The following is a 57,308-nucleotide window of genomic DNA, read 5'->3' as shown; positions in this document are numbered from 1 at the left end:
TCCGTCAATCGCTCACGCAGAAGCGCGTCTAATGTGCAGTGCATATCACGGTCTAGCGTAATGCCATAGGAGCTAAATACTTCGTCAACGTTGGTGTTGCCTTTCAGGTGCAATATTTGGTTGGGGAGTTGGTAGTTGTCGACCGTGGCTCCCTCTGAAAAAATACAGTCAACAAACGGCAGAACCTGTGAACGCAGCACGACAAACAAGTGATCGCCTGGCTGTAATTGAGTGGACCCACGCGGTGGGATAACGTCTTTGCCACGGGTGATCATGGCCACCACTGTGCCGTCAGGCAGTGCGAGTTGCGATAAACGACGGTTGGCTGCACGAGTAAAGTCGCCTAGCCGATACTCCACAATGTCGGCGTCAACATCCTCCAATGAAGTAATCTCCAGACTGGCGGCAGGCACAACAGGCGGTGGTTCGGTAAGTTTTAGTTTACGCGCCAAGTAAGGCAGCGTAGTGCCTTGAATAGTGGCAGAAATTAATACCACGAAGAACACCACGTTGAAGATAAGTTCAGCGCCTTCCAGGCCGAAAATCAGTGGGAAAATAGCCAAAATAATGGGCACTGAGCCACGCAGGCCTACCCAGGCAACCAGCCCGGTTTCGCGGTTCGTAAAACCGAACATTTTTAGAATGGGAGTGACGGCGAGTGGGCGAGCCACCAAGGTTAATATAGCCGCAATCATCAGGCCTTCCAGCCATACATCCAGTAGGGAAACAGGATTAATCAGCAGCCCAAGCACCACGAACATGACGATCTGGCTCATCCACGCTAATCCGTCATGAAACAAAAACGTGCTGCGCTGAAAGGCAATCGGGCGATTGCCGATCATGACGCCTGCAATAAAAATCGCCAGGAAACCACTGCCTCCAAGGTTCGCAGCAACGCCAAAGGCGAAGAGCCCACATGCCGCAACCAGAACGGGATAAAGGCCCGATGTGACCAGATGAATACGGTTAATAAGTTGAACGGCTGCCCAGCCGACCAGCAAGCCGACGGCGCCACCTACCCCGATTTGCAGGATAAAGAGTTTTAACAGGCCCACTCCAAGGGGCATATCGTTAACCAGTACTTCAAGTAATCCAATGGTTAAGAAAATCGCCATCGGGTCGTTGGATGCGCTTTCAATTTCAAGCGTAGACTTGAGTCGTTGATTAATATGGATGCCAGCATTACGCAGTAATGAGAAAACCGCAGCGGCGTCGGTGGAGCCGACGATGGCGCCGAGTAATAAACCATCCAACAGGGGGAGCTTTAGAATATAAGCAGCAGCGACCCCGGTAATCATTGAGGTAATCAAAACGCCGAGCGTGGCCAATAGCGAGGCTGGCTTCCACACCAGGCGGATTGAGGCGAGGGGCGTTTGTAAGCCGCCATCGAACAGAATCATTGCCAGTGCCAACGTGCCTAGCGCGTGTGCCAAACCAGGATTATTAAAGTCGATACCGCCAATACCTGCTTCCCCCGCAAGCATACCGGTTCCTAAAAACAGTACGAGTACCGGCATACCCAAGCGAGCTGACAGCTTGCTTGAAATAATGCCGACCAGTAGCAGGATGGCTGCTAGTAAAATAAGTTGGTCCACCAGAAACATACGCACGATCCCTGAAATAACTTGATATGGCCAGACCTTTTAATAATAAATGCCTGGTGTCATGTACGTGGCAAAGAGGCGTTATGCACCTCTGTTAACCGTCGTTATTTGTTAAGCGTAGGGTGGTGCTCTGCAGGGAGGAAGGCCGCCTGGTAAGCCAGGGTTCGATGAGCCAAGGGTATTCAATACGCAGTGATAAACGGCAGGCGCAATACCAGGCCATCTTTCATGGGCGGGCAGAGCCACCCCGGTATCATTTTGAATTACTACCGGGTTTTGGCGTCGCTTGTCATGGTCCAGGCTAAGGCGATTAAGTGGGTTAGCCAGCACGATCAGCGGCTTGGCGTGGTCTTCCAGGGCTGAGTGATGAACTGGCTCAGCAGCCCGTGGCATCGCCTCGTGAGGAGCGGCGCACCACAGCAATAGCGCCAAGCTCCAGAGGCCCACTTGGCCGAGCCGGAGAGACGTCATAGCGGTGGGCATGTATTGCTGAGGCAAAGAGACATCTCCTGGGTGCGCCGTATTATCATCCCTTATTGGGAGGGGAGGTCAAGCGGTTAAACATGCGTTTGCACTGTCTTTGGCGTCTTGTCATCGCTAATCGGGATTGTCACTAACCGTTAGTTGACGTTTACGTTAACTTGCTGATATACCCTATTCTTGGCCCTGGGGCAGCTATACAGACTGCCTCTGTTACAAACACAATCATAATCAGGAGCAAGCGTAATGGCCGTTCGCGAAATTCCCATGATCATTGATGGTCAAGCCGTCCTGTCTCAAAGCCAGGAGTGGCGTGATGTGGTTAATCCGGCGACCCAAAAGGTGGTTGCCCGGGTGCCTTTTTGCACGGCAGAAGAAGTAGAGCATGCGATTGCAAGCGCCCATCATGCGTTTAGAGAGTGGCGCAAGGTACCGCTTGGAAAGCGCATGCGTATTATGCTGGCGTTGCAGGCACTGATTCGTGACAACACCGATGAACTAGCCGCCTTAATCACCGAAGAGCATGGCAAAACGTTGCCAGACGCCAAAGGTGAAGTAGGGCGAGGTCTGGAGGTGGTCGAACACGCCTGCTCGATTACCTCGCTCCAGCTAGGAGAGGTGGCCGAGAACGCGGCAAGCGACGTCGATGTTTATACGCTACATCAGCCGCTAGGCGTAGGGGCCGGTATTACGGCCTTTAACTTCCCGATCATGCTGCCCTGTTTCATGTTTCCGCTGGCCATCGCGACAGGCAACACCTTTGTGTTGAAGCCTTCTGAGCAGGATCCCAGCTCGACCATGCGCTTGGTGGAGCTCGCCCATGAAGCCGGTGTGCCAGCTGGGGTGTTGAACGTGGTGCACGGCGGTCCTGAGGTTGCCAACCAGATTGTCGATCACCCAACGATTAAAGCGCTATCGTTTATTGGCTCAACCCACGTCGGCTCATTGCTTTACAAGCGGGCGGCAGATGCGGGTAAGCGTATGCAGGCGATGATGGGGGCGAAGAACCACTGTGTGGTTATGCCCGACGCAAATCGCAGCCAAGCCATCAACAATCTGCTGGGCTCAGCATTTGGCGCCGCAGGCCAGCGCTGTATGGCTAATTCGGTCGTGGTGCTGGTCGGTGAGGCGCGACAATGGATTGATGATATTGTGGATGCTGCAGGCCAGATGAAAGTGGGGCCTGGCACCCAACAGGATGCCGATTTAGGGCCGCTGGTATCGCCTGCCGCCAAGGAGCGTGTGTTAGGTCTTATCGAGACCGGTGAAAAGGAGGGCGCAACGCTATTGCTTGACGGGCGTAACTGCCAGGTACGCGATTATCCGAAGGGCAATTTTGTGGGGCCGACGTTATTTACCGATGTGACTGCGGAGATGACCATTTACCGTGAAGAGATATTTGGGCCGGTACTTTGCGTTGTCAACGTGGAAACACTCGACGAAGCAATTGCGTTTATTAATGCTAATCCTAACGGCAACGGCACGTCTATCTTCACGAATTCTGGCTGGGTGGCGCGACGCTTTGAAACTGATATAGACGTGGGGCAGGTGGGTATCAACGTGCCAATCCCGGTGCCGGTTGCCTATTTCAGCTTCACTGGCTCACGTGCTTCAAAGCTCGGTGATTTAGGGCCAAATGGCAAACAGGCGATCGCCTTCTGGACACAAACCAAAACGGTAACGGCACGCTGGTTTGAGCCTGAAAACGTTTCAAGCGGTATCAATAGTACTATTGCATTAAGCTAACGCTTACTTACTAAGCAGTCACTGGCTCTTGTGGGGGCCAGTGACGTTGTTGTACTCAAGGCTTAAAAATCATTCAGCAGGCTCAAGCTTTCTTCCAGTAGCTTTTCAATCGGCTTAAGTTGGCTTTCATGCAATACGAGTAGAGACGGCGCCTCTTTTGGCTGTCCGACAAGGGGCACTAAAAGGGCGAACTCACTCTCCTCTAGATGAAATTCATGAATTTCACGCGGGCCTAAGGCCGTTTGGCATTGGGAGCAGCGGTAGACATCGTCCTCGCCATACACCAACCGGTGATACATTTTAAAAAGCGTATAAAGTGCCAAGCCGCCTTCAAGCGCAGACCAGCGTGCGGGCGTTTTGGGTATATCGTCGGTGACCGCTTGCCCTTCGGCTTTGGCATCGGCGATCACATTTGCTAAAGGCATCGCCAAAATGGCAGGGTCTTCAGAGGGTAGCGGAGCGTTTTGCTTCGTGGCCTGGTCGAAGTCTTTTACCGCGCGCTTTACATCATCTAGCGTATTTAAAACGTAGTCAGCATGCTGTAAGTCGCCAGGCTCGCAGCTACCGTTCTCCCAGCCATGGATCACGCGTAGCGTCATGTCTCCTCGTGACATGGGGCGGGCCAGTAGCATATAAAGCATTACGCGAACGTGAAGCTGGCGCTCATCGGTATTGTTTTCAAACGCACGGTAGGGGTCAGCAAACAGAGTATTGAGCCGCCCTTGCGTATGCTCCTTGGCTTCGGTGTATGACATATTGGTTTCCTGTAAGCGCGTCGCTTATTCTCCTGTGCGACGCTTGTAACACTAATGTTTTATAACACTAATGGCGGTAAGCTACTTTTATTTTGTAATGCTTTGACTCAGTGTACAGCAGCTTTTGTTAGTCTAGACAACGTTGTAGCGAATGAATAGCAGAAGTAAACCGTTTTCCTGTTAGCTATTTAGCGGCTAGGATACGGCGCGAGTAGCTGCTCATTTTGGCGGTTAGCTCGCTTTACATCAGGATACGCTCTCAATTCACTGTCGCCAGGGGAGCCACGTTGCGTGGCTGAGAATGCTATGACGCAGACCCTGGAACCTGAACCGGTTAGTACCGGCGGAGGAAGTGCGACATGCCATACCTAACGTCAGCCGTGCTGGGCGCGGCGCTCTGTTGCTTTGCATTTTTAGGCCTTAAAGCCCGTGGGCGTAAAGGCTCATTGGATGACTTTGTAACCGCTCGTAATTCACAAACCAGCACCACGCTAGGGCTCTCTTTTGTTGCATCTGGTATGGGGGCCTGGATTTTGTTTGCGCCGCCAGAAATTGGCGCTTTTATTGGCCCATTGGCCTTGGCAGGCTATGCCCTTGGCTCCTCACTGCCTTTTATCGTCCTTGGCTTTTATGGTCCGTCTATACGCCGGGCTCTCCCTGAGGGGCGGAGCATCGCTGAGTTTGCCGAGGCGTGCTATGGGCGCGGCGTACGCCACTGGGTAACGCTGGTTTCCGTGGTGTATATGGCCTGCTTTTTAGCCGCTGAATTAACCGCTATTGGAGCGATCACCTCGCTGCTTTCTGATGTTCCGTCGAGCTGGGTGATTATTGGAGTAACGCTCACTACGTTGCTTTACACGGTAAGCGGTGGGCTGCGCGCAAGCCTGGCCACTGACCGTTGGCAGGCATGGTTGCTGCTTGCACTGTTAGTGGTGGTTTCCAGTGTCACCCTTTGGCACTTGCCTGCCATGCCGAGCAGTGCGACATGGCCCTCTATCGCCACTTCTGATGCGCTTAGTGTGGCACTAACGCTTGTCATCGCGGTTACCGCAGCGAACTTGTTTCACCAGGGCTACTGGCAGCGGGTATGGGCGGCACGTGATGACCAAAGTTTGGCCCGCGGGGCTTGGGCAGGAGGGGGCGCCACGGTCATGATCGTTATGGTGATTGGCGGTTTGGGTATGCTTGCTGCCATGAACGGTGTTCCGCTGGGCGAACCGCCCATGCCTTTTTTTGCACTGCTCAATAACGCGCCACCCTGGCTAGCTATAACGGCACTAGTGCTTGCCGTTACATTGGTGGCGTCCAGCGTAGATACGCTACAAAGCGGTATTGCCTCACTGATCGTGTCGCGCAGTGAACAGCCAAGCGTTTCTATCGCGCTCACACGTTGGATGACCGTTTTGCTTATGGTGCCTGTCGTGGTTGTCGCACTTCAGGGTGTGTCTGTTTTACGTCTTTTTTTAATCGCTGATTTAGTCTGCGCTGCAACCGTGGTGCCCGTGCTGCTGGGCTTGTGGCGGCGCATGACGCCTCTTGCGGCTATCGGTGGCGGCATGGCGGGTCTATTGGGTGCGATCTTGCCTGGGTGGATGAGCCACGCCAGCATAAGCGAAGGGATAATGGCGGCAAGCTTTCCGAACAGTGTACCCACACTAGCGCCGTTTCTAGGTGCGTTGTTAGCTTCCACGGTGGTAAGCGTGTTATTAGCGTATTCAAGAACTCCCTGGAACCAAGGACAGTTATGATTCGCAGTATTTTGACGACCCCTGATGGCGAAACCCATGAAGGGAACGAAGAGCTTTTTGTCACATGGCAGAATACCCCCGGCAGTCATATATGGATCGATATGCAGGGGGAATCAGCAGAATCTGCTGAGCGGCTACTGGGTAAATTTGAGTGTCACCCCATGGCTATTCAGGATGCCCATAAGGAGCGTGTACCACCCAAAATAGAAGAGTTTGATAACCACGCACTGATTATTTACCGCGGTATTTCATCTTTTGATGCCCAGCTAAACTTTGTTCCTCAGCAGGTCTGCTTTTTTATTGGTGAGTGCTTTCTAGTGACGCTACATCCAGGCGTTGCCATGAGCATTGAGCGGCTCTTTAAGGAGCACGGTAAGACGTTATTAGCGAAATCACCGGAGCAGGTGGCGCTCAAGGTGATGTATATCTCTGCTGGGTATTACATTGATAGCCTGCTTGAATTTGAAGCGGAATTAAGCGATTTAGAAGATGAGTTACATGAAAATGGTAACGATGTATTAATGCGCAAAATTACCATGTACCGCTCCCGGCTGGTTAAGATGCGGCGCGTGTTTAATTATCATAAAGGGATTACCCAAGAGTTAACTGTCTACGACTATGAGCACGTCCCGCGTGAGGAAAGTGAAACGCTGCATGCCATTAACGATGTTGCCGAACGTTTTGAGCGGCTTTATACGCTTACTCAGATGTATTACGACATTTGCGGTGATTTAGTAGACGGTTACATATCAATCTCGTCGCACCAACTGAACATTACAATGCGCGTTCTAACGGTCATTACGGCGATTTTTGTTCCGTTAACGTTTGTTGCGGGTATCTACGGGATGAACTTTGACTATATGCCGGAGCTGCACTATCGCTATGGCTACTTCTTCATTTTAGGCATGATGGCAGGAATCGGTGGCGTGCTGATTTGGGTGTTCAGGCGAAAGGGCTGGTTCTAATTCAGCAGGCGTTTAAGGGGTAGCAAGAGTTTGCTATGGTCGGCTAGTCTTATTCCTTTGTATCAAGGAGCCTGACAATGCCTGAATCTACCGCCGTTTCTTCTACGATGGCTGCCATGCTCTTGGTCGGGCATGGTGGCGTCGAACAACTGCATTACCGTAAAGACGTCAAAACGCCGTTACCCGGCCCAAGTGATGTTCTGGTCCAGGTGACGGCGACCGCGAAAAACAATACCGACCGTAAAGCGCGTGAAGGCCTGTATCCCACCAAAGAGAAAGGCGACGTGACGTCCTTTGCCATGGGTGGCACGCCCACCTTAACGTTTCCGCGTATTCAGGGGGCAGATGTAGCCGGGCGTATCGTAGCGGTAGGCGAAGGCGTGGATGCTAAGCGGGTTGGCCAGCGTGGCCTGCTTGATTTCAATATTTATGCGGATGAGCGCCGGGATATCAATCTCACTCCCGACTACTACGGCCATGGGGCCGATGGCGGCTACGCTGAGTATATTGCGGTACCCGCAGACCAGTTCCACTCCATTGATAATCCCGAACTCAGCGACGCTGAGCTAGCCGCGATGGGCATGTGCTCCTATCAAACGGCGTACCATATGATGACCTCGGCACACATCAAGGCTGGCGAGCGCGTGTTGGTAAGCGGTGCCAGTGGTGGCGTAGGCACCGCGCTCATTCAGCTGTGCCGTATTATCGGTGCCGTTCCTTATGCGGTCAGTCAGCCTGATAAAGCCGCTGCGCTGCAAGCGTTAGGCGCCGAAGCCGTTATTGACCGTGGCGACCTGCCGACCTTTGTTAACCGCGTCTTAGAAGCTACTGGCGGAAAGCCAATTGATGCGGTGATGGACTTGGTCGGCGGCGAGATGACTGATCTGTTTATCGATACCATGATTGTTGATATGCAGCACCGCCAATCCTATCCGCGCCTTTCCATCGCAGGGGCCAGCGGCGGTAATCTCAGTGAGATCATGTGGACGCGTATTTACCTTTACCAGGTGCAGATATTTGGCGTTTCTCACGGTACTCGTGAAGAAGCCGAGCAGCTAATCACCTGGATTCGTAGTGGTGAACTCAAGCCCGTTCTCCATGCGGCGTTCAAGCTTTCTGAACTGCATGACGCCGAGCGCTATTTTGTTAATCGGGGCAGCAATTATCTCGGCAAAATTGTCATTGTACCGGATGCCCAGTGGAATACTCACGGCGCACCTTTTGCACTAACAAACGCTCAGGAGCAACGCCTTTGAAAAATATCCATACGCTTCAATTAATGGATACTCATGCGGGTGGCGATGTCAGCCGAATCGTAACGGGCGGGATTGATGCTCTGCCGGGCGCCACGGTGCGGGAGCAAATGGAGTACCTGCGCGACGATGCCGATGGCTTGCGTCGCTTGCTGCTGGAAGAGCCCTACGGTATTCCGGAGATGTCGGTGGACTTACTGGTACCAGCGACGCACCCCGAGGCCGCCGCAGGTTATATCATTATGGAAGTGATGGGCTACCCGATCTATTCAGGCTCCAATACCTTGTGTACGGCAACCGCGGTGCTTGAGTGTGGGATTGTGCCTAAGCAGGAAGGCATTCAGCAGTTTTCGTTGGAGGCCCCGGCAGGCCTGGTACGTATCGAGGCGCGTGTGCATAACGGCGTGGTCGAGTCGGTTACCTGTGAAGGTTTACCCAGCTATATTGATACTTACCGCGATACCATCCAGGTGCCTGGTATCGGCACCGTGACGTACTCTGTCGCCTATAGCGGCGGCTTTTACGCGTTAGTGGATGCTGCCGAGCTTGGTTTTAAGCTTATTCGTGAAGAAGAGCAGGCGCTTTCGGCCTGTGCGCATAAAATTGTTGAGGCCTTGCAAGCTCAACGCGGCTTTTCCCACTACACGCTGGGTGATGTAGGTCCGCTGCCTTTCCTGCATTTTATGGGCCCCGAAGAGCAAGTGGGTGAAGGCTATGTACGCTCTCGTTCAACAACCTATGTGCACCCCGGGGTGATTTGTCGCAGTACTACCGGCACCGGCACTTCCGCCAGGCTCGCGTTAATGAACTACGAAGGTCGACTCAACATAGGGGATAAACTGGAAACGGTCTCGCTACGTGAAACCGGGTTTATTGGCACGTTTACAGGGACTCATCAGGAAGGCGCCTACCAGGTGGTTGAAAATACGATTACCGGGCGCAGCTATGTGCTGGCTCAGTCGGATATCGTGATCAACTGTGATGACCCTCTGGTTTCCTGCGGTGAGCTGCACCATATTTTGAGCGACCGCCACTCTGTTAACCACTAATCTGTTAATCAATACCCTGTTAATCACTGCTCTGTTGAGTCGGGTGGCTAATCTCGGTTAACGCGATATCGATATAGCCTTGCGCTTCCAGGCGCTCCCAGACCGGGGCTTTTTCGGCCTCGGTCATTTGGCCCCAATAGGCAATTTCATCCAGCGTACGACCACAGCCTTGGCACGTATTTGTCGTGTCTGTCTAGCTGGCAGTGCTGGATGCAAGGAGAGAACGGTCGAGAAACGGTGGTCATGCGCAATTCAATTGACTCAATAGCGCTTACGAAGACGAAACTTTACCACGTAGCGATTTGATTTTACCTTTGCGGGTCTTATGGTCAACGCGGCGTCGCTGGGAGCCTTTGGTGGGTTTTGTCGGGCGGCGTACCTTTTGCTGCCGAGTCGCGCTGATGATCAATTCTTTCAGGCGAGCAAGGGCATCTTCTTTATTAAGCTCCAGCGTGCGATAACTTTGCGCCTTGATAATCACCACACCCTCTTTACTGATGCGTTGATCATTGAGTGCTATCAAACGCTCTTTATAAAACGGCGGCAGGGTAGAGCGTGAAATATCAAAGCGCAGGTGTACCGCTGACGCCACTTTGTTGACGTTCTGACCGCCTGCACCCTGAGCGCGAATTTGGCTAATATCAATTTCCCAGTCGGCCAAGGCAACATGGTTGGAAATAGTGAGCATCAAGTCCTCTGTGTCACAGGTGAGTAATAAGGCTAGCACACTTGACACAGAGGTGGTCGCAGCGACAGGATTTAAGAGGCGAGATTAGTGACCGGCTCACCGTTGCTAAACGCGACGACATTCGCAAACGCGTCACCAAAGTAGAGCTCGTAGCTATCTTTTTCGACATAACCCAAGTGAGGCGTCGCTACGCAGTTGGGCAGGGTGAGCAGAGGATCGTCGCAGGTCGGTTCGCTATCGAAAACATCAACCGCCGCGCGTCCTGGCCTGCCTGCTTCGAGGGCGCTGACTAATGCACCTGATGCAATTAACGGTGCGCGGCTAGTGTTTACCAGAAGCGCTGTGGGTTTCATGCAGGCCAAATGGTCAGCGGTCACAATGCCCCGCGTTTCATCGTTTAGGCGCAGATGTAGGCTAAGGACATCGGCACGTTTAAAGAGATCCTGCTGGCTCTCGGCAACCGTTAATCCGGCGTCCATGGCTCGAGCTCTGGTGCCTTCTCGCCCCCATACCAGCACGTTCATTTCAAATGCCTGCGCGTACCGGGCCACCAGGCTACCAATTTTTCCCAAGCCAAAAATCCCCATTGTGCGGCCTTTTAGCCCGGTGCCCAGGGTTCGCTGCCAGCGGCCAGCTTTAAGGTTTTCTACTTCTTCAGGCAGGTGGCGCATGCCACAAAGTACCAGCCCCCAGGTTAATTCGGCCGCCGCGTGGGGCGAGCCTTTACCTGTCATAACGGTAACGCCTTGTTGCTGACACGCTTTTAGGTCGACATGGGCCGCGCCGCCCCCGGTTTGGCTAATCACTTTTAAATTGGGTAAGCGTTCAAGCAGCGCTGCAGTGATAGGGGTACGTTCACGAATTAACACAAGCGCATCCGCGTGATAAAACCGTGCCACCAACGCCTCAACATCGGTCAGCGTATCGTGATAAATAGTTACGTTGTGCCCGTTGAGCATTGCATAGGCATCCAAATGGCGTACACAGTCCTGGTAATCATCAGGTATCACGATATTCATTGAATCGTTCCTTTTCTCTAAGTATGTAGCAACACTAAAAGGCCTTACGCTAAAGCGAGGCTGAAACAACGTGATACTCCGCTCTTGCTTGGTAATCAAGGGGCAGCGAACGAGCGATTATAGTTAAGCCGCTTGTTGCCGATATTAAGTCCTGTAGGCTTCTGGATCACGTAATTCAAAAAGGGAAATACACCTTAACTGACGGTTTTTTTTAGAAAATAAATGTCCGGTTTTGGTTGTAACGGTTATCCTTGACCGCCTGGCTAGTGGTACTTTTTCACCAAAAGTAGACGCTCCTGCATGACTTCTGACACAAGCGAACACGCATAATGAAAAAGACGTTAAGTATACGTACCATGCTCATCAGCCTCTTTATTGTGGCCATGTTGGGCGCGGTTGCGCTTGCCGTGACCGGCTGGTTTACCAACCAGCGGCTAATCAACGTTCAACACACTATTACCGACGATGTACTGCCTCTTCAGGATGCCAGTCGTCGTTTGGTGCTCACCGTGGCGGCCTTCGGCCAGCGTCATAACGAACTGCTCGCTGCAGAAAGCGCGTCTGACTTGGACAGCATTGTCACGGAAGAGACACTTAATCAGCGTTTTCTGGAAGCTCGTCGGGGATTAGGAGAAGAGGGGCTCCAAGGACAGCTGGAAAACCTGAACAATGAGTACGATGCGTTACGTGTGGGTGACGCAGCGCTTGAAGCGGCCCGCCAGACGGAGCTTGGCCTAAAAGCAGACACGGCCACTACGTTGACGCAAATGGAGACGTTAATCAGTAATGCCATGAGCAGTGCTGAAGAAGTGGCTAACGTCTCAGTGATTAACCAGCAGCGCTATCAGAGTGAGCAGCGTGAGTTAATGGAAGCGTGGCGTGAGGATGGCATGACCACGTTACCCACAACGGTGCTGGATAGTCTGGTGGTTGAAGGCACGGATATCAGCCGTTACAGCGCGAATGTCAGCACTGCGTTGGCATTGCTGGCGGGTTATGGCCATCAAATGGTGCAGGCCACAGATGCCGAGGCGCTGTCTACGCTGCGTCAGAACGCTATCGAACCCCAGTTCACTCAGATGCGTGACTGGTTAACGGCGATTAATGACGCACCTGATTCAGAAAGAAGCCAGATAGCGATGGTCAATGCCTTGAGAGAGGACATTAACCAGCTGGAAAGCGTGATGATCGCTGACGCCGTGTCAGTTTACCGGCTCCGTGAACAGCAGCTGGAATTAAGTCGCCAGGTTCAGGAGGCGCTAGCGAACGTGGCAAGCGCTATGGCACAAATAGAGCAGACGCTGAGCGACGTAGAGCGATATGCGGCGGCGCAGGCGGACAATGCGGTTGGCCAGGCAGAAACACTGGCCGCCGCCGGGCTCACTCTGCTGATCACCGTCACGTTAGGTGTTGTCGCTCTGCTGGCGATTTTTGGCTGGCGTACGCTGGTACGTGTACTTGGCCCGCTGGTGGCCATGCGTCGGCAAATGGAGAACATTAGCGGCGCAGGTGGCGAAAATACCAATTTGTCACAACGTCTTGATCTACAGCGAAACGATGAAGTCGGCCAAACTGCCCAAGCGTTCAACCGTATGATGGACACGTTTGAAGGTATGGTCGCCCAAGTACGTGAAAGCGCTGAGGCGATTGCCGAAAGCAGCCGACAAATTGCTTCGGGTAACGAGAACCTGTCGCAACGCACGGATCAGCAGTCCGCCTCGCTAGCCGAAACGGCTTCCAGTCTTGAGCAAATCACCTCTACCGTGAAGCAGACAGCCGACTATGCAGATCAGGCAAAAGGTGCCAGTGGCGGTGTCGATCAGCGGGCACGCTCAGCGGGGGATGTCGCCAAACGTACAACGGCGGCGATGGGGGATATACGTGAAGCGAGTGAGAAAATCACCTCGATCATTAAAGCCATTGATGATATTGCCTTTCAAACCAACTTGCTGGCGCTAAACGCCTCTGTGGAGGCTGCGCGCGCAGGGGAGCAAGGCCGTGGTTTTGCCGTAGTCGCCCAGGAAGTGCGTAAACTTGCCGGTCGCAGTGCCGATGAGGCAGCGCAAATTCGTCACTTGGTGGCTGACAGCGTGGCCAAAGTCAGTGAAGGCGAGCAACTGGTTAATGCGTCCAGCACGCACCTTCAAGAAATCATCGATAGCCTGTCAGAAGTGACTCGTTATGTAACAGAAATTGCCGATGCCACACAGGAGCAGTCGACGGGTATAGAGCAGATTAATCAGGCGATTTCACAGCTGGATCAGGTAACCCATCAAAATGTCCGTTTGGTTCAGGATGCTTCAAGCGCAAGCCACGAACTTGATGCGCGAGCTGGCGATATGCATCTGCTGGTAAGCCGCTTTCAGGTGAGCGGTAACGCGGGGCAGCAAGTACGTTCCTTGCCTTATAAAGAGGTGCCTGCACGACTGACTTAGCGCCATCGTGTTGCTTGCTAACAGCGAATGCATCCATGGTGCATTCGCTGTTTTACGTTTCAGGGGTTGATTTATCCAGGCGCTGGCTGCACTGATTAAGCAATAGTCCGTGAATGAACTAAACCAGAGAGGCAACATGACCACATTAGTAATAGGTGCCAATGGGCAGATTGGTAAACAGTTTTGTGAACTCGCCCAACAGGCTGGGGAGCCGATTAAGGCAATGATCCGGGATGAAAGCCAAGCAGAGTGGTTCAGCGAGCGTCAGATCCCCATCATTGTGGCTGATCTTGAGGATGAGTTTGAACACGCCTTCGAGGATTGCGATCAGGTGATTTTTACTGCTGGCTCAGGCCCGCATACTGGACCGGATAAAACGCTCATAATTGACCTTTATGGTGCTATCAGAGCCGCTGATATCGCCAGTGAAAAAGGGCTTGATCGCTATATTATGGTGAGTGCTATTCGCGCAGAACATCCGCTTGAAGCACCCGAAAAGATGCGCCCTTACATGGCCGCCAAGTTTGCAGCGGATAGCCATCTACGTTTTGCCAAGATTCCCCATGTCATCCTTAAACCAGGCCCCTTGACTGACGAGAAGGCAACGCACGGGTTTGCCGGGACAATGGAGACATCTCCTGAACAATCCATTACCCGGGCAGATGTTGCCCATGCCTTGCTGCACGTTGTGAAAACACCTGCGTTGAAAGACAAGGAGTTCACGCTCTTGAACGGTAAGGAACGTATTAGTGACTTGGTGCGTTGAGCCTGAGCATCACATAGTAACGATTTAAGCTTCCCCTTACCCTTGGCAAATTATGGCTTGAAGAGCGCCACATAAAGCGTGCCATTATGCATTTGCCGGTTTGACCGCGTGCTTTCGCTATAAAAAAATCAGTGTAGTAATGGCGTACTACCGCTATCGAAAACGCGCTTGCTAGGCTTGTTGGGCACATGCAACGTGTGCACAACGACAAAACAAGAAGGAGTACGGAGATGACCAGCAAGCGCATTCTGATGATTACCGGCGACTTTACTGAAGATTACGAGACCATGGTGCCTTTCCAGGCATTGATGGCTGTTGGTCATCAGGTTGATGCCGTTTGCCCTGGCAAGGCATCGGGCGACACCGTGGCGACAGCGATTCATGATTTCGAAGGTGATCAAACCTATTCTGAAAAACCTGGCCACCGCTTTGCGCTCAATGCTGATTTTGAGCGTATTGATCCCGCTGACTATGATGCTCTGGTGGTGCCCGGCGGACGTGCTCCGGAATACCTACGCTTGAATCAAGATGTGTTGGCGATGGTTCGGCACTTTTTTGAAGCCAATAAGCCTGTCGCTGCGATTTGCCACGGCGCGCAATTGCTAGCCGCTGCAAACGTGCTCAAAGGCAGGCAGTGTTCTGCATACCCGGCTTGCCAGCCAGAGGTTGAGTTGGCAGGCGGACATTTCGCCAGCATTGAAGTAAGCGAGGCGGTAACCGATGGCAATCTGGTGACGGCGCCCGCTTGGCCAGCCCACCCGGCTTGGCTTGGTCAATTTATGGCGCTGCTAAACCAGTGAGCGCTGGGCCGTTAGCATCATCATACAAAGCAAAGCTTACGCGCCTAACAGACATGCACCTAACAGACATTAGGCGCGTAGTGTATTTGCTCGCTATGCTAACGGCTTATCTGAACGTTAAGAGATCACCCCCATGTGCAAACTCTTTATTCACGCCAATCCTGAGTTATGGTCCAGTGCGACGCATTCACTGCGTATTGATGGCATGGTGACGAGCGTGCGAATGGAGCACTACTTCTGGCTCATTTTGGAAGAGATCGCCACGCGTGATGGTATGAATACGGCTCAACTGATTACTCGCCTGTATCATGAATCTATCGATGCCGGACACGACTTGGGCAACTTCACCTCGTTTTTACGCGTGTGTGCGCTACGCTATCAGGCGCTTCAACTAACGGGAGATATTCCCACTCAGCACGAGATACCGATTGCGACGCTGGATGCTGAGGAGATACTCGTGCGTGAAGGCCGCTCTAGGCGCCGCCAGGTTCACTAATCACTGACCGTCTCAGCGTGATAGTGAGTAGCGATAAAGACAGTACGTGATACAGGCATTAACAGGATTTTTTATGACAGATGTTGCGACTGCTGTGCGCCAATTACTCACCACGGCACCCGAAAAAACATTACCGATCACCTATCAGCAAGTGGCTGCGGCGTTGGGTCTGACACCTCCACGTACTATTCAGCGGGTGGCTCAGGCGCTAGAGCAGCTTATGCGCGATGATGCTGCTGCCCATCAGCCGTTTATCGCCGCGCTGGTGGTAAGCCGCCGGGGCGATAATATGCCCGCTGCTGGTTTTTTTGAGCTGGCCGTAGCGCTGGGGCGCTTCCCCGATGACACCACGCAACATGCCAAGGCGTATCGTCATGAATATCAGCAGGTATTGGCGTCGCGCTCAAACGCGTAATCTTACTTGGACGGCTTTCGTAACGGCTCCAGCAAGTCGCTTAACCCATTATGGTCAATTTCCTGCATTAGCTGCAGCAGTTGGCCAATCTCTCCCGATGGAAAACCTTCCCGCGCAAACCAGTTAAGGTAGGGCCCCGGCAAGTCGGCAATGAGCCAGCCCTGGTGTTTGCCAAACGGCATGGTGCGAGTTACCAGTTTTTCAAGGTCTTCAGGTCTCATGTCTTACTTTCCTTTGTGCGTGTCTATCGCATTGGTTTCCGAAAAGATCTAATTTTGCTAGACTTTGGTCGAAGTCAATACCCCCCCTCGATGCCGGGCAATTATAGCTTCGGCAAGATATTTCTGTATCGTCAGGATATGACATGCATAAACATTTACGTTTTTTACTCTGCACACCGCTTTTAGCGTTTGCAGCGATGCCCGTTGCGGCGGATGAGCCTGTTGATGTTGTATTAATTGGTGGCGGCATCATGAGCGCCACACTAGGTACCTATCTTCAAGAATTAGAACCCGACTGGGATATCCATCTTTACGAGCGCTTGGGCCAGGTCGCTGAAGAGAGTTCCAATGCCTGGAACAACGCAGGCAGCGGTCACTCTGCCTTCATGGAAATGAACTATACGCCGGGTGATGGCGACCACGTTGAAATTGAGCGTGCGGTTAACGTTACCGAGCAGTTTGAAATTTCCCGCCAGTTCTGGGCCCACCAGGTCGATCAGGGCATCCTGAGTGACCCGAAAGCCTTTATTAATTCGGTGCCGCATCATGCGTTGGTGTGGGGGGAAGACGATGTCGCTTTCCTGCGCGAACGCTACGCACGCATGACCGAAAACCCGCTTTATGAAGGCATGGAATACTCGGAAGATCGCCAGGAAATCGCTGAGTGGATGCCGCTGGTGATGGCTGGTCGTGATGAGAACACGCCGGTTGCCGCGACTCGTATGCAGATGGGGACGGAAGTGAACTACGGCGCGCAGACTCGCCAGATGGTTGAAGGCCTGGGCGATAGCGATAACTTCACGCTTTCGCTTAACAGTGAAGTGCGCGGTCTTGAGCGTAATGACGACGATACCTGGCACGTGACGATCAAAAACCTGGAAAGCGGTGATGAAACCACCATCGATTCCCGGTTTGTGTTCATTGGTGCGGGCGGTGCTGCGCTGCCGCTGCTTCAGGAATCCGGTATTCCGGAAGCGGACGCTTACGCCGGTTTCCCGGTGGGTGGCCAGTTCCTTTACACCACCAACCCTGAGGTTGTCGCCCAGCACCAGATCAAAGTGTATGGCAAAGCCGGTGAAGGTTCTCCGCCGATGTCGGTTCCGCACTTGGACTTCCGCAACCTGGATGGCGAGCCTGCGCTATTTTTTGGCCCATTTGCCACGTTCTCAAGCAAGTTCTTGAAAGAAGGCTCCTGGACCGACCTGTTTGGCTCCATAACATTTAACAATATCTGGCCGACAACCCAGGTGGGGTTGCATAACTTTAATCTGGTGAGCTACCTGGTGGGCCAGGTAATGATGTCCGATGACGACCGCTTTGAAGCGCTGCAGGACTTTTTCCCTGAAGCGAACAGCGATGACTGGAAGCTTTGGACCGCCGGTCAGCGGGTTCAAATCATCAAGAACGACCCTGAACATGGCGGCCTGCTGCAGTTTGGTACCGAAGTGGTAAGTGCTAAAGACGGCTCAATCGCTGCACTTCTGGGGGCTTCACCCGGTGCCTCAACCGCGCCACCCATTATGCTGCATTTGCTGGAAAACGTGTTTGCTGAGCAAGTGCAAAGCGATGCGTGGCAGGAAAAGCTGACCGAAATCGTACCGTCTTACGGCCAGCGTCTTTCTGAAAATCCGGAGCTGCTGCGTGAAATGCGGGTATACACGGCAGAAGCGCTTAAGCTGAACGAGCCGATGAATGCTGCTGAAACAGACACAGACGTTCAAGCGGAAGTTGAAAACGCGCAGCCTGAATCAGAAGCCTCTGATGAGAGCAGCGTTGACGAAAACGCTGATGCACAAAGCGAAGAGCAGGACGCCGAAACAGAAGAAGTTGTTCTGTAAGGTTTTGCCTGCTTAAGCCCTGAACGCACTAGCGTGCCATGTCAGGTGCGGTCGATAACGCTAGCCCCTTTTTAAGGGGCTAGCGTTTTTTTTGGATTCAATAGTGAGGATTGGCAGCTTCACAAGTCAGCTGGGCAAGCGCGCGAGCTGGGGCACTTAACTGGCTGCTTGCACGATGGGTCAATCCTACATCCCGATGAAACGTATGTTCACCCAGCGGGATGGCGCGCACCGCTGGTGGCCAGGGCTGCAGGGCGGCTACCTCTGGCACCAGGGCAATGCCCACGCCGTTGGCCACCAATTGGATAATGGTATCCAGCTCGTCCACCTCGCACAGCTCATGCACATGGCAGTGTTGGGCGCGTAAAAAGCGGTCGACTTGGCGGCCGCCAAACGAGGTGCGGTCGTAACGCACAAAAGGCTCGCGGCTGAGCAGCTTGCGCCAATCATCGCCTTCCGTTAAGGCCGGGACGATTAGGCGGTAAGGTTCATGGGCCAGTGGTGTCCAGCGTAAATCGCTGTGCAGTGAGAAAGGCGGGCGAATAATGGCCGCCATATCAAGCTCGCCTGCATCCACCTGATTGACCAGCGCCATGGAGAGCCCCGGCACCACGCGGCTCCGGCAGTCGGGATAGGCTCGGTGAAAACGAGCCAAGGCGCTGGGCAGTAGCGAGCGCTGAATGGAGGCAATAGCGCCTATGTTCACCGGCGTGCTGGCAGGCTTGTCGGTATTGGCTTCGCCAAGTGTCCGATAAAGGGCGAGTAGGGTATGCGCCTGTTGAAGAACGTCCTGGCCTTGCGCCGTTAATACCGCCGCACGCCCTTTTCGGGCAAACAGGGTAACGCCCAGCTGTGCTTCCAGCCGTTTCATCTGTGCGCTAACAGCCGCTTGCGTTAAGCCAATTTTCTGGCCTGCCGAGGCAAAGGTACCTTCTTGAGCGACGGCTGTTAGGGTTTTAAGCTCTCGTATCATTGATAAATAATATTTGTGAATTGGCGAAAAAGATATTGATTTTATTTTTATAAGGCTCGGCCTAGGATGACCATCGCGGGTTGGCACTTCGTGTCACTCATTACATAACGATAGCGAGCAGGAGACCACTATGAGCCTTTCCCCCTTTCATTTGGCCATCCCGGTTTACGATGTAGCGCTAGCCCGGGCTTTTTACAACGACGTTTTTGGTCTGGAAGAAGGGCGCTCCAGTGACAACTGGGTCGACTTCAACTTTTTTGGTCACCAACTGGTAATTCACGGCCACCCTAAAACGCCCAGCCAAGAGAATGCCCATACCAACCCGGTAGATGGCCACGACGTACCGGTGCCGCATTTCGGCGTAATTTTAGAGTGGGAGGAGTGGGAAGCACTTGCCGAGCGCTTGACGTCACGCAACACCGTCTTTGTGATTGAGCCTTACATACGCTTTAAAGGTGAAGTGGGCGAGCAAGCCACCATGTTCCTGCTCGACCCCTGTGGCAACGCGCTAGAGTTCAAGGCGTTTAAGGACAAGAGCCAAATATTTGCCAAGTAAGCGATAACTACCCTTGCAACATCTGCTCTTGGCGGCGATGTTGCAGGGGAGATTCACCAAAGTAGCGTTTATAGTCACGGCTGAATTGCGGCACGCTGCGATAGCCGACCGCCAATGCCGCCTGGTTGACATTATGGTCCTGCTGCGACAGAAGCTGCTGGGCTTTTATCAACCGCAGCCGCTTTAGGTACTGGGCAGGCGAGGCGCGAGTAATCTGCTTGAAATAGTGATGGAACGTCGAAACGCTCATACTGGCTCGCTGAGCCAGCTGTTCAACCGTAAACTCATCGGCGAAGTTTACGTGAAGCTTCGATAGCACCTGCACAATGCGTGAATAGTGCCCTTGGCCGTTCACCAGCGCCCTGAGTGCGGGTCCCTGTTCTCCTTTCAGCGCCTCGAAAACCACCTCACGGATGCGCGACACCCCCATGACCGCGCACTCTGTTTCGCATTTCAGCGTGTTTGCCAAGCGGGCAACAGCATGCTGCATACCTTCTGTCATGGCAACGGATGCCATGGGCTTGGGAGAAAGGGCGGGTGCGCCGGCATCGCCCATAGCCATGACCATCTCGCTTAACAGGGGCGGATCCAGCTTTACTGAAATACCCAGTAGAGGTGCTTCGGGTGAGCCATGAGTTTCACACTCAAACGGCAGCGGCAGGGTCTGTACCAGGTAGTGGCCGGGGTTGTAGTGAATTTCACGATCTCCCAGATAGCCCACTTTCCGGCCCAGAGCGATAACGGTCAAGCTGGGCTCGTACAGTAACGGAGTGCGAGCTTGATGGCGCCCCAAACACAGCAGCGAGACGCCCGGTAGATGCGTCTGGGTGATGCCGTCTGCCTGGGTTAGCGCTGCAATAGTGCGCGCCAAGGGCGGGTAGGTAGGAAGCAACGAACTCATGGAGACCTGCCAGAAACGTGCAAAAATGGGTGGATTCGGATAATAGTGCCATAATATCGGTTTGTTTTTGTTATTTCATCACATTGATTTGGAGGAATAGGCAAAAAATACGGAGCTTCGCTCATCGTTATTGCGGTTTAATCGGCGAATAATGGTCAGGCGTCCTCACGGTTACGAGGATCACCGATTTAAGGAGTTTTACCTGATGAGCCAAGCTAAATCCTACGCTGCTTTTGCGGCGGATAAACCGTTAGCGCCTTTTTCATTCGAACGTCGTCAACCGCGTGCCGATGATGTCGCCATAGAAATTCTTTACTGCGGTGTTTGCCATAGCGACCTGCACTTTGCTCAGAACGATTGGGGCATGAGCCAATACCCGGTCGTGCCGGGGCATGAAATTGTAGGCCGAGTCACCTCGGTAGGCAGTCAGGTGAGCCGTTTTAAAGCAGGTGATTTAGTGGGCGTTGGCTGCATGGTTGATTCTTGCCGCACCTGTAGTGCCTGTAACGATGGCGTTGAACAGTACTGCCTGGAAGGGTCCACCATGACCTACGGTAGTGAAGACCGCCAGGACGACACGATTACCCAGGGTGGTTATTCCGATAGCATCGTGGTGAGCGAACATTTCGTGTTGAGCATGCCTGATGGCATCGACCTTGCCTCTGCAGCCCCTATTCTATGCGCAGGTATCACTACTTATTCGCCGCTTAAGCACTTTGGTATCGGCAAAGGACATAAGCTGGGCGTTATCGGTATGGGCGGTTTGGGCCATATGGCTGTGAAACTGGCCAAAGCACTTGGCGTAGAAGTGACCGTCTTTACCCGTTCCGATGCCAAAGTAGAAGAAGCCAGGCGTAATGGCGCCGACCATGTGGTGGTTTCAAGCGACCCAGCACAGATGGAAGCCGTGGCTGAGAGCTTTGACTTCATGATGGATACCGTACCTGTTCAGCACGACCTAAACCCTTACCTAAAGGCGCTTAAATACGACGGTACGCATATTCTTGTTGGTTTGCTGGAGCCTATCGAGCCTCCTGTGGAAGCCTTCAATCTGGTATTCAAGCGTCGTGTCGTGGCAGGTTCTTTAATTGGTGGCATTGCTGAAACACAAGAACTTTTAACACTGTGTGCCGAGCAAAACATCACGTGTGATATCGAAATGTTGGATATCAATAATATCAACGAAGGGTTTGAGCGCATGGCGAAAGGCGATGTGCGTTATCGTTTCGTGATTGATATGGCAACCCTTAAAAATACTGCTGCTTAAAAAAGCATCGGTACTTACCCATCGTGGCCTAAGCCATGGTGGGTTTTTTTATGCCTTTTAGTTATACATAGGTCGATAGTGGCACATAAAGTACTTCAGCTTGGTTTACTCTTGCCGATAGTAATAAACAACCATAAACGGCAAGGGAATCAATTGGATGAGACATCTCTCTATTAAGTGGACTTTGACCGCAGCGCTCGCGCTGATGGTATTGATGATAGGGCTGATAAGTGGATTGGGGTTTTATGCCAATCACACCAGCGGCCGAGCGCTTGAGGAGTTAGCCGATGTCAATGTTCGGTTAACCAATCTTGCCAACCGCACCCAAGTCAATGCACTCAGAGCACAAACATTCCTGGACCGTTTTGCAAGCTTCAGTACGCAAGGCAATCCTGATAAAGGCCTGGAAAGCCTCCAACTGGCGATTGAGGCCGTAGCAATGGCCCAAGCGAATTTTGATGAATTCAGTGCGCTGTCGGTGCCAGAAGAGAGTGAGCTTGCCGGCTACCGTGAGGCTGTTGTTTTAAGCTACGAGGCATTTGTTACCGACGGCATTGTGCCCCTATTGGAGGCTCCGCCGTTCCAGGTGCAGCGTCACCAGGAGGAATTAGGCGAGAGTGGTGTACGGCTGGATGAGGCCATGAACGGTTTTATCGCTTACACCGAAGCGCGGGGGCAGCGCGTGATCGAGCAGGTGGGGAGTTTGACCCAAACGGTCGGCGTGATTGCGTTAGCGCTGCTCATCCTGTCGTTAGTGGCCGCCACTATTATCCGTATGGCCATGATGCACAGCGTCGTGCGCCCACTTAACCAGGCAATAGCGCATTTTGCCACCATTGCCGAAGGAGACTTGACCGACCGCATTGAAGCGCGAGGGCGTAACGAGGTGGGCCAATTGTTCAGCGCCCTGGCGGACATGCAGGCCAAGCTGAAAGCACTGGTGCACTCTCTACGCAGTAGTAGCGAGAGCGTTTTTAATGGCGCGGGCGATATCTCATCGGGAAGCCAGGACCTCTCTTCGCGCACTGAGCAGCAGGCATCTGCGCTGCAGCAAACAGCTTCCAGCATGGAGCAAATGTCAGCGACCGTGAGCAAAAACGCAGAAACCGCTCACACTGCAGACCAGCTGTCGATTGCTGCCTCTCAATCAGCGGAAGCTAGCGGCGAAGAAGTGCAGCGCACGGTACAGTTGATGCGTGACATTGCAGCCAGCGCAAGCCGCGTTAACGACATTATCGGGGTTATTGACTCGATTGCTTTTCAAACCAATATCCTGGCACTTAATGCATCGGTTGAAGCTGCTAGAGCCGGGGAGCAGGGGCGTGGGTTTGCGGTTGTTGCCAGTGAGGTGCGCTCATTGGCTACGCGCAGTGCCGCCTCCGCCAAAGAAATTCGTGACTTGATTGGGCAAACAACATCACAAATTAACGGCGGCGCGGAACAGGCTGAACGCAGTGGACATACGATTCAACAAACGGTGCAGGCGATTGGGCAGGTGACCACGTTGATGAGCGAGATATCCACGGCAAGTCGTGAGCAGGATGGGGGCATTGAACAGATTAATGCCGCACTCACTGAAATGGACTCGGTCACGCAGCAAAATGCTGCCCTGGTGCAACAAACCAGTAGTGCAGCCAGCGCGCTTGAAGACCAGGCGCAGCAGTTAGCCACGTTGATAGCGACGTTTCGGCTAGATGAGCAAGCACCTGCCACCTCATCAAACCAACTGCCTGCGAAAACAGCCGTCATAAAAGAGAGCGTTGGCAAAGAGGGCGTTGGTAGAGAAAGTATTGCTAAAGAGAGCGCAGCTGAGGAGTGGGACGCGTTTTAACTGTTTTAACTACTCTAGCTGTTTTAAGAATGGGGGTTGGAGCCTGCCAGGGCTACAAAGCATGTTGCTCTGGCAGGCGGCCTGTAACAGGTTATACGTGGGCCGAGACGCGTAAGCGGACATAATCTGCTGTCCAGTTTCCTTGGCCATCTTTTAAGCTGTGACCAAGAAGAATCATGGTGTTATCCATAATTGAGTCTCGAAGATCATCTTCTAATCCATGTAAAAACGGATTGGCGAAGGTTTCAAGCCAGCCTGTCATCCCCGCCGGTAACGCGGTAGGGCGCGGAAGCAGCTCAATTGAATCTACCTGAAAACCAACCGTTTGCAGTAGGTGCGCGTACTCTTCCGTGGTCGGAAAATACCAAGGGTGCCGACCGCGAGCGCTAATACCCCGAAACTGAAGCGAAGCAATGAGCGCGGTACAAATAGCCGCGACATTACCGTGCCCGCCAAACTCAGCCACGAACCGCCCACCCGGTTTTAAAGCACGCTTAACGCCAGAAAGAACAGCCTGAGGGTCCAGCATCCAATGCAGTGAGGCGTTACTGAAAACGGCATCAAATTCGTGGTCAAACGGAAGCTCATGGGCATCAACAACGCGAGCAGTAACGCCGCGTTGACGTGCGGCTGTCACCATTTCCTCTGATGAGTCAATGCCTAATACATCAGCACCAAGATGCATTAAGCGTTCGGTTAATGCGCCGTCGCCGCAGCCCAGATCCAAAATGCGCTGGCCTGGCTGTGGCGAGAGCAGCTTTACGACGTCACTGCCTAATTTGGGAACAAAATGGGCATTTTCCGCATATTGTCCAGCATTCCACTCTTGACCATAGGCATCAGATTTAATGTTATTCATGGCAGCTTCCTGGCATCGTTATGTTTCATCAGGGGATTATCAAAGAGTATAGCCTGAAGCGCTACAACATCCTTGTATGTAAAGAAAATTTCTTAACGCTAAGCGATTCCATTAGTGGCATATTCGTGACCTGCCGATAGCTGCTACCTTGATAGATAGAATAGCGAGTAGGGAGTTCAATAATGGCAGGCGGATGGGCAAAAGAGGGTGCCGAACAAGAGCAAATCGAAAGAACACTGGATGATGCTGTCGAGCTTGCCCGCAGTCGGTTGCCGCAGGGTAAAAGCCGTAAGTATTGTGAAGAGTGCGATGAGGTGATTCCTGAGGCGCGCCGCCTTGCAGTCCTCGGGGTTCGGCTGTGCGTTGTTTGCCAGAACGAGCACGACAAAAAACAGTCGAACGCTAGCAGCTATAATCGCCGAGGTAGTAAAGACAGCCAGCTTCGCTAAGCAAGCCCATGTTTGCGCTTATTGGATAAAAGCGTTTAGCAGTAGGCTATTAGCGTGCGACTGTGCGACTCTAGTGTTGATAAGCGATACTGATTTATAAAGGCGAGGTACCATGAACGACGTTATTAAACTCTTGAAATCCCACCGTTCAGTTCGAAAATTCAAGGATCAGCCGATTGCACGTGAGCTGCTGATCGAACTTATCCAGGCGGGTCAAGGAGCGGCAACGTCCAGTCATGTTCAAGCCTATACGGTTATTCATGTTACAAATCCGGCTAATCGCGAGCAGATTGCTGAGTTAGCGGGTGGCCAGCCTTATATTGCCAGCTGTGCGGACTTTCTGGTCTTCTGTGCTGATATGAAGCGCCCAACCGAGGCATCTGAGCGGGCGGGTTCCAACGTTGTTCGAGGGATGACAGAACAGCTGTTGGTAGCCACGGTAGACACTGCTTTAATGGCGCAGAATGTTGCGACAGCTGCTGAATCAGAAGGGCTGGGCATCTGTTATATTGGCGGTATTCGCAATAACCCCCAAGCGGTTAGCGATCTGTTAAAGCTGCCTGAGCATGTTTACCCTGTATTTGGTATGTGCCTTGGCTATCCGTCTCATGAGCCGGAGGTAAAGCCCCGCCTGCCGGTTGAAGCGATCTTAAAAGAAGACTACTACAGCGACGACAGTGCGCAGGTGCAAGCGTTTGATGACACCATGCAGGCGTATTATCAGTCGCGTAGCAGTGGTAATAAAGACACCGATTGGTCACAAAACCTGAAGCCGCTGTTTGATAACAAACTACGACCCCATATGCGCGACTTCTTGATTCAGCGTGGCTTTGAAATGAAGTAGCCCAAACGGCACCTTGCTTATGACCGCCATCGCTCCTCTTCCTGATGCTTCATGAGTGATCGAATTCACTGCTGCCAGCAGGTGGCAGTGATAATCTGGAAGCCGCCGTTTTTGAGGAAGCACTATGTGTAAGTTACGAACAGGGTATACGCGACAAACGGGCTTTGGCCTATTAATGGTGGTGACGATGTCGGCTGCAGGATGCAGCGGTTCCGAAGATGAACCGCCGAGTAATGTATCTGAACAGACAGCTACCAGCACGCAACCGGCTGACGCTTCTGTAGCGGAAGAGCCTGCGACCATCGTACCCTTGGAAGTCGCTATTTCGACATCGGTTGCCTTGCGCCCTGATCGGCGTCTGATGGTGGAGGGAGAAACCAATCTACCTGATCAGGCGCAGGTGCAGGTTATTGTCGAGCGCGAAGTGAGTCGTGTGCGCTGGAGGGCGCGTGCGCGGGTTAGTGACGGAGGCTTTATTGCCGGTCCATTTGGTTCAGGAAGCGGTTTGCCGGATGGTGGCTATATCGTACAGGTGCAGCTTTCCGAAGCCAGTGTGCAGCCTCAAACCGTACAAGCCGTGATCGGTAATCGCGGGGAGAATTTGGCGGGAGAGCTGGTTAGCCAATCCCGCCATGGGTTGGGTCAAGTGGCCACCTACTCACGCCGTTTCTTGGTGGGGGAGGAGCCAAGACGAACACGTGACCAGGTGGAAGTGCATTAACATTTACGGGGATGTAGATGCTTTAGACAGAACGCCAATGGGCTAGCAGTACCGCATGTATTTCTACGTCAGAAGGCGCTTTTGCAAAGTGCTCAAGTACAAAACGCTCATCGCGACTGACAAGATAATGCCCGGCTTTATGAAATACGTGCGTCGGGCCCAGCAGCAGTAAATCATTGGCTGCGACGGGTGAAAAGTCAGTGCCTGAATCTGGCGTTGCCATAACACAGGGTGCTTTCCAGTCGATATTTAACGCTAAATGGTGTGGAACGGTAATTGTCGTTGCTTGCACCTGTTCCCAGGGGAGGGGGCCAGTGTGTTTCAACGTCAACAGTTGAGGGGCGGTGTCGCCTTCCAGCAAGGTAGCAAGTGAACAATCCAACGCCTCGGCTAGAGCGACCAAACGCTCGTGACCAATTTGTTTAATTGCACCTGATTCCCAGTAGGAAATAGTAACATCCGACACGCCAACGTTACGTGCTAGGGCAGCTTTGTTGAGCTTGGCCCTAAGACGCAATTGCTTAATACGTGAGCCTAGCGATTCCATTTCGATTTCCTATAATTGAGCTGTGTAAGCTCGTTAAGTTTACTTCAACCACAGTTGCAGCGATGTGAGCACGCTTAGTGCGTTTAAGCACTTTTTATAAGCATGATCGCCGATCATCGACGCCGCGCCATACTAAGCGATTGTTCAGTGTCGCGCATCTTGTAATCTTATAACCGTATTACTTTTTGTAAGACGCTTTAATATGAAAGTCGTTCCATCTACAGCGCTGTTGGTTATGCGTAGGGTAGGTATAATATCGCTACGCTTTCTCGCTATAAGGATGTCTTGATGACCGTTCGTACTCGCATTGCACCTTCCCCGACGGGGGATCCCCACGTTGGCACGGCGTATATTGCGCTGTTCAATTTATGCTTTGCGCGTCAGCATGGCGGGCAGTTTATTTTGCGCATTGAAGATACGGACCGCGTACGCTCAACGCCTGAGTCAGAGCAGATGATTCTGGACTCCTTGCGCTGGCTTGGGTTGGAGTGGGATGAGGGGCCTGACGTTGGCGGCCCACACGGTCCGTACCGCCAAAGCGAACGTGGCGATATTTATGCGCAGCATGCTCAACAGTTGCTGGACGCTGGCCATGCGTTTAAATGCTACCGCACTGCAGAAGAGCTGGATGAGCTGCGTGAGTCGCGTAAGGCAGCAGGCTTGCATCTGGCGCTCAAGCCGGGTGACCTGGCTTTGGATGACGCAGAAGCTGCACGCCGGCAGCAGGAAGGCTGGCCTTATGTCGTGCGTATGAACGTGCCCAGCGAAGGTGTCTGTGTAGTAAACGATATGCTGCGCGGTACGATTGAAGTGGAGTGGGCACAAGTTGACGCGCAGATACTGCTCAAGTCGGACGGCATGCCTACTTACCATTTGGCGAATGTGGTAGATGACCATTTAATGGAAATCACGCATGTGCTGCGTGGCGAAGAATGGATTAACTCTGCACCCAAACACCAGCTGTTATATGAATACTTTGGTTGGGAAATGCCTGAGCTATGCCATATGCCGCTTTTGCGTAATCCCGACAAATCCAAGCTGTCCAAACGTAAAAATCCCACGTCGATTAATTTCTATCGTCGGATGGGCTTTTTACCTCAAGCGGTTACCAATTACCTTGGCCGTATGGGCTGGTCCATGCCGGATGAGCGCGAGAAATTTAGCTTACCCGATATGATGGCCGAGTTTGATATTCAGCGTGTATCGCTGGGCGGCCCGGTGTTTGATCTTGAGAAGCTTACCTGGCTCAACGGCGTTTATATCCGCGAGGACCTGGATGATGATGCGCTGCTTACTGCGCTGCGCGAATGGGCGTTTAATGATGCCTATGTAAGGCAAATTTTGCCCCAGGTACGTCCACGCGTAGAAACACTTTCACAAATCATGCCGCTAGCCGGGCACTTCTTCTCAGGCTTACCTACGCTTACAGAAGATGACTTCGCCAGTATTAAGCTGGAGAAAGACGAGTTAGTGAAATTGCTGCAGTTCCTGGTCTGGCGCTTCGAGGTGCTACCTGCCTGGGATAAAGAAGCGCTGCTGGCCGAAGTAAAGAGCTTGTCAGCGTACTTCGAGCTTAAAATGAAAGCATTCCTGGCGCCGATTTTTATTGCGATTACAGGTAGTAGCTCAAGCACGTCTGTTATGGATGCCATGGCGATTCTGGGTTCCGATATCACTCGTGCGCGTCTGCGCAACGCTATTGATGTGCTGGGTGGCGTTTCCAAGAAACAAGCGAAACGTTTTGAAAAAGAGTACCGCGATCTGTAAGTCGTTCAGCTAATGGCTGCAGGAAACGCCATTCTCCATTGACGTTAGGCGTCTGGCGTTTTTCTGGGGTATTAATGCGCTTGACGAAGACGAGCGTAATCAGTATTATACGCTCCGTCTTCAGGACATGTGGGGCCTTAGCTCAGCTGGGAGAGCGCAACACTGGCAGTGTTGAGGTCAGCGGTTCGATCCCGCTAGGCTCCACCATTTAGTTTGTTTGTCGTAACGTCCCATTCGTCTAGTGGTCCAGGACACCGCCCTTTCACGGCGGTAACAGGGGTTCGAACCCCCTATGGGACGCCATCTCTTTTATACTCTTCTATCCCCATATTGATGTAGTAATGAACTCTTTCATTTGCTGCGTTTTTTCCTGCCTGTTATCTAGCTGAGCCGCTAAATCCTCACTTTATTTGTGGTATTTTCGCTTGACTTGTCCACTTTTGGTGGTCCTTGCTAAAGGTTGTGCACAACCCTGTGCTGCACCCGCGAAAAATATTCGAATTAACTTATCTTGTTTAAAAACAGTGGCTTACATGAGGTCAAAAAATGACCAATTTAAGGGGAGGTCACTGTTCATGGCGATTCAGGGGCATTTGTGAGAGGTTATGAACAAGGTTATCCACAGATAGTGTGGAAAACATTTTTCCAACCTGGCTCTTAAAAAAGTCAAGCGCTATTACGGCCTTTTGCTCGCTTTTTGACTGGCGTTTTCGTCTATTGATGAGGTGAAGCATGCGCGTTTGGAGAGGCGTTGTTGGATGTCGTGCTAATGAGGTCAGAATGCGCGTCTAGCGCACGTATTCGAACGTGTTTAGAGGGAGTGGCTTGCGGGAGTTATTAGGCTTGGAGAGCGGTCATATACAAGCAAAGACGCTTAAACAGGGAAGGCCACCCGTGGGTGGCCTTCTTGAAGATTAAACCATCGAAAATTATTTCGACGGGTAATCGCGTTGGTCATGGCCAGTGTAAAGCTGGCGCGGACGACCAATTTTATAGCTTTCGCTCAACATTTCGTTCCAATGGGAGATCCAGCCAATCGTGCGTGATACGGCAAAGATTACCGTGAACATATTGGTGGGGATGCCCATCGCTTTCAAAATAATGCCAGAGTAGAAGTCGACGTTCGGGTAAAGCTTGCGCTCGATGAAGTATTCGTCTTCAAGCGCAATTTGCTCTAGGCGTTTGGCAATTTTAAGCTGCGGGTCGTTCGCCATGCCCAGCTCGGCGAGTACTTCGTCGCAGGTCTCTTTCATTACCTTGGCGCGGGGATCAAAGTTGCGATACACGCGGTGACCAAAGCCCATTAGCTTGAACGGGTCTTCCTTGTCTTTTGCCTTATCAATGAAGCGTTGGATGTTCTCTTCAGAGTCGTCGCCAATCTCATCAAGCATCGCCAGTACGGCTTCGTTCGCACCGCCGTGTGCCGGGCCCCATAGTGCCGCAATGCCAGCGCTAATGCAGGCAAAGGGGTTGGCGCCGGTCGAGCCTGCCAAGCGTACGGTAGAGGTGGAAGCATTCTGCTCATGGTCGGCATGTAGCATGAAAATGCGATCCATCGCTTTCGCGTAAACCGGGTTGATCTTGTACTCTTCGCACGGGTTGCTGAACATCATGTAGAGGAAATTCTCTGCATAACTCAGGTCGTTGCGCGGGTAATTAAACGGCTGACCAACATTATACTTGTGCGACATGGCCGCCAGAGTAGGCATTTTGGCGATCAGGCGAATAGCACTAATAGTGCGGTCTTCTTCTTTAGTGATATCCATGTGGTCATGGTAGAACGCCGCAAGGCCGCCTACGACGCCGCACATAATTGACATGGGATGCGCGTCGCGGCGAAACCCTTTAAAGAAGTTGTTGATTTGGTCGTGCACCATCGTGTGATTACGAATGCGTGCAGCGAAGTCCGTGTACTGCTCGTCGTTGGGCAGTTCACCAAAAAGCAGGGTATAGCTCAGTTCAACAAAGTTGGACTCTTTAGCCAGTTGGTCAATAGGGTAGCCGCGATGCAGCAGTACGCCTTTGCCGCCGTCAATATAGGTGATGGCAGATTGGCAAGAAGAGGTGGCCATAAAGCCAGGGTCGTAGGTGAACAGGCCTTCCGCACCTAAGCCACGGACATCAATAACGTCTGGGCCAAGGGTGCCGGAGTACATGGGTAGTTCGATCGTTTTATCAAGACCGTCTACCGTCAATGTTGCTTTCCTGTCAGCCATGTTGGCCTCCTTTCGGATTCGGGTTGGGACGTAAAGTCATTGTTTCGCATGCCGCGCCGGCGAAAAGGTTTGCCCACTATAAGAGCGCGCGACATTTTGTCAATTATGCAAAGCGCTAGGCATGGGTGGTGCGTGTATGGTTATGCAAAATTATTATCTTAGACAATTTTTGTATATGGCAAATGATAGCTATAGTAACCAGGTGTCAGAGATTTGACGAATCCTTAACAGGCTTATCAAATTATCGTGACTCTGTCACTATATCGATGCTGCATTGCAAAATCGACTCGGGCGGGCTGCTTTTTTTTGCAACATAATTGAGTTAGGTCCGAGTTCGGTTTGTCAGCAGGGGCGAAGGTTCTTATAATCCACGGCGCGCGACCGGCAGGTAGGTGGTCGTGCCCGACTTGGCAAACGGCCGAGCCCCTTCCAGCAACCACTGCCCGCTCGGGCTATGCCCGACCTGTCGCAGAGCGGGCCAAGAGAGTGTGTATAAGCCGTGAATAGCAAACGACCCGTAAATTTAGATCTAACAACGATACACTTCCCACTTCCGGCACTGACGTCGATTGCCCACCGTATTACGGGGGTTATTCTGTTCGTCGGCCTGGTGTTCGCTTTTTGGGCGTTGGGTAAGTCACTTTCATCTCCAGCAGGCTTTGATGCCGTTAGCAGCGCACTTGCCAATAATTTATTGGCCAAGTTCATTGCTTGGGGACTGCTTTCTGCGCTGGCGTTCCATTTTGTAGCAGGGATTAAACACCTGTTAATGGATGCCGATATTGGTGTGACACTAGAAGGTGGTGTGCAAAAAGCACAGATCACCGTTGTGGTGAGTGCCGTTCTAATTATTCTGGCAGGAGTTTGGGTATGGTAACCAACGTCACAAGTTTTGGCCGAAGCGGACTGTCTGATTGGCTGATGCAGCGTGTGTCTGCGGTGGTGCTGGCCGTTTACACGGTCTTTATGGTGGCCTATCTGTTGTTTAATCCAGACCTTGACTACTACACCTGGAGCGGCCTGTTTAACCAAACGTGGATGCGGATCTTCTCATTGCTGGCTTTTATATCCATTGCAGCACATGCCTGGATTGGCTTGTGGACCGTAACCACTGATTACCTTAAGTCCACTGGCCTGCGCGTAGGTGCCCAGACGCTGATTATTCTGGCTATCTTCGTGTACCTGGTTTGGGGCATTCAAATTCTGTGGGGAGCTTGATAAATGTCTAACCTTCGTAGCCTGACGTTTGACGCCATTATTATCGGTGGCGGTGGCGCTGGCCTGCGCGCTGCTTTAGAACTGGCGAAGTCCGGTAAACAAACAGCCGTCCTTTCCAAAGTCTTCCCGACACGCTCTCACACTGTCTCTGCCCAGGGCGGTATTACCTGCGCTATCGCGTCTTCTGATCCCAATGACGATTGGCGCTGGCACATGTACGACACTGTTAAAGGCGGCGACTATATCGCTGACCAGGACGCGTCGGAGTATATGTGCTCTGAAGGCCCGAAAGCTGTATTTGAACTTGAGCACATGGGCCTGCCGTTTTCGCGCTTTGATAACGGCCGCATCTATCAGCGTCCGTTCGGTGGCCAGTCCAAGAATTTCGGTGAAGGCGGCCAGGCGGCGCGTACTTGCGCGGCGGCAGACCGTACCGGTCACGCACTGCTGCACACGCTTTACCAGAACAACCTTAAGAACAATACAACGTTCTTGAATGAGTGGTACGCGGTTGATCTGGTGAAGAATGGCAACGGTGACGTGGTGGGTTGTATCGCCATGTGTATTGAAACTGGCGAAGTTGTTCACGTTAAATCCAAAGCCACTGTATTGGCGACTGGCGGTGCTGGCCGAATTTACGCATCTACCACCAATGCCCTGATCAATACGGGTGACGGTATCGGTATGGCGTTGCGTGCGGGCTTCCCGATGCAGGATATGGAAATGTGGCAGTTCCACCCGACCGGTATTTACGGTGCGGGCACGCTGGTAACCGAAGGGTGCCGCGGGGAAGGTGGCTACCTGATCAATAAAGACGGCGAGCGCTTTATGGAGCGTTACGCGCCCAACGCGAAAGACCTGGCGGGTCGTGACGTTGTTGCGCGCTCCATGGTCATGGAGATTCTGGAAGGCCGCGGTTGTGGCGAGAAGGGCGACCACGTCTTCCTGAAGCTTGATCACTTGGGTGAAGAGGTGCTGAGCAAGCGTCTGCCAGGTATCGTTGAGCTTTCAAAGACTTTTGCTCATGTCGATCCAGCGAAAGACCCGATCCCGGTCGTGCCGACCTGCCACTATATGATGGGCGGTATTCCGACCAACATTCATGGTCAGGCGATTCTGCAGGACGAAAGCGGCAACGACCAGATCATCAACGGTCTGTTCGCCTGTGGTGAAGCAGCGTGCGTATCTGTTCACGGTGCTAACCGTCTGGGCGGAAACTCTTTGCTGGATCTGGTGGTGTTTGGCCGTGCCGCCGGTATGTTTATTGAAGGCGCGCTGAACGAAGGTATTGAGTACCTGGATGCCTCCGAGTCTGATATTGAATCAGCGATGAAGCGTATTACTCGTTGGAACGAGTCGGAAGGCGGTGAGAGCATTCCTGCGCTGAAAGCAGAGCTTCAGGACATCATGCAGAACTCTTTCGGTGTATTCCGTGAAGAGAAAAACATGCTGGAAGGCGTTGAGAAGCTTGCCAACCTGCGCAGCCGTATTGCCAATGCTCACCTGCCTGATAAGTCCAATGCTTTCAACACGGCCCGTGTAGAAGCGCTGGAACTTGATAACCTGATGGAAGTGGCCGAAGCGACGGCAATTGCCGCCCTTGAGCGTAAAGAGAGCCGCGGTGCCCATTCACGTTACGATTACCCAGACCGTGATGACGTCAACTGGCTGAAACACTCGCTCTACTTCCCGCTCACCAAAGAGCTGAAGCAGCGCGACGTCAACTTCAAGCCGAAAACTGTTGATACGTTCGAACCCAAGGTTCGTACCTACTAAACTCCGCATTGACGAGAGGGAGTTATAATGTCCAATCTTCAGGTATCCGTATACCGTTACAATCCGGAAACCGACTCCGCGCCCTATATGCAGGAGTTCCAAGTTGATACCAAAGGGCGCGATGTCATGGTGCTGGATGTTCTTCATATGATGAAAGAACAGGACAGCGGTCTGGCATTCCGTCGTAGCTGCCGCGAAGGCGTTTGCGGCTCTGATGGTATGAACATGAACGGCAAAAACGGCCTAGCGTGTATTACACCGCTGTCAGATGTTGTGAAAAACAACAAGCTGATCCTGCGCCCGCTGCCCGGCCTGCCGGTTATCCGCGATATGGTTGTGGATATGGGGATTTTCTATAAGCAGTACGAGCGTATTCAGCCGTACCTGCAAAATGAAACGCCAGCGCCCGCCATTGAGCGCCTGCAGTCGCCCGAAGACCGTGAAAAGTTGGATGGCCTGTACGAGTGCATCTTGTGTGCTTGCTGCTCTACGTCTTGCCCGTCGTTCTGGTGGAACCCGGACAAGTTCGTAGGACCTGCTGGCTTGCTGCAGTCTTACCGCTTCCTGGCGGATTCGCGCGATACCGCAACCCGCGAGCGTTTGACCAGCCTGGAAGATCCGTTCTCGGTGTTCCGCTGCCGTGGCATCATGAACTGCGTAGCGGTTTGCCCGAAAGGCTTAAATCCGACGCGCGCGATTGGTAAAATTCGCGAAATGCTGCTCGCAGATGCAACATAAACGCCTTGTGAGTCAATAAAAAGCGATTGCCACGCAACAAGTCTCGTTTTACTACTTAAATCGTGGCGCTTCGCTTGTTATCATAGGGTTTGTCATAAGGTGCGGCGCGTCGCCGCACTTTATGAGCAGTCAAGTTTAAAAGCCGGTGCTGCGAGTACCGGCTTTTGAGCATGAACTGAGCAAGAATAGCAGTTAAGAAATAGCAATTATGTAGGGCTTCCGGCCGTTGGTCGGTGCCGCCGGTACATGTTCCGCCCCGCCGGCAGGGCAATAGCGATGTCGTTGTTTTTTGCAGCGATGCCGATACCACCCCATCAGTGTAGGGTGACCGAGAGATGCAACAAGGCATAATGGAGTTAATGTGGCGTTCCTCTCACGTTAGTGGTGGCAATGTCCACTACGTGGAAGCGCTTTACGAGCAGTACCTCGCCGATCCAGATGCTGTTTCTGACGAATGGCGTAGCTATTTTGACCAGCTACCGAGTTCCGAGGGCAGTGCCTCCCACGATGTTCCACTAAGCCCGACTCGTGATCAATTCTACCAGCTAGGTCGTGAAAGCCGCCCGGGCCGGGTAGTTGCCGCTGCCGATAGCGGTGAGAACAAAAAGCAGGTGAAAGTCCTGCAGTTGATCAATGCGTATCGCTTCCGTGGTCATCAAAAGGCTGATATCGATCCGCTTGGACTGCGTAATCCTACCCCCGTCCCTGACCTCGATTTATCATTCCATCAGTTGACCAAGGCTGATCTTGATACCGAGTTCCAGACCGGTTCGTTCTTCCTGGGTATTGATAAGGCACCACTGCGTGAGATCGTGGACGCGTTGGAGAAGACGTACTGTCGCTCCATCGGCTGTGAGTTCATGCATATCGTGGACACAGAAGAGAAACGCTGGCTACAACGGCGCTTCGAATCAGTGCGCAGTGCTCCCAAGTTTAGTGACGATGTTCGCAAGCATGTGCTCGAGCGTCTGACGGCTGCTGAAGGTTTGGAAACTTACCTGGCATCCAAATATCCGGGTACCAAACGCTTTGGTCTTGAAGGTGGTGAAGTCTTTGTACCTATGATGGACGAGCTTATCCAGCGTGCTGGCGGTTATGGTACGAAGGAAGTCGTTATCGGTATGGCGCACCGTGGTCGCCTCAACCTGTTGGTCAATATTCTGGGCAAAAACCCGGCTGACTTGATTGATGAGTTTGATGGTAAGAAGGTGATTGAGCGTGGTTCTGGCGATGTGAAGTATCACCAGGGCTTTAGCTCCAACGTCATGTCACCGGGCGGCGAAGTCCACTTGGCCATGTCGTTCAACCCCTCGCACCTGGAAATTGTCGCACCGGTTGTTGAAGGTTCCGTACGCGCGCGCCAAGACCGCCGCAAGGATCCTGCCGGCGACAAGGTGTTACCCATCAATATTCATGGTGATGCTGCCTTCGCGGGTCAAGGCGTCGTCATGGAGACATTCCAGATGTCTCAGACCCGGGCCTATAAGACCGGCGGCACGATTCACATCGTCATCAATAACCAGGTGGGCTTTACGACGTCCAACCCCATGGATGCTCGTTCGACCGAGTACTGTACCGACATTGCCAAGATGGTCCAGGCGCCCATCTTCCATGTGAATGGTGATGATCCTGACGCCGTTATCCATGCGACCCAAGTGGCGCTAGATTACCGTCAACAGTTCAAAAAAGACGTCGTTATTGATCTGGTCTGCTACCGTCGCCGTGGGCATAACGAAGCCGATGAGCCGTCCGGTACGCAGCCTTTGATGTACGCCAAAATCAAGGATCATGCGTCGACGCGTACGGTTTACGCTAAGCGTTTGGTTGACCAGGGCGTTCTATCTGAAGATGACGCCAAAGCGATGATGGAAACGTATCGCGATGATCTGGTCGCGGGTAACCACGTTGCCAATGCACTGGTTCAGGAGCCCAATCAATCCCTGTTTGTGGACTGGGCGCCGTACCTGGGGCATGAGTGGACGGGCGATGCGGATACGTCTTTTGACATGAAGCGTCTTCAGCAACTGGCTGCGAAAATGTGCGAGATTCCGGACGGGGTCGAAGTGCAGCGCCAGGTAGCCAAGATTTACGAAGACCGCCGCAAGATGCAGGCCGGTGGCATGGCCATGAACTGGGGCTTTGCTGAAACGCTGGCCTACGCCACGTTACTTGACCAAGGGCACCCGATCCGGATTACTGGTCAGGATGTGGGTCGCGGTACGTTCTCGCACCGTCACGCTGTGGTTCATAACCAGAAAAATGGCTCTACCTACGTGCCGCTGCAAAACATGGCCGATGGTCAGCCGGTTTTCACCATTCACGACTCCTTCCTGTCAGAAGAAGCTGTGTTGGCGTTTGAGTACGGTTATTCCACCACTGCGCCGAATGACCTGGTTATTTGGGAAGCCCAGTTTGGTGACTTCTTCAACGGTGCACAGGTGGTCGTTGATCAGTTCATCTCTTCTGGTGAGAGCAAGTGGGGCCGTTTATGTGGCCTAACGATGCTGCTACCCCATGGCTATGAAGGCCAGGGTCCAGAGCACTCGTCTGCGCGACTGGAACGTTTCCTGCAAATGTGTGCTGAGCACAACATGCAGGTCTGTGTGCCGACGACACCTGCGCAGATTTATCACTTGCTGCGTCGTCAGGTGATTCGTCCGCTGCGCAAGCCGTTGATTGTTATGTCGCCCAAGTCGTTGCTGCGTCACAAGGAAGCGGTATCGAGCCTTGAAGATCTTGCTCACGGTAAATTCCAAATGGTGTTGCCGGATCAAGCGGATCTGGCCGCTGAAAACGTAACGCGCGCGATTCTGTGCTCAGGCAAGGTCTACTATGATCTGGCCGCCTGGCGTGCAGAAAATGAGCGTAACGATACGGCGATCATTCGTCTTGAGCAGCTGTATCCCTTCCCGAAAGAAGAACTTCTGGAAGCGCTCCAGGCGTATGGCAATGTGGAAGATATTGTCTGGTGTCAGGAAGAGCCGTTGAACCAGGGCGCTTGGTACTCCAGTCAGCACCACATGCGTACAGTGGCCGATATGCTTAAAGATGGCCTCGGACGCGAGTTGAAATTTGCAGGACGTCCTGCCTCTGCCGCGCCGGCAGCGGGCTATATGTCCGTCCATACTGAACAGCAGCGCCAGCTGGTGGAAGACGCTTTCAATCTGTAAAGCGCCCACCGGATTTAGAGAACACCATAAGGGAAACGACATGGCTACCGAGATCAAAGCGCCAACCTTTCCGGAATCCGTTGCCGAAGGTACTGTGGCTACGTGGCACAAAAAGCCGGGTGACAGCGTCGAGCGTGACGAACTGATTGTTGAAATCGAAACCGACAAAGTGGTGCTGGAAGTGGTGGCACCTGAAGCGGGCACCCTGACTGACGTAATGGCCGAAGAGGGCGAAAGCGTCGCGTCTGAGCAGGTGCTTGGCAAAATCGGTGAAGGCAGCGCTTCAGGCGACAGCGGTAAAAAAGAAGAGCCATCTTCTGATGAGCCGAAAGCCGAGAAAGCTGATCAGCAAGACGAAAAGAAAGAAGAGAAAACAGAAGAGAAGAAAGCCAGCGGCGGCAAGCAGCATGATGTAAAAGCGCCGAGCTTCCCTGAGTCTATCCAGGAAGGCACCGTGGCGACTTGGCACAAAAAGGTCGGTGAAGCGGTTAAGCGCGATGAAGTGCTGGCTGATATCGAAACCGATAAAGTCGTACTGGAAGTGGTTGCGCCTGCTGACGGTGCGCTGGCAGAAATCAAAGCCGAAGAGGGCAGCCAGGTAGAGTCCGAAGCAATTCTCGCGGTCTTCACCGAAGGTGGCGGTAGCAACGTAGCAACAGCGGCTGATAAAGAGCCAGCCGCCTCTGCTGACGATGGCGCCAGCGATGAGAAAATGGGCGACAAGATCGTCGCACCGGCGGCGCGCAAGCTGGTTGCCGAGCACGACCTTGACGTTGCCAAAATTGAAGGTACGGGCAAAGGCGGTCGCGTCCTGAAAGAAGACGTGCAAAAAGCCGTTAAAGATGGCTCCGCCAAGAAAGGTGCTGCCAAGTCTTCTGCGCCGAGCAACGCCGCAGCGATCCCAGCGGCTGTTGAAGGCGAGCGTGTTGAAAAACGCGTGCCGATGACCCGCCTGCGTCAAACGATTGCCAAGCGTCTGGTACAAGCTCAGCAAACCGCTGCCATGCTGACCACGTATAACGAAGTGGACATGACTGAGATCATGGCCCTGCGTGCGCAGTACAAAGACACCTTCCTAAAAGCTCACGATATCAAGCTGGGCTTTATGGGCTTCTTTGTAAAAGCGGCAACTGAAGCTCTCAAACGCTTCCCGGATGTTAATGCCTCTATCGACGGTACCGACATCGTGTATCACGGTTACCAGGATATCGGTGTTGCGGTATCCACCGACCGTGGTCTGGTGGTCCCTGTACTGCGCGACACCGACAGCATGAAAATTGCTGATGTCGAAAGAACGATTGTTGATTTCGGTAAGCGTGGTCGTGACGGCAAGCTGGGCATGGACGACATGATCGGCGGCACCTTCACCATCACCAATGGTGGTACGTTCGGTTCTCTGATGTCGACGCCGATTATCAACCCGCCGCAAACGGCTATTCTGGGGATGCACAAAATCCAGGATCGTCCGATGGCTATTAATGGCAAGGTTGAAATCCGCCCCATGATGTACCTGGCACTGTCATATGATCACCGTATGATTGATGGCAAAGACGCCGTACGTTTCTTGGTTACGCTTAAAGAATTGCTGGAAGACCCGGCACGTTTGCTGCTGGACGTCTAAGGTACGTAGACCACGTATCCTTGCGTATTGATATTTCGATACGCGCCACCCTTCTTATGCAGTCGCACACCGCTCTTCTCTCGGCAATGTAAAGACGAGAGAAGAGCACCGAGCTAAAGGAGCCAACATGGCTGACAAGTTTGATGTGATCGTTATCGGCGCCGGCCCTGGCGGTTACGTAGCTGCTATCCGCGCAGCGCAAATGGGCCTGAAAACAGCCTGTGTTGAAAAATGGGTTAACAAGGAAGGCAAGACTGTTCACGGCGGCACCTGCCTGAACGTCGGTTGTATTCCTTCCAAAGCGCTGCTGGAAACCTCACATAAGTTTGTTGAAGCACGTGATCACTTTGCTGAAGTTGGCATCGAGATTGACGCGCCGAAGGCTAACATCGCCAAAATGCTCGAGTTCAAAAACTCGGTCATTAACAAAAACGTGGGCGGCATCAGCGCACTGTTCAAGGCCAACGGTGTTACTTCGCTGGAAGGTAAAGGTAAAGTTACTTCGTCTACCGAAGTTGAAGTAACCGACCACGATGGCAACGCCACGACCTACACGGCTGACAACATCGTTATCGCCGCAGGCTCCGTGCCGGTTGAAATTCCGCCGACGCCGCTGACCGACGACCTGATTGTGACGTCTACAGGCGCACTTGAGTTTACCGAAGTACCCAAGCGTTTGGGTGTGATCGGTGCTGGTGTTATCGGCTTGGAGCTGGGCAGCGTCTGGAAGCGTTTAGGTTCTGACGTGACCGTTCTTGAAGCCATGGACAGCTTTTTGCCGATGGTTGACGGCGCGATTGCCAAAGAGACCCAGAAGCTGCTCAAGAAACAGGGTCTGGACATCAAACTGGGCGCACGCGTGACCGGCTCTGAAGTCAAGGACAACGAAGTCGTCGTTAAGTACACCGACGGTGACGGCGAGCAGGAAATGACCTTCGACAAACTGATTGTTTGTGTGGGTCGTCGTCCTTATACGCAAGGCGTGATTGCCGATGGCGTAGGCGTTGAGCTTGACGAGCGTGGCTTTATCTTCGTTGATGACCAGTGCCGTACTAATGTCCCGAGCGTTTATGCAATCGGTGACTGTGTACGTGGTCCAATGCTTGCTCATAAAGCGTCTGAAGAAGGCGTTATGGTCGCTGACATTATCGCTGGCCATAAAGCTGAAATGAATTACGACGCCATCCCCAGCGTTATCTACACCTCGCCTGAAGTCGCGTGGGTAGGTATAACCGAGCAAGATGCCAAAGCGAAAGGCATTGAAGTCAAAACCGGCTCTTTCCCGTTCTCTGCCAACGGTCGTGCGCTTGCCAACAATGCGCCTGAAGGTATGGCCAAGATTATTGCCGATGCCGAAACAGACCGCATTCTGGGTATGCACATCGTCAGTCAGCACGCGGGTGAGCTGATTGCCCAAGGCGTTATCGCGATGGAATTTGGTTCCAGCGCTGAAGATCTAGCGTTGACCTGCTATGCCCACCCGAGCACTTCTGAAGCTATTCATGAAGCGGCTCTCGCGGTGGAAGGCCATGCAATCCACATGGCTAATCGTAAAAAGCGCAAATAAGTTCAGCGGTAACTACCAGGCGCCACCATTAGGTGGCGCATCACTTTCGGGCATGTTGTAAAATAGCGCGCGAAAGTACGGGGACAGCCCGTTTTTAAAACGGGTTGTCGTTCGAGTCACATGCAACCAATGGCATGAATCGATGAACCTTCACGAGTATCAAGGCAAACAGCTGTTTGCTGATTATGGTCTACCAGTGTCTAAAGGCTTTGCCGTGGACACTCCCGAAGAAGCAGTAGAAGCCTGCAAAAAGATCGGCGGCGACATGTGGGTAGTTAAAGCCCAGGTGCACGCAGGTGGCCGTGGTAAGGCGGGTGGCGTTAAGCTGATCAAAGATCCGGCTGAAGCGAAGGCATTTGCCGAGCAGTGGCTGGGCAAAAACCTGGTAACCTTTCAGACTGACGAACAAGGTCAGCCGGTTGCCAAGATTCTGGTAGAGACCTGCACTGATATCGCCGATGAGCTTTACCTCGGTGCCGTTGTCGATCGTACTACCCGTCGCGTGGTCTTCATGGCCTCGACCGAAGGTGGTGTTGAAATCGAAACGGTTGCTGAAGAGACGCCGGAAAAGATTCTTAAAGCCGAAATTGATCCGCTGGTTGGCGCACAGCCGTACCAGGCGCGTGAGTTGGCCTTTGCTCTGGGCCTGAAAGGCGACCAGGTCAAGCAGTTCACCAAGATCTTCCTGGGCCTATCCAAGTTGTTCCACGACAAGGATCTGGCACTTTTAGAGATCAACCCGTTGGTTATCACTGACGAAGGCAACCTGCACTGCCTCGACGCCAAACTGGGCCTCGACAGCAATGCGTTGTACCGTCACCCGGACCTGCAGGCCATGCGCGATCCTTCCCAGGAAGATCAGCGTGAAGCCGATGCAGCGAAGTGGGAACTGAACTACGTCGCACTCGACGGTAACATTGGTTGCATGGTAAACGGCGCAGGCCTGGCCATGGGCACCATGGACATCGTTAACCTGAGTGGCGGCAAGCCGGCTAACTTCCTGGACGTTGGCGGCGGCGCGACCAAAGAGCGCGTAGCAGAAGCGTTCAAGATCATCCTGTCTGACGACAACGTGAAAGCCGTTCTGGTTAACATCTTCGGCGGTATCGTACGTTGCGACATGATTGCTGAAGGCATTATCGGTGCCGTTGAGCAAGTGGGTGTCAACGTGCCGGTCGTGGTTCGCCTGGAAGGTAACAATGCCGAGTTGGGTGCTGAGAAACTGGCGTCCAGCGGTCTGAACATCATCGCTGCTACCAGTCTGACCGATGCGGCTCAGCAGGTTGTTAAAGCGGCGGAGGGCAAGTAATGAGTATCCTGATCGATAAGAACACCAAGGTCATCTGCCAGGGTTTCACCGGTGGCCAGGGCACGTTCCACTCCGAGCAGGCGATTGCCTATGGCACGCAAATGGTCGGTGGTGTTACGCCGGGCAAAGGCGGCCAGGAGCATTTGGGCCTGCCAGTTTTCAACACCGTTAAAGAAGCGGTCGAGAAAACAGGCGCGGAAGCCAGCGTTATCTACGTACCGGCTCCGTTCTGCAAAGACTCAATCCTTGAAGCTGCTAACGCTGGCATCAAGCTGATCGTTTGCATCACCGAAGGTATCGCTACGCTTGATATGCTCGACGCAAAAGTAAAATGCGACGAGTTGGGCGTGCGTCTGATTGGCCCGAACTGCCCGGGTGTTATCACGCCGGGTGAGTGCAAAATCGGTATCATGCCGGGTCACATCCACCAGCCGGGCCGTGTGGGTATCGTTTCCCGCTCTGGTACGCTGACTTACGAAGCCGTTAAGCAGACCACTGACCACGGTTTCGGTCAGTCTACCTGTGTCGGTATCGGTGGCGACCCGATTCCGGGTTCCAACTTCATCGACATTTTGGAAATGTTTGAGAAGGATCCGAAAACCGAAGCGATCGTCATGATCGGCGAAATCGGTGGTACGGCTGAAGAAGAAGCAGCCGCCTACATCAAGGATCACGTTTCCAAGCCAGTGGTTTCTTACATTGCCGGTGTTACTGCACCTCCTGGCAAGCGTATGGGCCACGCTGGCGCCATCATTTCTGGTGGTAAAGGCACGGCTGACGAGAAGTTTGCTGCTCTGGAAGACGCCGGTGTTAAAACCGTTCGTTCTTTGGCAGAAATCGGCGACGCACTGAAAGAAGTGACGGGCTGGTAAGCTGGCAAGCGGATCAAAAAGGGGTGCCGTTTGGCACCCCTTTTTTGTGTCTTCAAGTTGACTGCGTCGCCGTCACTTTACTCCTCGGCCTCACGCTTGCGCCCTTCAAGAATTTTTCTGAGTAGCGGGCGTCCTGCCATCAGCATAAATACCGGCGCCCCGGCGATCAGATAAAAATAGTAGGTGACAGCACGCCAGATCAAGATGGCGGCTGCCGCACTGCTTTGACCCACTATAGGGGCCAGCAGGGCCGACGAGGAGAGCTCTGCGCCCCCAGCACCGCCGGGCAGCAGGGTCAGCTGGCCAGCCGCCATGGAGAGCATCTGCACCAGGAAGGTCCATGCCCAGTCCAGATGTTGTCCAAGGCCGTACAGCGTGACGTAGAGAATGCTGTAGCGCACGATCCAGTGCACGATCCCGAATCCGAAGGCCAAGGCCAGCGCGGAGCGCGGCAACTGAAGGGTTTCGGTAAAGGCCTGCTTAAAGAGCAGGATGCGGCGCACCATAGCATGCTGGAGCCGTGCACTGACACGCATTCGAGACAGTAGGCGGCCGGTCACAATTAGTACGCGGCGATGATAGCGGCCTATGAGAACGACGCCGAGCAGCGCCAGGCACAAGAGTGCCATGGGCACCACCAACATCCATCCTAGGCGGGCATCAATGGAGCGCGTGATGACATAAATCATCATCGCGATCATCGAACAGAGAAAAAACAGCAGGTCAATGATCTGGTCTACAGCAAAAATGGCAGTGGTCTGCGCGGGTCGTACGCCACGTCGCGTGAGAAGGGCGATCAGTGTCAATGGCCCACCGCTTCCCCCTGGCGTGGCGCAAATGGCGAATTCAGTGGCCATTACCGTACCGGTTGCACGCATCAGGCCCATGTTGCCGGCGCGTCCCGCCAGTAGAACACGCAGCTTGGCACCGTTAAGCAGCCAGCAGACCAATATCATGCACAGCATCAGCGCAAACAGACTTGGTGGAAAACCGGCAAGTAGATGGATAAGGTCAGTGCCGCCCAATAATAGAGGGATGGCCATAACAGCGATGAGACCTGCGGTCAGCAGCCAGAGTGTTCTTTGCATGCGTTTAATTATTCAGGGGTGGGTTTGGCGCTGGGCGAGCGTTTTCAAGGCGGGTACCCATACGTGATGATAAGGTGCCAGTCTGATCGTGCTGACTGCAATGGCGCTGTAACCAACTGATCTTGGTGGTGGGCCGATAGCCTTCTTCTAACAGGCGCCGAATCGTCGTCAGCCAGTAGCGCCTTGAAATAGCATGGCACATATCCACGGGGTGTAACCCCAGGCGAATCAGTGGCGCTTGACGATGACGACGCCTGGCCCGCTCATTAACGACCCAGGACATACCGCGCCGCCAGCGGCTGCGTGCGCTCCACACTAGCGAGGGCGCCTTAATCGGTGTGTAGTCTGGCAGAAAGTACAGCTGGCCGGGGTCGCTGGTATAGGTAAACCCTTGGGTTTTCAGTGCCTGCCGTGCGCCTTCGCCTAAAAGCCAGGCGGGCGCAACGAATCCCTCCAGTGGCCAGTCTTGAGCACGAAAAAGTTCGACGCCACGCTGTAAACGTTCAAGCGCATCAGCGTAGCTGAGCGGGTAAAACTCACCTTCATAGGTATAAAGCCGTCGCATGAAGTAATCGCGCGGCGTGCGGGGGGCGGGCGCATCATCGCAGTGATAGAAACCATGTAACGCCAGTTCGTCTCCGCGCTCCCTGCGCTGATGCAGAAGCTGCAGCATGTCGGTGTCTTTAAAGGTGTTACTGCGATGATGAAAGTCAGGCACGACAAGCCAAGTCATGGGGATTTTTCCCATGCTATCGACCTCCTCGACAAAGGCGCGATAGTCCGGCCAGGTGATGGGGGCAATGTCATGGAGTACCAGTGCAAATTCCCTGTTAGCCATGCTGTGCGCTCACCGTTGCCGTATGACTAATGCCGAGAAGTTCGCGATAGTGCTGCATAACCCCCTGCACGACGATATCCCAGTCATGATGGCGTTCTACATGCGCGCGCGCGCGACGGCCCATGGCTTTTGCATCGTTTTCGAAAAGCGCCTGAATGCTGCGAGCCATATCTTCACTGTCCAGTGGTCGACACAGCATTCCGCACTCTTCGGGAATGTTTTCGGTCAGCGCACCGGCGCGGGCTGCCACTACCGGAATGCCACAAGCCATGGCTTCCAGCACAATCAGCCCGAAGGTTTCCTGGGTGCCCGCATGCAACAACGCATCGCTACTGGCGAAATAACGTGCAATCTCGGCGGTCGGGCAAAAATGATTGATGACCGTTACGTTGTCGGGAACCTGAGTTGGCATTGAGGAGCCGATCATCAGTAAATGATAGCGCTGTGTGGATGTGCCGCTCTTCAGGCGGCGCATGGTCTCCAGCAGGATCGACAGGTTTTTTTCCTGCGAGCCACGCCCGGCAAAAACCAGCAGGCGTGTGTCATCATCAAGCCCCAGCTCGACCCTGACCTGCTCATCGCGAAGTTCAGGACGAAAGGTGGTGAGATCTACGCCCAGCGGCTGAACGCGAACCTCCTTAATACCCAGCCCTTCGAGTCGCTCTGCCATCACACGGCTCGGAGCGAGGACGCGATCATAGTGATCATAAAGCCGCGAGATGTAGCCATTGATCAACGAACGTGACCAGCCCCCTAGCCGATTGCTGATCATGGTGGGTAGGTCGGAGTGGTAAAAGGCTATCAGCGGGATATCGAGCTCACGGGCGCTTGCGATGGCCGCCCAGCCGACGGTATACGGGTCGCCGGCTTCGATCAGGTCCGGACGCACCTCATTAAGCGCTCGCCGCCAGGGACGCCTTGTCAATGGGAAGCGATAGCCATTGCTGAAAGGCAGTGGGGTTGCGGGCACATCAACACGGTGATCTTGGGCTATATACACATGGCGCTCGCCAGGCACCAGCAGGGTATGGCGAGCATCGGCCAGGGCGTTCAAGCGATGACGCTTGGCATCAAGATAGGTACGTACGCCGCCACTGGAGGGCGCATAAAACATGGTCATGTCGGCAATATGCACTACGCCGATACCTCCTCGAACCACTGATAGTTGAGCGGGCGACTTATGATTGCAAACGCAGGGGGCTGCAGGCGCCCCCTGTATAATGTGTCATTTTGTTGACCGCTGAAGCAAGCGGCAAGCGGCTATTGCCAGGTTGCCGAGGTCATAAGCCCGCCCATATGGGCGGGCAGACACTTTAGGCGGGGCGTGCCACCAGCGAACGGGTCTCTTCACGCGCTTCTACCAGCGCAACACGCAGGCTATCGCCCAGTTTATAGCGCTCTTCACCCTCGATCTGAATGCGTCCCTCTTTATCATCGATAGCCACTTTGTCGCGGTCGCTATGCATCAAGGGAGCTGGAACAAACGCGGTAGCGCCATTCTCAATCAGGCGTACGCGCATTCCGCCACGGTTAATCGCCATAATGTCAGCTTCAAACGTGTCCTGGTTCTGCGCCGCAGGCGTTAAGAAGCGCACGTAGAGCCAGTCTTTCACATCACGCTCGGCCATCCGGTTTAGGCGGCGGCGCTCGGTGAGCTGCTCGGTTAACGCCTGGCTTGCTTCTGCCGGGGCCTGTTCGCTTTTCAGTACGCGTTTGATCAAACGGTGATTGACCATATCGCCATACTTACGAATCGGCGATGTCCAGGTCGCGTAAGCAGCCAAGCCAAGGCCAAAGTGCGGGCCGGGCTGAGCAGACATGCTGGTAAAGCCCTGGAAACGACGCAGACGGGCATCCAGCCAAGCGTCATCGCGGCTCTCAAGCGCGCGCTTAAGCTCTTTGTAGTGATCAAGTTCCGTTAACGCTTCACGCTCAACGGTAATCTCCTGGCTTGCCAGGAACTCTTGCGCCGCCTCGGCTTTTTCAGGCTCAAAGGCACGATGCACGTTAAAGATACCGTGGCCGATGTGGCTTGCCAGGAAGTCCGCGCAGCAGGCGTTGGCCGCAATCATCGACTCTTCAATCATGCGGTTGGCGATGCGCCGGTCTTCGGTATTGATCGCCAGCACATTGCCTGCCGCATCCAGCTCAAAAACGTAATCGGGGCGATCTTTAAAGACCAGTGCGTGCTCGTTGCGCCAGGCGGTACGTGCTTCGGTGAGCTCCTGCAGCGCAGTAAGCTGCTCGGCGATGTTATCTTCGGGTGCCCAATCGCCTTGACCGTCAATCCAGTCAGAAACGCGGTCATACACGAGCCTGGCGTGCGATTTAACGTTCGCCGCGAAGAAGCGGTAGTCACCCAAGCTGCCGTCGGCATTGATAACCAACGTGCAAGCGAGTGTCGGACGCTCTTGGCCTTCCCGTAGCGAACACAGGTCATCGGCCAACTGTTCCGGCAGCATGGTCACGTTTTGGCCCGGTAGGTACACGGTGAAGGCGCGGGTACGTGCTTCCAGGTCAGCGGCATGCCCCTCTTCTACATAGGCAGTGGGGTCCGCAATCGCGACGCTTAGCTGCCAGCCGCCTTCCGCGTGTTTGCTTACGTGTAGCGCATCATCCATATCGCGGGTTTTTTCACCGTCGATAGTGAAGAAGGGCTGCTCGGTAAGGTCTTCGCGGGTCAGGCCTTCTTCGTGTAATGGCCATTCGGTGCCCGCATCGGGGCAGTCCTGTTCCAGCGCGTGACGGGCAAGTGTGACGCGCCATGGCACCGCAGGGTCGTCCGACTTGGCGACCAGCTCATCAATCTGGGCAAAAAAGCCGCGGTCATTCTCTTTAAGCGGATGGCGAACCAGGCGGGCAACCACCCAGTCACCATCGGCAATGCTGGCTTCATCCAGGCTGTTTTTGATACGTGACTTGATCACATTACGAATAGAAGAGTGATCAGGGACGACGGCCAAACGATCTTCGCGCTTTTGAACACGCGCCACAAAGCGGTCAAGACCGGCTTCAATCAGCTTTTCAGGCTCAACCGATTTCTTGTCACCGTTTTCGTGAATCACCGCTTCTACGCGGTCACCGTGAATCACCTGCTTCATCGCGGGAGGCGGCACGAAGTAGGATTCACCGTTATCGGTTTCGAGAAAGCCAAAGCCTTTCTCGGTGGCTTTAATCACCCCTTCAGCGCGCGGGGTGGTATCACGAATTTGTTGCTTGAGCTGAGCAAGCATAGAATTATTCTGAAGCATGAGATCAATCAGTTGGCGAGAGTAGCTTGCCACTATACGGATTCCCAGGGGCTGCGCCAATTATCCGCCGTGGAAGTTGATGTTAGTTAGATAGTATCTTAGATAGTATCAAGGTGTTACATAGCTTGAGGAGGATCGGTTAAGCTGATGTTTCATTAATGGAGAGCGCACGTTATGACACCACGGCTGATTGCTTCTGATCTTGATGGCACCCTGTTGGGGCGCGACCATCGCTTGCACGAAGATACCATTGAGGTCTTAAGAACGTTGGTAAACCAGGGGCATCACTTGGTGCTTGCATCAGGACGCCACTACGCCGATATGCGTGTCTTTAGAGATCAGCTCAATGTCCCCATCCATTTAATCAGCAGTAACGGTGCCTATACACACGACCCTAACGATCAATTGCTGGCGGCCTACCATGTCGGGTCCCCTCAGGCTGCCGCGTTGATTAAATTGCCGCGCCCGGACAATGTACGGTTAAGCCTTTACCTGGACGATGCCTGGTACATAGATGCTGAGTCGCCCAGCCATTTGGAAATGCATGCAGCCACGGGCTTTGTCTACCAAGTGGTGCCGCCGGAGAAGATGCCTACCGAGGGGATAGGTAAGGTGCTTTACGGCGGGCGCCCCGATGCGCTGTTAAAGGTCGAAACCGCCATCCGCGAAATTAATGATGGCTCGCTTCACGTGACTTATTCAACCAGCGATTCGTTAGAGATTATGGCGGGAGGCGTCAATAAGGGAGTGGCACTGTCGGCGCTGCTCAAGCGCCTCTCGGTTGCACCTGAAGATTGCCTCGCTTTTGGCGACAACCTCAACGACGTTGAGATGCTAAGCCTGGTGGGCGAGCCGCACTTCATGATTAACTCACACCCAGAAATGGCCGGCAGGCTAAACGCCGCGCGGCAGATAGGCCACCACGGCGATGCCGGTGTGGCCGAGCTGTTACGCGAGCGATTTGCACTCTGAAAGCGACATTAAAAAGAAGATTCGTTAGCGCCCGTTCCATCATTAGTCGAAGGGGACTTGAGATGCCTGGTCCCCTCGACCATCATCATGGCCCCAGAACGACAACAACATAGGGCCAAAGCCGCTGCAATGACGACACCCGCTGCTACCTTGATTGTGGTCGATGACGATCCGGAAATTCGTGAGCTGCTTGCTGATTATCTGGGTCGCCACGGTTATCGTGTTTTCACCGCCGATGGCGCCGAAGCGCTACATGCTCTGCGCTTGGAGTGTTCTCCCGACTTGCTGATTGTCGATTTAATGTTGCCCGGCGATGACGGGTTTACCATCTGCCGTGATGTGAGAAAACATAGCGATGTGCCGATTATTATGCTCACGGCCAGTGCTGATGAGACCGATCGAATTCTCGGCCTGGAGTTAGGTGCTGATGACTACCTGAGCAAGCCATTTAACCCCCGCGAGCTGTTAGCGCGCATTAAAGCAGTATTGCGGCGTACGCGCAGTGATGCGGCGCCTATTCCCACAGGGCAAGCGCGTTGGGTGGGGTTCGGTCAGTGGCAGCTGGATCGCATGACGCGAGAGCTGATTGACGAGAAGGGTGAGCGTACCTCGCTCTCAGGGGCCGATTTTCAACTACTTCAAGTGTTTCTGGAACACCCTGCCACGGTGCTCTCGCGGGATGATCTCTATGCGCTGACCCGGGGGAGAGACGCGCCGCCGTTTGATCGCTCCATTGATGTTCACGTTTGTCGGCTTCGCCAGCGGTTGGGCGAAGATGCTCAGCATTCACAACTGATCCGCACGGTGCGAGGGGCGGGCTATGTGTTAACCGCCCAGGTAGATGCATTAACGTGAAAGCGACAGGATGGAGAGGCATTAGACGTAGGCTGGCCCGCTGGCTGCCCGCCTCTCTGCGTGGGCGCTTTGTCATTATCATGATCGCAGGAGTGCTGGTGGCTCAAGGGGCCAGCTACGCGATCTGGACATCCCAGGTGCGCTCCAGCCATTTGGCCCAGCTGGATGAGCTATCTACTAATATGGCGTTTAGCATAGCCTCCACCATGAAGTTTTTCCGCTCACTGCCCGTGGATTATCGTCACATCGTGCTTGATCAGCTGCGTAATATGGGCGGCACGCGTTTTTTTGTGAGCGTTAACGAGCGCCGACTCATGGTCAACGATATTGGCTCAGGGCTGGAAAAAGAAGTCGTCGTGAACAACGTACGTTCGGTGCTCACTCGCGAGCTTAATATTGACGATGTCGTCGTCGAATTTTCGCGTCCGGAAAATCTGCGCGTACTCAATAACGAGGTGCTGCTTTATGACCTGCCGCCCCGTTGGGGGCAGCACAGCCTGATGATGGAGCCGCTATCGCCGCCCATTTTAGTCGTACAGTTAGAGCTTTCACCTGGCACCTGGCTTTACGTTGCCACGCTCCTGGGTGTGCCCGATATTTTTAGCGGCTATCGCTGGCTTTCTGAAGAGCGTTTGCTGGTAGGGCTTTTGGTACTGCTGAGCGTGTTGGCGCTTTCGTTACTGGGCATTACCAGCGTGACCCGGCCGCTGGCACGGCTTTCACGCGCGGCCAGGCAGTTGGGAGATGACCTTGATATTCCCCCCTTAAAGGAGAGCGGCCCCAAAGAGGTGGCGGCCACTGCCATTGCGTTTAATCGAATGCAGCGACGCATACGCGAGCAGATTGAGGAGCGCGAGCGGCTGTTCTCCGCTATTTCTCATGACCTAAAAACACCGATCACCCGTATGCGCCTGCGTGCCGAGATGCTGGATGACACGCTCCAGCGCGAGCGTTTTTGTGCCTCTCTGGACGAATTGGATAGTTTGGTAAAAGGCGCGCTGGCATCGGTAAAAGGGCTGGACCTGCATGAAGAACCAGTGCCTGTCTCCCTGGAGCAACTGCTTGAAGAACTGGCCGAGGCGCTTAGCTTGCAAGGGGGGGAGGTCAAGATTGAGCGCCAGAGTGCCGTCAACATCGAGCCGATTGTTGCCAAGCCTCTAGCGCTAAAGCGTTGCCTGGCCAATTTGCTTGAGAACGCGATTTTTTACGGTAAGCAGGCGGATATCTATCTGTTTGATGAGGAGGAAAGCGTCACCTTACAGATACGCGATTACGGCCCGGGCATTCCTGAAAAGCAGCTAGAACGCGTGTTTTCGCCCTTTGTAAGGCTGGAACCCTCTCGCAGCCGCCATACCGGTGGTAGCGGCTTGGGGTTAGGCATTGCCAAGCATATCGTCCGGGCACACGGTGGCAATATTCAGCTTGCCAACCATGCCGAACAAGGCCTAATCGTGACCCTTACGCTACCGCGTCAGGAAACTATTACGGGTTTGTAATAAACCTCCAACACTATGCAGCACTCGGTAACTCACGTTGCTGCTTTTCCTGGAGTAACCTTCTAAAGGCCGACCGTCCGAGAGGACAATAACAATATCAGGAGCGACGCAATGCCGATGTTTAAGAAAACCACCCTCGCACTCGCCTTAGCCGGGGCTACACTTGCCGCGACAGCTCACGCCGATGACGTCGAAGTACTTCACTGGTGGACCTCCGGCGGTGAAGCCCGCGCTGCCAACGTGCTTAAAGAGCTGATGGAAGCGGAAGGTTATGGCTGGCAGGATTTTGCTGTCGCCGGGGGCGGTGGTGAAACGGCGATGACCGTGCTCAAGTCGCGTGCCATGTCTGGGAATCCTCCTTCAGCGGCTCAAATCAAGGGGCCTGAAATCCAGGAGTGGGGCGAGCTGGGTCTGTTAGGTAATCTTGATGATGTCGCAGACGCCGAAGGCTGGAATGAACTGCTGCCTGAGGTTGTCGCCAATATCATGCGCTATGACGGTCAGTATGTGGCGGTACCTGCTAACGTCCACCGGGTGAACTGGCTTTGGGCCAACCCTGAAGTACTGGACGCTGCTGGGGTTGAAATGCCAACGACCCTGGACGAGCTGTTTGTCGCGGGAGAGGCCATTCGCGAAGCGGGCTTTGTGCCGCTGGCGCACGGTGGCCAAGCCTGGCAAGACGCTACGGTATTTGAAAGCGTGTTATTAGGTGGTCAAGGCAGTGAGTTTTACCAAGCGGCGTTGGTGGATTTAGATCCGGAAGCGCTGGGCGGCGATCAAATGATCGAGTCGCTGGAAGACTTTAAGCGTCTGCGTGAGCTAATGGACGAAGGTATGCCTGGGCGTGACTGGAACATTGCCACTGCGATGGTGATTGAAGGCGTGGCAGGTATGCAGTTGATGGGCGACTGGGCCAAAGGTGAGTTTACCGCGGCGGGACTGACAGCCGGTGAAGAGTATCTGTGTGCAGCGGCACCCGGCACGGAAGACGCATTTACCTTCAACATTGATAGTCTGGCCATGTTCCGGGTAACGGATGACGGCGAGCGTGAGGCGCAACAGGCATTGGCACGTTTGGTGCTTGAACCTACTTTCCAGGAAGCCTTCAACCTGGCGAAAGGCTCAATTCCAGCGCGTCCTGACCTGGATATGAATGAATTCGACAGCTGTGCTCAGCAGTCGCTGGCCGACTTTCAGCGCACCGCTGAAGAGGGCGGTTTAGTGCCCAGTATGGCGCACGGCATGGCCGTTCGCGCGGATGTACAAGGGGCTATTTTTGACGTCGTAACTAACTACTTCAATAGTGCTGATATGACCGCCGAAGAAGCCGCTGAACGCATGGTGAGCGCAGCGCAAGCGGCCTCGTTCTAACGCGCTTTTCGCTTGGCTTGGTTTAGCCTGACTCAGGTAGGGCGCAGGCAATACCGCCAGGAATTGCTGTAGGGCGCCGCCGCAACGGCGGCGCTTGAGTTTACGGGTAAGCCACTTCTTTTATAAGAGTTACCTCCCCATGAAAAATACCTCTGCGCTGCGCCTAGCGCCTGGTGCCAAGCGGTCAACATCTTCTGGTGGTCTGCAGGCGTGGCTTCCGCGCCTGGTATTGGCGCCGTCGGTAGCGATTTCGCTGTTCTTTGTTTACGGCTTTATGCTGTGGACCTTCGTGCTCTCGTTGACCAGCTCGCGCATGCTGCCCAGCTACGATTTTGTGGGCTTTGGGCAATATGCCCGTTTAATGGCGAACGACCGCTGGTGGGTTGCCTCAACCAACCTGATGATTTTTGGCGTGCTGTTTGTGGCCATTTGTCTGGTAATCGGTGCGTTTCTGGCCATTTTGCTGGATCAAAAAATTCGCCAGGAAGGCGCGCTGCGCACCATTTATCTCTATCCCATGGCGCTTTCATTTATCGTCACTGGCGTAGTGTGGAAGTGGTTGCTTAACCCGCAGCTGGGTATTCAAGCGATGGTGCAGAGCTGGGGTTTTGAGTCCTTTCGCTTTGACTGGATTATTGACCCCGATATGGCTATCTACACGCTGGTCATTGCGGCCGTATGGCAGGCATCCGGGTTTGTCATGGCGCTGTTTCTGGCCGGGCTGCGCGGCATCGACGACAGCATTGTCAAAGCGGCTCAGTTAGATGGTGCAAGCCTGCCGCGCATTTACTGGCGTGTGGTAATGCCTTGCCTGCGCCCGGTGGTGTTTAGTGCCGTAATGATTTTGGCGCATATTGCGATCAAAAGTTTTGACCTGGTGATTGCCCTGACTGGCGGCGGGCCTGGGTACGCGACCGACTTACCGGCCACCTTTATGTATGCCCACGCGTTTAATCGCGCCCAGATTGGCTTGGGGTCTGCGAGTGCCATGCTCATGCTTGGCGGCGTGCTGGCGATTTTGATTCCTTATCTCTACTCCGAATTAAGGAGCCGTAAGCATGGATAATGTCATTCGTCGCCAAACCTTCGCGGCCCGGTTGGGTCGTGTTGTGCTGTACGGCGTACTGATTCTTGCTGCGCTGTTTTATATCCTGCCGCTTATCGTGATGTTGATGACCTCGGTGAAGCCGCTTAGTGAAATCAGCGCCGGAACACTTTTATCGTGGCCACAAAATCCGACCCTCGCGCCCTGGACAAAAGCCTGGGGAGAAGCCTGTACCGGCATGCGTTGCGATGGCGTCGGCGGTTATTTCTGGAACTCCTTTGCGATCGTTATACCCGCGGTATTGATCTCAACCACCATCGGCGCACTTAACGGCTACGCGCTCACCAAATGGCGCTTTAAGGGGTCCGAATTGGTGTTTGCGTTAATGCTGTTCGGCTGCTTCATTCCCTTTCAGGTGGTGTTGCTGCCCATGGCGCAAACCCTGGGTTGGCTGGGCATTTCCAGCTCACGTGCTGGCTTGATACTGGTGCATGTGGTGTTTGGGATTGCGTTTACCACGCTCTTCTTTCGTAACTTTTATGTGGGTATTCCCAACGAGCTTGTGTCGGCTGCGAAGTTGGACGGCGCCGGATTCTTCCGCATTTTCTGGCGAATCCTGCTGCCGGTTTCTGCACCGATCATCGTCGTCTCGGTGATTTGGCAGTTCACTCAAATCTGGAATGACTTTTTGTTTGGCGTGGCCTTTTCGGCCCACAACACTCAGCCCGTGACCGTGGCGCTTAATAATCTTGTCAACACTTCCACCGGCGTACGTGAATATAACGTCGATATGGCAGCGGCGATGATCGCAGCGCTACCCACCCTGGTGGTGTACGTACTGGCAGGCAAATACTTCGTGCGTGGGTTAACCGCCGGTTCCGTCAAAGGCTAGTTGTGAGAAGAGCCTGATAACAAAACAGGATGTTTTTTATGTCGACATTAGAAATTCGCAACGTTCGTAAAGAGTTTGGCAGCGAGCGAGTGCTGAAAGACGTCAGTATTTCGATTAATTCCGGTGATTTTTTGATTCTGGTCGGGCCTTCTGGCTGCGGCAAGTCCACGCTAATGAACGCGATTGCCGGGCTTGAGCCGGTGACCAGCGGCCATATTTTGATTGATGGCGAAGACGTTACCTTTAACACGCCTGCCGAGCGCGATATCGCCATGGTGTTTCAGTCCTATGCGCTTTATCCCAGCATGACCGTGCGCCAGAACATTAGCTTCGGGTTAGAGATGCGTAAAGTGCCCAAAGCCGAACGCGAAGCCTCAGTAGAGCGCGTGGCAGACTTACTGCAAATCACCCACCTGCTGGAGCGCAAGCCTGCCCAGCTTTCCGGCGGGCAGCGCCAGCGGGTGGCGATGGGGCGGGCGCTGGCGCGGGAGCCCAAGGTCTATCTGTTCGATGAGCCGCTTTCCAACCTGGATGCCAAGCTGCGCGTTGATATGCGCACCGAAATCAAAAAGCTTCACCAGCGCCTAGGCACCACGATTGTCTACGTTACTCATGACCAGGTAGAAGCAATGACGCTGGCCGACTGCATTGCCGTCATGCGTGACGGCAATATCCTCCAGCTTGGCAGCCCTGATGAGGTGTATAACAACCCGGTCGATATGTTTGTGGCGGGCTTTATGGGGTCGCCCTCCATGAACTTTATTCGCGCGATGCTGGAAAAAGAGAGCGACCGCTACCAGCTGCGAATTGCAACGCCAGGTGAGACGGACTTACTGCTTCCCTGGCCTGAAAGCCGTATGACGCCCGATATGGACGAGCGTCTTAATCAACCGGTCATTCTTGGCCTGCGTCCGGAACACTTTAGCGAAGAGGATGTGCGTCTAACGGCGCAGGCCGAAGGCACGCTGCTCAACGCAAATATCAGCGTGGTAGAGCCGACCGGTGCGGATATCCTGCTGCGGTTGCCGCTGGGCGAGCAGGAAGTTACTGCCCGCGTTGGTCCTAAATGCCCGGTTGTCGCCGGAACGCGCCTGGCGCTGCGTATTGATATGGAACAAGCCATTCTGTTTGATGCGGTGAGCGAGCAGCGAATCGCTTAGCCAGTGGCTACTCCCTGGTCCGTGTGGCCTGGGCAGGCTCTTTATCCAGCCGTTTGATCTGGCGCCAGAGGTCCTGGCGCAGGTCGGCCATTCTGGGTTGCTCTTCGGGCATGAAGGCTACCGGACGGCAGAGGCGCTGGGCACGTAGCCCCAAACGGGCGCTAAGCAGCCCGGTGGCCAGGCCTTGGCTTGCGCGAGTGGAAATTCGCCCAGCCAGGTGCAGCGAGAGCATATCCATACTGGCATCGGCGGCGAGTTCGCTTACGCCTGCAAACGCCATGTTGCGCAACACGTTTCTAAACAGACGTAAGCGGCTGGCGTAACCAAGTTCCAGGCCGTAAAGCCGGCATAACCTGTCGACCATGGCGAGACTGCGCCAGGCTACCAGCGCCATATCCACCAGCGTAAGGGGGCTGATCGCCACCATAATGGCGGTTTCCCCAGACATACGGGTTATCAGGCGCTGCGCCTCACGATCGCGGGGTGCCAACAAGTGGTGGCGCAGCAGCGCCTGAACTTCCTCTCCGTTATGATGCGGCTCACAGGCGCGCTCAAACGCTTGCCAGTGGGGATCGTCCGCTGAAAGCTTTAATTGCTGGCGAAGCTCTTCGGCCATTTTCTTTGCCTGATGGGGCGAGCGTTGGGGCAGTTCAGCTAAATCGCTACGCAGTCGATCATGGCGTTTCAGACGCCTTAATCGGCCGAGTTCTCTGATCAGTGACATGCCCCCTAAGCCAATCAGGCTGATGCCAAACAGCTGCCACGCCAAATTCATCCACGCTGACTGGGAAAGCGCATCGGGAATGCCGGTGGCCAGTTCGATGATGCCCAGCGTGGCTCCACCTGCCAAGGCAAACATT

50 protein-coding genes, 2 tRNA genes and 1 riboswitch (2 of these 53 cut by a window edge) are annotated in these 57,308 nt (G+C 53.7%); of the genes, 36 read left to right on the top strand and 16 right to left on the bottom strand.

Annotated features, from left to right (window positions below):
• Both ACT3TJ_RS04415 and ACT3TJ_RS04410 read right to left on the bottom strand, forming a co-directional pair.
• A protein-coding gene (locus ACT3TJ_RS04415; RefSeq protein WP_444621841.1) for a potassium/proton antiporter crosses the window boundary here: on the bottom strand, window positions 1–1,604 show its 5' portion. Its footprint begins 136 nt before the window's first position; only the first 1,604 of its 1,740 coding nucleotides appear in the window; it begins with the start codon at window positions 1,602–1,604; the stop codon falls past the left edge of the window.
• Between the two features lie 111 nt (window positions 1,605–1,715).
• Window positions 1,716–2,102, bottom strand: coding sequence for a hypothetical protein (locus ACT3TJ_RS04410; RefSeq protein ID WP_172117237.1), 387 nt, complete (start codon window positions 2,100–2,102; stop codon window positions 1,716–1,718).
• Between the two features lie 228 nt (window positions 2,103–2,330).
• On the opposite strand from ACT3TJ_RS04410, the gene ACT3TJ_RS04405 reads away from it, so the two are divergent.
• Window positions 2,331–3,830, top strand: a complete 1,500-nt coding sequence (locus ACT3TJ_RS04405) for a CoA-acylating methylmalonate-semialdehyde dehydrogenase (protein ID WP_193056773.1) — start codon at window positions 2,331–2,333, stop codon at window positions 3,828–3,830.
• Between the two features lie 62 nt (window positions 3,831–3,892).
• Here ACT3TJ_RS04405 and ACT3TJ_RS04400 read toward each other — a convergent pair whose 3' ends face one another.
• A complete protein-coding gene (locus ACT3TJ_RS04400) occupies window positions 3,893–4,585 on the bottom strand; it encodes a hypothetical protein (RefSeq protein ID WP_193056772.1) in 693 nt (230 codons plus the stop codon).
• Between the two features lie 265 nt (window positions 4,586–4,850).
• Window positions 4,851–4,955, top strand: a riboswitch (TPP riboswitch).
• On the opposite strand from ACT3TJ_RS04400, the gene ACT3TJ_RS04395 reads away from it, so the two are divergent.
• From ACT3TJ_RS04395 to ACT3TJ_RS04380, 4 genes are all read left to right on the top strand, one after another.
• Complete coding sequence (locus tag ACT3TJ_RS04395) at window positions 4,945–6,333, top strand: sodium:solute symporter (RefSeq protein WP_193056771.1); 1,389 nt, start codon at window positions 4,945–4,947, stop codon at window positions 6,331–6,333. It overlaps the preceding riboswitch by 11 nt.
• On the top strand, window positions 6,330–7,298 hold the full coding sequence (gene corA, locus ACT3TJ_RS04390; RefSeq protein WP_193056770.1) for a magnesium/cobalt transporter CorA: 969 nt from the start codon (window positions 6,330–6,332) through the stop codon (window positions 7,296–7,298). Before ACT3TJ_RS04395 ends, corA begins: the two co-directional genes overlap by 4 nt.
• Before the next feature lie 77 nt (window positions 7,299–7,375).
• Complete coding sequence (locus ACT3TJ_RS04385; protein ID WP_193056769.1) at window positions 7,376–8,554, top strand: zinc-binding dehydrogenase; 1,179 nt, start codon at window positions 7,376–7,378, stop codon at window positions 8,552–8,554.
• A complete protein-coding gene (locus tag ACT3TJ_RS04380; RefSeq protein WP_193056768.1) occupies window positions 8,551–9,600 on the top strand; it encodes a proline racemase family protein in 1,050 nt (349 codons plus the stop codon). The genes ACT3TJ_RS04385 and ACT3TJ_RS04380 overlap by 4 nt, the downstream gene beginning before the upstream one ends.
• A gap of 271 nt (window positions 9,601–9,871) precedes the next feature.
• Here ACT3TJ_RS04380 and arfB read toward each other — a convergent pair whose 3' ends face one another.
• Entirely contained in the window at window positions 9,872–10,288 is a 417-nt protein-coding gene (arfB, locus tag ACT3TJ_RS04375) for an alternative ribosome rescue aminoacyl-tRNA hydrolase ArfB (RefSeq protein WP_172117229.1), read from the bottom strand.
• 71 nt (window positions 10,289–10,359) lie between these two features.
• Window positions 10,360–11,307 carry a D-2-hydroxyacid dehydrogenase family protein gene (locus ACT3TJ_RS04370; protein WP_193056767.1) on the bottom strand — a complete coding sequence of 316 codons (948 nt, stop codon included), beginning with the start codon at window positions 11,305–11,307 and terminating at the stop codon, window positions 10,360–10,362.
• A gap of 329 nt (window positions 11,308–11,636) precedes the next feature.
• Between ACT3TJ_RS04370 and ACT3TJ_RS04365 the strand changes: the two genes are divergently transcribed.
• From ACT3TJ_RS04365 to ACT3TJ_RS04345, 5 genes are all read left to right on the top strand, one after another.
• Entirely contained in the window at window positions 11,637–13,742 is a 2,106-nt protein-coding gene (locus ACT3TJ_RS04365) for a methyl-accepting chemotaxis protein (RefSeq protein WP_193056766.1), read from the top strand.
• A gap of 136 nt (window positions 13,743–13,878) precedes the next feature.
• Window positions 13,879–14,508 (top strand): SDR family oxidoreductase, encoded by a 630-nt coding sequence (locus ACT3TJ_RS04360; protein WP_193056765.1) that lies wholly within the window; start codon window positions 13,879–13,881, stop codon window positions 14,506–14,508.
• Window positions 14,509–14,738: 230 nt separating this feature from the next.
• A complete protein-coding gene (locus ACT3TJ_RS04355) occupies window positions 14,739–15,308 on the top strand; it encodes a DJ-1/PfpI family protein (protein WP_193056764.1) in 570 nt (189 codons plus the stop codon).
• 133 nt (window positions 15,309–15,441) lie between these two features.
• On the top strand, window positions 15,442–15,804 hold the full coding sequence (locus tag ACT3TJ_RS04350) for a ribbon-helix-helix domain-containing protein (RefSeq protein WP_193056763.1): 363 nt from the start codon (window positions 15,442–15,444) through the stop codon (window positions 15,802–15,804).
• Between the two features lie 73 nt (window positions 15,805–15,877).
• Window positions 15,878–16,219 carry a hypothetical protein gene (locus ACT3TJ_RS04345; protein WP_193056762.1) on the top strand — a complete coding sequence of 114 codons (342 nt, stop codon included), beginning with the start codon at window positions 15,878–15,880 and terminating at the stop codon, window positions 16,217–16,219.
• A 2-nt stretch (window positions 16,220–16,221) separates the two neighbouring features.
• On the opposite strand, the gene ACT3TJ_RS04340 is transcribed toward ACT3TJ_RS04345, so the two are convergent.
• Entirely contained in the window at window positions 16,222–16,440 is a 219-nt protein-coding gene (locus tag ACT3TJ_RS04340) for a DUF3820 family protein (RefSeq protein ID WP_172117222.1), read from the bottom strand.
• A 143-nt stretch (window positions 16,441–16,583) separates the two neighbouring features.
• Here ACT3TJ_RS04340 and mqo point away from each other — a divergent pair, with 143 nt between their 5' ends.
• Window positions 16,584–18,278, top strand: a complete 1,695-nt coding sequence (gene mqo, locus ACT3TJ_RS04335) for a malate dehydrogenase (quinone) (RefSeq protein WP_193056761.1) — start codon at window positions 16,584–16,586, stop codon at window positions 18,276–18,278.
• 97 nt (window positions 18,279–18,375) lie between these two features.
• Here the strand turns inward: mqo and ACT3TJ_RS04330 are convergent, their stop codons facing one another.
• Entirely contained in the window at window positions 18,376–19,251 is an 876-nt protein-coding gene (locus tag ACT3TJ_RS04330; RefSeq protein ID WP_193056760.1) for a LysR substrate-binding domain-containing protein, read from the bottom strand.
• A 130-nt stretch (window positions 19,252–19,381) separates the two neighbouring features.
• Here ACT3TJ_RS04330 and ACT3TJ_RS04325 point away from each other — a divergent pair, with 130 nt between their 5' ends.
• Complete coding sequence (locus ACT3TJ_RS04325) at window positions 19,382–19,807, top strand: VOC family protein (RefSeq protein WP_193056759.1); 426 nt, start codon at window positions 19,382–19,384, stop codon at window positions 19,805–19,807.
• Window positions 19,808–19,814: 7 nt separating this feature from the next.
• Here the strand turns inward: ACT3TJ_RS04325 and ACT3TJ_RS04320 are convergent, their stop codons facing one another.
• Window positions 19,815–20,708, bottom strand: a complete 894-nt coding sequence (locus tag ACT3TJ_RS04320; protein WP_193056758.1) for an AraC family transcriptional regulator — start codon at window positions 20,706–20,708, stop codon at window positions 19,815–19,817.
• A 205-nt stretch (window positions 20,709–20,913) separates the two neighbouring features.
• Here ACT3TJ_RS04320 and ACT3TJ_RS04315 point away from each other — a divergent pair, with 205 nt between their 5' ends.
• Together ACT3TJ_RS04315 and ACT3TJ_RS04310 are read left to right on the top strand one after the other, a co-directional pair.
• The gene (locus ACT3TJ_RS04315) at window positions 20,914–21,975 is read left to right on the top strand and encodes an NAD(P)-dependent alcohol dehydrogenase (protein ID WP_193056757.1); all 1,062 of its coding nucleotides are present in this window, start codon (window positions 20,914–20,916) and stop codon (window positions 21,973–21,975) included.
• Window positions 21,976–22,132: 157 nt separating this feature from the next.
• Window positions 22,133–23,806 carry a methyl-accepting chemotaxis protein gene (locus tag ACT3TJ_RS04310; protein WP_193056756.1) on the top strand — a complete coding sequence of 558 codons (1,674 nt, stop codon included), beginning with the start codon at window positions 22,133–22,135 and terminating at the stop codon, window positions 23,804–23,806.
• A gap of 91 nt (window positions 23,807–23,897) precedes the next feature.
• Here ACT3TJ_RS04310 and ACT3TJ_RS04305 read toward each other — a convergent pair whose 3' ends face one another.
• Window positions 23,898–24,665 (bottom strand): class I SAM-dependent methyltransferase, encoded by a 768-nt coding sequence (locus tag ACT3TJ_RS04305; RefSeq protein WP_172117215.1) that lies wholly within the window; start codon window positions 24,663–24,665, stop codon window positions 23,898–23,900.
• Window positions 24,666–24,847: 182 nt separating this feature from the next.
• Between ACT3TJ_RS04305 and ACT3TJ_RS04300 the strand changes: the two genes are divergently transcribed.
• The 3 genes from ACT3TJ_RS04300 (at window position 24,848) to ACT3TJ_RS04290 (ending at window position 26,679) form a co-directional block, all read left to right on the top strand.
• Window positions 24,848–25,114, top strand: coding sequence for a DksA/TraR family C4-type zinc finger protein (locus ACT3TJ_RS04300; RefSeq protein WP_193056755.1), 267 nt, complete (start codon window positions 24,848–24,850; stop codon window positions 25,112–25,114).
• Window positions 25,115–25,226: 112 nt separating this feature from the next.
• Window positions 25,227–25,958, top strand: coding sequence for an oxygen-insensitive NADPH nitroreductase (gene nfsA, locus ACT3TJ_RS04295; RefSeq protein WP_172117213.1), 732 nt, complete (start codon window positions 25,227–25,229; stop codon window positions 25,956–25,958).
• Between the two features lie 124 nt (window positions 25,959–26,082).
• Entirely contained in the window at window positions 26,083–26,679 is a 597-nt protein-coding gene (locus tag ACT3TJ_RS04290) for a hypothetical protein (protein ID WP_226912096.1), read from the top strand.
• Window positions 26,680–26,701: 22 nt separating this feature from the next.
• Here ACT3TJ_RS04290 and ACT3TJ_RS04285 read toward each other — a convergent pair whose 3' ends face one another.
• A complete protein-coding gene (locus ACT3TJ_RS04285; protein ID WP_087106281.1) occupies window positions 26,702–27,226 on the bottom strand; it encodes a helix-turn-helix domain-containing protein in 525 nt (174 codons plus the stop codon).
• A gap of 288 nt (window positions 27,227–27,514) precedes the next feature.
• Between ACT3TJ_RS04285 and gltX the strand changes: the two genes are divergently transcribed.
• The 3 genes from gltX to ACT3TJ_RS04270 all read left to right on the top strand — a co-directional run bounded on the left by gltX (window position 27,515) and on the right by ACT3TJ_RS04270 (window position 29,296).
• A complete protein-coding gene (gene gltX / locus ACT3TJ_RS04280; RefSeq protein ID WP_193054819.1) occupies window positions 27,515–28,993 on the top strand; it encodes a glutamate--tRNA ligase in 1,479 nt (492 codons plus the stop codon).
• Window positions 28,994–29,124: 131 nt separating this feature from the next.
• Window positions 29,125–29,200 (top strand) — tRNA-Ala (locus ACT3TJ_RS04275).
• Window positions 29,201–29,220: 20 nt separating this feature from the next.
• Window positions 29,221–29,296, top strand: a tRNA-Glu gene (locus tag ACT3TJ_RS04270).
• Between the two features lie 626 nt (window positions 29,297–29,922).
• Here ACT3TJ_RS04270 and gltA read toward each other — a convergent pair.
• Entirely contained in the window at window positions 29,923–31,209 is a 1,287-nt protein-coding gene (gene gltA / locus ACT3TJ_RS04265) for a citrate synthase (protein WP_172117211.1), read from the bottom strand.
• Window positions 31,210–31,708: 499 nt separating this feature from the next.
• Between gltA and sdhC the strand changes: the two genes are divergently transcribed.
• The 9 genes from sdhC to sucD all read left to right on the top strand — a co-directional run bounded on the left by sdhC (window position 31,709) and on the right by sucD (window position 43,480).
• Window positions 31,709–32,086 carry a succinate dehydrogenase, cytochrome b556 subunit gene (gene sdhC, locus ACT3TJ_RS04260; RefSeq protein ID WP_087106275.1) on the top strand — a complete coding sequence of 126 codons (378 nt, stop codon included), beginning with the start codon at window positions 31,709–31,711 and terminating at the stop codon, window positions 32,084–32,086.
• Window positions 32,080–32,427, top strand: coding sequence for a succinate dehydrogenase, hydrophobic membrane anchor protein (gene sdhD / locus ACT3TJ_RS04255; protein WP_172117210.1), 348 nt, complete (start codon window positions 32,080–32,082; stop codon window positions 32,425–32,427). Before sdhC ends, sdhD begins: the two co-directional genes overlap by 7 nt.
• A gap of 3 nt (window positions 32,428–32,430) precedes the next feature.
• Window positions 32,431–34,203 carry a succinate dehydrogenase flavoprotein subunit gene (sdhA, locus tag ACT3TJ_RS04250; RefSeq protein ID WP_172117209.1) on the top strand — a complete coding sequence of 591 codons (1,773 nt, stop codon included), beginning with the start codon at window positions 32,431–32,433 and terminating at the stop codon, window positions 34,201–34,203.
• Window positions 34,204–34,230: 27 nt separating this feature from the next.
• Window positions 34,231–34,941 carry a succinate dehydrogenase iron-sulfur subunit gene (locus ACT3TJ_RS04245; protein WP_087106268.1) on the top strand — a complete coding sequence of 237 codons (711 nt, stop codon included), beginning with the start codon at window positions 34,231–34,233 and terminating at the stop codon, window positions 34,939–34,941.
• A gap of 335 nt (window positions 34,942–35,276) precedes the next feature.
• Window positions 35,277–38,111, top strand: coding sequence for a 2-oxoglutarate dehydrogenase E1 component (locus ACT3TJ_RS04240; protein WP_193056754.1), 2,835 nt, complete (start codon window positions 35,277–35,279; stop codon window positions 38,109–38,111).
• A 40-nt stretch (window positions 38,112–38,151) separates the two neighbouring features.
• The gene (gene odhB / locus ACT3TJ_RS04235) at window positions 38,152–39,732 is read left to right on the top strand and encodes a 2-oxoglutarate dehydrogenase complex dihydrolipoyllysine-residue succinyltransferase (protein WP_193056753.1); all 1,581 of its coding nucleotides are present in this window, start codon (window positions 38,152–38,154) and stop codon (window positions 39,730–39,732) included.
• A gap of 127 nt (window positions 39,733–39,859) precedes the next feature.
• Window positions 39,860–41,299: a dihydrolipoyl dehydrogenase gene (lpdA, locus tag ACT3TJ_RS04230; protein ID WP_172117206.1), complete on the top strand. Its 1,440-nt coding sequence runs from the start codon at window positions 39,860–39,862 to the stop codon at window positions 41,297–41,299.
• Between the two features lie 142 nt (window positions 41,300–41,441).
• Window positions 41,442–42,608 (top strand): ADP-forming succinate--CoA ligase subunit beta, encoded by a 1,167-nt coding sequence (gene sucC / locus ACT3TJ_RS04225; protein ID WP_193054822.1) that lies wholly within the window; start codon window positions 41,442–41,444, stop codon window positions 42,606–42,608.
• Window positions 42,608–43,480 (top strand): succinate--CoA ligase subunit alpha, encoded by an 873-nt coding sequence (gene sucD / locus ACT3TJ_RS04220; RefSeq protein WP_172117205.1) that lies wholly within the window; start codon window positions 42,608–42,610, stop codon window positions 43,478–43,480. The genes sucC and sucD overlap by 1 nt, the downstream gene beginning before the upstream one ends.
• 77 nt (window positions 43,481–43,557) lie before the next feature.
• Here sucD and ACT3TJ_RS04215 read toward each other — a convergent pair whose 3' ends face one another.
• The 4 genes from ACT3TJ_RS04215 to ACT3TJ_RS04200 all read right to left on the bottom strand — a co-directional run bounded on the left by ACT3TJ_RS04215 (window position 43,558) and on the right by ACT3TJ_RS04200 (window position 48,657).
• Window positions 43,558–44,568, bottom strand: a complete 1,011-nt coding sequence (locus ACT3TJ_RS04215; protein ID WP_193056752.1) for a lysylphosphatidylglycerol synthase transmembrane domain-containing protein — start codon at window positions 44,566–44,568, stop codon at window positions 43,558–43,560.
• A gap of 4 nt (window positions 44,569–44,572) precedes the next feature.
• On the bottom strand, window positions 44,573–45,406 hold the full coding sequence (locus ACT3TJ_RS04210) for a DUF2334 domain-containing protein (RefSeq protein ID WP_193056751.1): 834 nt from the start codon (window positions 45,404–45,406) through the stop codon (window positions 44,573–44,575).
• Window positions 45,399–46,541, bottom strand: coding sequence for a glycosyltransferase family 4 protein (locus tag ACT3TJ_RS04205; RefSeq protein ID WP_193056750.1), 1,143 nt, complete (start codon window positions 46,539–46,541; stop codon window positions 45,399–45,401). Before ACT3TJ_RS04205 ends, ACT3TJ_RS04210 begins: the two co-directional genes overlap by 8 nt.
• Window positions 46,542–46,719: 178 nt before the next feature.
• Complete coding sequence (locus ACT3TJ_RS04200) at window positions 46,720–48,657, bottom strand: exoribonuclease II (RefSeq protein ID WP_193056800.1); 1,938 nt, start codon at window positions 48,655–48,657, stop codon at window positions 46,720–46,722.
• 174 nt (window positions 48,658–48,831) lie between these two features.
• Between ACT3TJ_RS04200 and ACT3TJ_RS04195 the strand changes: the two genes are divergently transcribed.
• From ACT3TJ_RS04195 to ACT3TJ_RS04165, 7 genes are all read left to right on the top strand, one after another.
• Entirely contained in the window at window positions 48,832–49,629 is a 798-nt protein-coding gene (locus tag ACT3TJ_RS04195; protein WP_193056749.1) for an HAD family hydrolase, read from the top strand.
• Window positions 49,630–49,758: 129 nt separating this feature from the next.
• Window positions 49,759–50,484 carry a response regulator gene (locus tag ACT3TJ_RS04190; protein WP_193056748.1) on the top strand — a complete coding sequence of 242 codons (726 nt, stop codon included), beginning with the start codon at window positions 49,759–49,761 and terminating at the stop codon, window positions 50,482–50,484.
• 80 nt (window positions 50,485–50,564) lie between these two features.
• On the top strand, window positions 50,565–51,980 hold the full coding sequence (locus ACT3TJ_RS04185; RefSeq protein WP_193056799.1) for an ATP-binding protein: 1,416 nt from the start codon (window positions 50,565–50,567) through the stop codon (window positions 51,978–51,980).
• A gap of 111 nt (window positions 51,981–52,091) precedes the next feature.
• Entirely contained in the window at window positions 52,092–53,351 is a 1,260-nt protein-coding gene (locus tag ACT3TJ_RS04180; protein ID WP_193054827.1) for an ABC transporter substrate-binding protein, read from the top strand.
• A 139-nt stretch (window positions 53,352–53,490) separates the two neighbouring features.
• A complete protein-coding gene (locus ACT3TJ_RS04175; RefSeq protein ID WP_172117198.1) occupies window positions 53,491–54,417 on the top strand; it encodes a carbohydrate ABC transporter permease in 927 nt (308 codons plus the stop codon).
• Window positions 54,410–55,288: a carbohydrate ABC transporter permease gene (locus ACT3TJ_RS04170; protein ID WP_193056747.1), complete on the top strand. Its 879-nt coding sequence runs from the start codon at window positions 54,410–54,412 to the stop codon at window positions 55,286–55,288. The genes ACT3TJ_RS04175 and ACT3TJ_RS04170 overlap by 8 nt, the downstream gene beginning before the upstream one ends.
• A 38-nt stretch (window positions 55,289–55,326) precedes the next feature.
• Window positions 55,327–56,448: an ABC transporter ATP-binding protein gene (locus ACT3TJ_RS04165; protein WP_193056746.1), complete on the top strand. Its 1,122-nt coding sequence runs from the start codon at window positions 55,327–55,329 to the stop codon at window positions 56,446–56,448.
• Between the two features lie 7 nt (window positions 56,449–56,455).
• Here ACT3TJ_RS04165 and ACT3TJ_RS04160 read toward each other — a convergent pair whose 3' ends face one another.
• On the bottom strand, window positions 56,456–57,308 hold the 3' portion of the coding sequence (locus ACT3TJ_RS04160; protein ID WP_193056745.1) for a YcjF family protein. The gene runs 194 nt beyond the window's last position; 853 of the gene's 1,047 nt are visible here — the last part of the coding sequence; its start codon lies beyond the right edge, outside the window; it ends in the stop codon at window positions 56,456–56,458.

The organism is Halomonas sp. AOP30-A1-24, assembly GCF_052378165.1.
GTDB classification, from domain to species: Bacteria; Pseudomonadota; Gammaproteobacteria; order Pseudomonadales; family Halomonadaceae; genus Vreelandella; species Vreelandella citrativorans.
This window is presented reverse-complemented; position numbering and strand designations above follow the sequence as displayed.

Bases quoted from the DNA above. Each gene is read 5' to 3' on its own strand.
- ACT3TJ_RS04405 (WP_193056773.1), top strand. From the start codon at position 2,331: ATGGCCGTTCGCGAAATTCCCATGATCATTGATGGTCAAGCCGTCCTG.
- ACT3TJ_RS04400 (WP_193056772.1), bottom strand. From the start codon at position 4,585: ATGTCATACACCGAAGCCAAGGAGCATACGCAAGGGCGGCTCAATACT.
- ACT3TJ_RS04395 (WP_193056771.1), top strand. From the start codon at position 4,945: ATGCCATACCTAACGTCAGCCGTGCTGGGCGCGGCGCTCTGTTGCTTT.
- corA (WP_193056770.1), top strand. From the start codon at position 6,330: ATGATTCGCAGTATTTTGACGACCCCTGATGGCGAAACCCATGAAGGG.
- ACT3TJ_RS04385 (WP_193056769.1), top strand. From the start codon at position 7,376: ATGCCTGAATCTACCGCCGTTTCTTCTACGATGGCTGCCATGCTCTTG.
- arfB (WP_172117229.1), bottom strand. From the start codon at position 10,288: ATGCTCACTATTTCCAACCATGTTGCCTTGGCCGACTGGGAAATTGAT.
- ACT3TJ_RS04370 (WP_193056767.1), bottom strand. From the start codon at position 11,307: ATGAATATCGTGATACCTGATGATTACCAGGACTGTGTACGCCATTTG.
- ACT3TJ_RS04365 (WP_193056766.1), top strand. From the start codon at position 11,637: ATGAAAAAGACGTTAAGTATACGTACCATGCTCATCAGCCTCTTTATT.
- ACT3TJ_RS04360 (WP_193056765.1), top strand. From the start codon at position 13,879: ATGACCACATTAGTAATAGGTGCCAATGGGCAGATTGGTAAACAGTTT.
- ACT3TJ_RS04355 (WP_193056764.1), top strand. From the start codon at position 14,739: ATGACCAGCAAGCGCATTCTGATGATTACCGGCGACTTTACTGAAGAT.
- ACT3TJ_RS04350 (WP_193056763.1), top strand. From the start codon at position 15,442: ATGTGCAAACTCTTTATTCACGCCAATCCTGAGTTATGGTCCAGTGCG.
- ACT3TJ_RS04345 (WP_193056762.1), top strand. From the start codon at position 15,878: ATGACAGATGTTGCGACTGCTGTGCGCCAATTACTCACCACGGCACCC.
- ACT3TJ_RS04340 (WP_172117222.1), bottom strand. From the start codon at position 16,440: ATGAGACCTGAAGACCTTGAAAAACTGGTAACTCGCACCATGCCGTTT.
- mqo (WP_193056761.1), top strand. From the start codon at position 16,584: ATGCATAAACATTTACGTTTTTTACTCTGCACACCGCTTTTAGCGTTT.
- ACT3TJ_RS04330 (WP_193056760.1), bottom strand. From the start codon at position 19,251: ATGATACGAGAGCTTAAAACCCTAACAGCCGTCGCTCAAGAAGGTACC.
- ACT3TJ_RS04325 (WP_193056759.1), top strand. From the start codon at position 19,382: ATGAGCCTTTCCCCCTTTCATTTGGCCATCCCGGTTTACGATGTAGCG.
- ACT3TJ_RS04320 (WP_193056758.1), bottom strand. From the start codon at position 20,708: ATGAGTTCGTTGCTTCCTACCTACCCGCCCTTGGCGCGCACTATTGCA.
- ACT3TJ_RS04315 (WP_193056757.1), top strand. From the start codon at position 20,914: ATGAGCCAAGCTAAATCCTACGCTGCTTTTGCGGCGGATAAACCGTTA.
- ACT3TJ_RS04310 (WP_193056756.1), top strand. From the start codon at position 22,133: ATGAGACATCTCTCTATTAAGTGGACTTTGACCGCAGCGCTCGCGCTG.
- ACT3TJ_RS04305 (WP_172117215.1), bottom strand. From the start codon at position 24,665: ATGAATAACATTAAATCTGATGCCTATGGTCAAGAGTGGAATGCTGGA.
- ACT3TJ_RS04300 (WP_193056755.1), top strand. From the start codon at position 24,848: ATGGCAGGCGGATGGGCAAAAGAGGGTGCCGAACAAGAGCAAATCGAA.
- nfsA (WP_172117213.1), top strand. From the start codon at position 25,227: ATGAACGACGTTATTAAACTCTTGAAATCCCACCGTTCAGTTCGAAAA.
- ACT3TJ_RS04290 (WP_226912096.1), top strand. From the start codon at position 26,083: ATGTGTAAGTTACGAACAGGGTATACGCGACAAACGGGCTTTGGCCTA.
- ACT3TJ_RS04285 (WP_087106281.1), bottom strand. From the start codon at position 27,226: ATGGAATCGCTAGGCTCACGTATTAAGCAATTGCGTCTTAGGGCCAAG.
- gltX (WP_193054819.1), top strand. From the start codon at position 27,515: ATGACCGTTCGTACTCGCATTGCACCTTCCCCGACGGGGGATCCCCAC.
- gltA (WP_172117211.1), bottom strand. From the start codon at position 31,209: ATGGCTGACAGGAAAGCAACATTGACGGTAGACGGTCTTGATAAAACG.
- sdhD (WP_172117210.1), top strand. From the start codon at position 32,080: ATGGTAACCAACGTCACAAGTTTTGGCCGAAGCGGACTGTCTGATTGG.
- sdhA (WP_172117209.1), top strand. From the start codon at position 32,431: ATGTCTAACCTTCGTAGCCTGACGTTTGACGCCATTATTATCGGTGGC.
- ACT3TJ_RS04245 (WP_087106268.1), top strand. From the start codon at position 34,231: ATGTCCAATCTTCAGGTATCCGTATACCGTTACAATCCGGAAACCGAC.
- ACT3TJ_RS04240 (WP_193056754.1), top strand. From the start codon at position 35,277: ATGCAACAAGGCATAATGGAGTTAATGTGGCGTTCCTCTCACGTTAGT.
- odhB (WP_193056753.1), top strand. From the start codon at position 38,152: ATGGCTACCGAGATCAAAGCGCCAACCTTTCCGGAATCCGTTGCCGAA.
- lpdA (WP_172117206.1), top strand. From the start codon at position 39,860: ATGGCTGACAAGTTTGATGTGATCGTTATCGGCGCCGGCCCTGGCGGT.
- sucC (WP_193054822.1), top strand. From the start codon at position 41,442: ATGAACCTTCACGAGTATCAAGGCAAACAGCTGTTTGCTGATTATGGT.
- sucD (WP_172117205.1), top strand. From the start codon at position 42,608: ATGAGTATCCTGATCGATAAGAACACCAAGGTCATCTGCCAGGGTTTC.
- ACT3TJ_RS04215 (WP_193056752.1), bottom strand. From the start codon at position 44,568: ATGCAAAGAACACTCTGGCTGCTGACCGCAGGTCTCATCGCTGTTATG.
- ACT3TJ_RS04210 (WP_193056751.1), bottom strand. From the start codon at position 45,406: ATGGCTAACAGGGAATTTGCACTGGTACTCCATGACATTGCCCCCATC.
- ACT3TJ_RS04200 (WP_193056800.1), bottom strand. From the start codon at position 48,657: ATGCTTCAGAATAATTCTATGCTTGCTCAGCTCAAGCAACAAATTCGT.
- ACT3TJ_RS04195 (WP_193056749.1), top strand. From the start codon at position 48,832: ATGACACCACGGCTGATTGCTTCTGATCTTGATGGCACCCTGTTGGGG.
- ACT3TJ_RS04190 (WP_193056748.1), top strand. From the start codon at position 49,759: ATGACGACACCCGCTGCTACCTTGATTGTGGTCGATGACGATCCGGAA.
- ACT3TJ_RS04185 (WP_193056799.1), top strand. From the start codon at position 50,565: ATGATCGCAGGAGTGCTGGTGGCTCAAGGGGCCAGCTACGCGATCTGG.
- ACT3TJ_RS04180 (WP_193054827.1), top strand. From the start codon at position 52,092: ATGCCGATGTTTAAGAAAACCACCCTCGCACTCGCCTTAGCCGGGGCT.
- ACT3TJ_RS04175 (WP_172117198.1), top strand. From the start codon at position 53,491: ATGAAAAATACCTCTGCGCTGCGCCTAGCGCCTGGTGCCAAGCGGTCA.
- ACT3TJ_RS04170 (WP_193056747.1), top strand. From the start codon at position 54,410: ATGGATAATGTCATTCGTCGCCAAACCTTCGCGGCCCGGTTGGGTCGT.
- ACT3TJ_RS04165 (WP_193056746.1), top strand. From the start codon at position 55,327: ATGTCGACATTAGAAATTCGCAACGTTCGTAAAGAGTTTGGCAGCGAG.